Origin of the sequence: Shewanella sp. SR44-3 (genome assembly GCF_014163735.1) — a bacterium.
Taxonomy (GTDB): Bacteria; Pseudomonadota; Gammaproteobacteria; order Enterobacterales; family Shewanellaceae; genus Shewanella.
Window position 1 is genome coordinate 1 of sequence record NZ_JACJDV010000022.1, and the last position, 52,870, is coordinate 52,870.

Annotated in this window: 59 protein-coding genes and 2 tRNA genes; 52 read left to right on the forward strand and 9 right to left on the reverse strand. The window is 44.3% G+C overall.

Annotated elements, in window-relative coordinates; genetic code table 11:
- Positions 1-299 precede the first annotated feature (299 nt).
- The 5 genes from H5073_RS18615 (at position 300) to rimI (ending at position 2,348) form a co-directional block, all read left to right on the forward strand.
- Positions 300-533 (forward strand): transposase, encoded by a 234-nt coding sequence (locus H5073_RS18615; RefSeq protein ID WP_404948394.1) that lies wholly within the window; start codon positions 300-302, stop codon positions 531-533.
- Positions 534-553: 20 nt separating this feature from the next.
- Entirely contained in the window at positions 554-775 is a 222-nt protein-coding gene (locus tag H5073_RS18620) for a winged helix-turn-helix domain-containing protein (RefSeq protein WP_404948395.1), read from the forward strand.
- Between the two features lie 64 nt (positions 776-839).
- Complete coding sequence (locus tag H5073_RS18625) at positions 840-1,001, forward strand: transposase (protein WP_404948396.1); 162 nt, start codon at positions 840-842, stop codon at positions 999-1,001.
- A gap of 518 nt (positions 1,002-1,519) precedes the next feature.
- A complete protein-coding gene (locus tag H5073_RS11790) occupies positions 1,520-1,870 on the forward strand; it encodes a DNA polymerase III subunit psi (protein WP_182679775.1) in 351 nt (116 codons plus the stop codon).
- A 7-nt stretch (positions 1,871-1,877) separates the two neighbouring features.
- Positions 1,878-2,348, forward strand: coding sequence for a ribosomal protein S18-alanine N-acetyltransferase (gene rimI / locus H5073_RS11795; RefSeq protein WP_182679776.1), 471 nt, complete (start codon positions 1,878-1,880; stop codon positions 2,346-2,348).
- A gap of 36 nt (positions 2,349-2,384) precedes the next feature.
- On the opposite strand, the gene H5073_RS11800 is transcribed toward rimI, so the two are convergent.
- Positions 2,385-2,927: an isochorismatase family protein gene (locus tag H5073_RS11800; protein WP_182679777.1), complete on the reverse strand. Its 543-nt coding sequence runs from the start codon at positions 2,925-2,927 to the stop codon at positions 2,385-2,387.
- 183 nt (positions 2,928-3,110) lie between these two features.
- On the opposite strand from H5073_RS11800, the gene H5073_RS11805 reads away from it, so the two are divergent.
- From H5073_RS11805 to H5073_RS11855, 11 genes are all read left to right on the forward strand, one after another.
- Positions 3,111-3,986, forward strand: a complete 876-nt coding sequence (locus tag H5073_RS11805) for a cobalamin-binding protein (RefSeq protein WP_182679778.1) — start codon at positions 3,111-3,113, stop codon at positions 3,984-3,986.
- 277 nt (positions 3,987-4,263) lie between these two features.
- Positions 4,264-5,523, forward strand: coding sequence for an efflux RND transporter periplasmic adaptor subunit (locus tag H5073_RS11810; protein ID WP_182679779.1), 1,260 nt, complete (start codon positions 4,264-4,266; stop codon positions 5,521-5,523).
- Between the two features lie 21 nt (positions 5,524-5,544).
- Positions 5,545-5,778, forward strand: coding sequence for a hypothetical protein (locus H5073_RS11815; protein ID WP_182679780.1), 234 nt, complete (start codon positions 5,545-5,547; stop codon positions 5,776-5,778).
- A 10-nt stretch (positions 5,779-5,788) separates the two neighbouring features.
- A complete protein-coding gene (locus H5073_RS11820) occupies positions 5,789-6,511 on the forward strand; it encodes an ABC transporter ATP-binding protein (protein WP_182679781.1) in 723 nt (240 codons plus the stop codon).
- Positions 6,512-6,521: 10 nt separating this feature from the next.
- A complete protein-coding gene (locus H5073_RS11825) occupies positions 6,522-7,832 on the forward strand; it encodes an ABC transporter permease (RefSeq protein ID WP_182679782.1) in 1,311 nt (436 codons plus the stop codon).
- Between the two features lie 10 nt (positions 7,833-7,842).
- Positions 7,843-9,051 (forward strand): ABC transporter permease, encoded by a 1,209-nt coding sequence (locus tag H5073_RS11830; protein WP_182679783.1) that lies wholly within the window; start codon positions 7,843-7,845, stop codon positions 9,049-9,051.
- Positions 9,052-9,201: 150 nt separating this feature from the next.
- Positions 9,202-10,710: a sigma-54 dependent transcriptional regulator gene (locus H5073_RS11835; RefSeq protein WP_182679784.1), complete on the forward strand. Its 1,509-nt coding sequence runs from the start codon at positions 9,202-9,204 to the stop codon at positions 10,708-10,710.
- Complete coding sequence (locus tag H5073_RS11840) at positions 10,707-12,062, forward strand: PAS domain-containing sensor histidine kinase (RefSeq protein ID WP_259394885.1); 1,356 nt, start codon at positions 10,707-10,709, stop codon at positions 12,060-12,062. The genes H5073_RS11835 and H5073_RS11840 overlap by 4 nt, the downstream gene beginning before the upstream one ends.
- A gap of 55 nt (positions 12,063-12,117) precedes the next feature.
- Positions 12,118-12,831: an AraC family transcriptional regulator gene (locus H5073_RS11845; RefSeq protein WP_182679785.1), complete on the forward strand. Its 714-nt coding sequence runs from the start codon at positions 12,118-12,120 to the stop codon at positions 12,829-12,831.
- A 109-nt stretch (positions 12,832-12,940) separates the two neighbouring features.
- Entirely contained in the window at positions 12,941-13,852 is a 912-nt protein-coding gene (locus H5073_RS11850; protein WP_182679786.1) for a DMT family transporter, read from the forward strand.
- Between the two features lie 183 nt (positions 13,853-14,035).
- Complete coding sequence (locus H5073_RS11855; RefSeq protein ID WP_182679787.1) at positions 14,036-14,341, forward strand: hypothetical protein; 306 nt, start codon at positions 14,036-14,038, stop codon at positions 14,339-14,341.
- An 84-nt stretch (positions 14,342-14,425) separates the two neighbouring features.
- On the opposite strand, the gene H5073_RS11860 is transcribed toward H5073_RS11855, so the two are convergent.
- The 3 genes from H5073_RS11860 to H5073_RS11870 all read right to left on the reverse strand — a co-directional run bounded on the left by H5073_RS11860 (position 14,426) and on the right by H5073_RS11870 (position 16,693).
- On the reverse strand, positions 14,426-15,241 hold the full coding sequence (locus H5073_RS11860) for a DNA-binding domain-containing protein (protein WP_182679788.1): 816 nt from the start codon (positions 15,239-15,241) through the stop codon (positions 14,426-14,428).
- Positions 15,234-16,130 carry a DUF692 domain-containing protein gene (locus tag H5073_RS11865; RefSeq protein ID WP_182679789.1) on the reverse strand — a complete coding sequence of 299 codons (897 nt, stop codon included), beginning with the start codon at positions 16,128-16,130 and terminating at the stop codon, positions 15,234-15,236. The genes H5073_RS11860 and H5073_RS11865 overlap by 8 nt, the downstream gene beginning before the upstream one ends.
- 104 nt (positions 16,131-16,234) lie before the next feature.
- Positions 16,235-16,693 (reverse strand): hypothetical protein, encoded by a 459-nt coding sequence (locus H5073_RS11870; protein ID WP_182679790.1) that lies wholly within the window; start codon positions 16,691-16,693, stop codon positions 16,235-16,237.
- 423 nt (positions 16,694-17,116) lie between these two features.
- On the opposite strand from H5073_RS11870, the gene H5073_RS11875 reads away from it, so the two are divergent.
- From H5073_RS11875 to H5073_RS11885, 3 genes are read left to right on the forward strand one after another with little or no spacing between them, the layout of a single operon-like run.
- On the forward strand, positions 17,117-17,515 hold the full coding sequence (locus H5073_RS11875) for a curli production assembly/transport protein CsgE (protein ID WP_259394886.1): 399 nt from the start codon (positions 17,117-17,119) through the stop codon (positions 17,513-17,515).
- Positions 17,516-17,525: 10 nt separating this feature from the next.
- Positions 17,526-17,912 (forward strand): curli assembly protein CsgF, encoded by a 387-nt coding sequence (locus H5073_RS11880; protein ID WP_182679792.1) that lies wholly within the window; start codon positions 17,526-17,528, stop codon positions 17,910-17,912.
- Positions 17,913-17,915: 3 nt separating this feature from the next.
- Positions 17,916-18,713, forward strand: a complete 798-nt coding sequence (locus H5073_RS11885; RefSeq protein ID WP_182679793.1) for a CsgG/HfaB family protein — start codon at positions 17,916-17,918, stop codon at positions 18,711-18,713.
- 32 nt (positions 18,714-18,745) lie between these two features.
- Here the strand turns inward: H5073_RS11885 and H5073_RS11890 are convergent, their stop codons facing one another.
- Positions 18,746-19,570: a GGDEF domain-containing protein gene (locus H5073_RS11890; RefSeq protein ID WP_182679794.1), complete on the reverse strand. Its 825-nt coding sequence runs from the start codon at positions 19,568-19,570 to the stop codon at positions 18,746-18,748.
- Positions 19,571-19,733: 163 nt separating this feature from the next.
- Here H5073_RS11890 and H5073_RS11895 point away from each other — a divergent pair, with 163 nt between their 5' ends.
- Complete coding sequence (locus H5073_RS11895; protein ID WP_259394887.1) at positions 19,734-20,756, forward strand: alpha/beta hydrolase; 1,023 nt, start codon at positions 19,734-19,736, stop codon at positions 20,754-20,756.
- Between the two features lie 87 nt (positions 20,757-20,843).
- Here the strand turns inward: H5073_RS11895 and H5073_RS11900 are convergent, their stop codons facing one another.
- Complete coding sequence (locus tag H5073_RS11900; RefSeq protein ID WP_259394888.1) at positions 20,844-21,479, reverse strand: TetR/AcrR family transcriptional regulator; 636 nt, start codon at positions 21,477-21,479, stop codon at positions 20,844-20,846.
- 96 nt (positions 21,480-21,575) lie between these two features.
- Positions 21,576-22,994: a coniferyl aldehyde dehydrogenase gene (locus tag H5073_RS11905; RefSeq protein WP_182679795.1), complete on the reverse strand. Its 1,419-nt coding sequence runs from the start codon at positions 22,992-22,994 to the stop codon at positions 21,576-21,578.
- A gap of 262 nt (positions 22,995-23,256) precedes the next feature.
- Between H5073_RS11905 and H5073_RS11910 the strand changes: the two genes are divergently transcribed.
- A complete protein-coding gene (locus tag H5073_RS11910) occupies positions 23,257-23,688 on the forward strand; it encodes a universal stress protein (protein WP_182679796.1) in 432 nt (143 codons plus the stop codon).
- Positions 23,689-23,785: 97 nt separating this feature from the next.
- Here the strand turns inward: H5073_RS11910 and H5073_RS11915 are convergent, their stop codons facing one another.
- The gene (locus tag H5073_RS11915) at positions 23,786-24,355 is read right to left on the reverse strand and encodes a DUF924 family protein (protein WP_182679797.1); all 570 of its coding nucleotides are present in this window, start codon (positions 24,353-24,355) and stop codon (positions 23,786-23,788) included.
- A gap of 106 nt (positions 24,356-24,461) precedes the next feature.
- Between H5073_RS11915 and H5073_RS11920 the strand changes: the two genes are divergently transcribed.
- From H5073_RS11920 to greA, 20 genes are all read left to right on the forward strand, one after another.
- Entirely contained in the window at positions 24,462-24,770 is a 309-nt protein-coding gene (locus tag H5073_RS11920) for a winged helix-turn-helix domain-containing protein (protein ID WP_310734250.1), read from the forward strand.
- Positions 24,763-25,485, forward strand: coding sequence for an alpha-ketoglutarate-dependent dioxygenase AlkB (locus H5073_RS11925; RefSeq protein WP_182679798.1), 723 nt, complete (start codon positions 24,763-24,765; stop codon positions 25,483-25,485). The genes H5073_RS11920 and H5073_RS11925 overlap by 8 nt, the downstream gene beginning before the upstream one ends.
- Positions 25,486-25,615: 130 nt before the next feature.
- Positions 25,616-25,915: a BolA family transcriptional regulator gene (locus H5073_RS11930; RefSeq protein ID WP_182679799.1), complete on the forward strand. Its 300-nt coding sequence runs from the start codon at positions 25,616-25,618 to the stop codon at positions 25,913-25,915.
- A gap of 176 nt (positions 25,916-26,091) precedes the next feature.
- On the forward strand, positions 26,092-26,607 hold the full coding sequence (gene luxS, locus H5073_RS11935) for an S-ribosylhomocysteine lyase (protein WP_182679824.1): 516 nt from the start codon (positions 26,092-26,094) through the stop codon (positions 26,605-26,607).
- A gap of 220 nt (positions 26,608-26,827) precedes the next feature.
- Complete coding sequence (locus H5073_RS11940) at positions 26,828-28,162, forward strand: Na(+)-translocating NADH-quinone reductase subunit A (protein WP_182679825.1); 1,335 nt, start codon at positions 26,828-26,830, stop codon at positions 28,160-28,162.
- Complete coding sequence (locus H5073_RS11945; RefSeq protein WP_182679800.1) at positions 28,162-29,361, forward strand: NADH:ubiquinone reductase (Na(+)-transporting) subunit B; 1,200 nt, start codon at positions 28,162-28,164, stop codon at positions 29,359-29,361. Before H5073_RS11940 ends, H5073_RS11945 begins: the two co-directional genes overlap by 1 nt.
- Entirely contained in the window at positions 29,354-30,151 is a 798-nt protein-coding gene (locus H5073_RS11950; RefSeq protein ID WP_182679801.1) for a Na(+)-translocating NADH-quinone reductase subunit C, read from the forward strand. Before H5073_RS11945 ends, H5073_RS11950 begins: the two co-directional genes overlap by 8 nt.
- Entirely contained in the window at positions 30,151-30,783 is a 633-nt protein-coding gene (locus H5073_RS11955; protein WP_182679802.1) for an NADH:ubiquinone reductase (Na(+)-transporting) subunit D, read from the forward strand. The genes H5073_RS11950 and H5073_RS11955 overlap by 1 nt, the downstream gene beginning before the upstream one ends.
- Before the next feature lie 5 nt (positions 30,784-30,788).
- Complete coding sequence (gene nqrE / locus H5073_RS11960; RefSeq protein WP_011495438.1) at positions 30,789-31,397, forward strand: NADH:ubiquinone reductase (Na(+)-transporting) subunit E; 609 nt, start codon at positions 30,789-30,791, stop codon at positions 31,395-31,397.
- A 46-nt stretch (positions 31,398-31,443) separates the two neighbouring features.
- Positions 31,444-32,670, forward strand: a complete 1,227-nt coding sequence (gene nqrF, locus H5073_RS11965; RefSeq protein WP_182679803.1) for an NADH:ubiquinone reductase (Na(+)-transporting) subunit F — start codon at positions 31,444-31,446, stop codon at positions 32,668-32,670.
- A 106-nt stretch (positions 32,671-32,776) separates the two neighbouring features.
- Positions 32,777-33,802, forward strand: coding sequence for an FAD:protein FMN transferase (locus H5073_RS11970; protein ID WP_182679804.1), 1,026 nt, complete (start codon positions 32,777-32,779; stop codon positions 33,800-33,802).
- A 13-nt stretch (positions 33,803-33,815) separates the two neighbouring features.
- Positions 33,816-34,040, forward strand: coding sequence for a (Na+)-NQR maturation NqrM (gene nqrM, locus H5073_RS11975; protein ID WP_182679805.1), 225 nt, complete (start codon positions 33,816-33,818; stop codon positions 34,038-34,040).
- A 217-nt stretch (positions 34,041-34,257) separates the two neighbouring features.
- Positions 34,258-34,728 carry a bacterioferritin gene (gene bfr, locus H5073_RS11980; protein ID WP_182679806.1) on the forward strand — a complete coding sequence of 157 codons (471 nt, stop codon included), beginning with the start codon at positions 34,258-34,260 and terminating at the stop codon, positions 34,726-34,728.
- A 53-nt stretch (positions 34,729-34,781) separates the two neighbouring features.
- Entirely contained in the window at positions 34,782-35,249 is a 468-nt protein-coding gene (bfr, locus tag H5073_RS11985) for a bacterioferritin (RefSeq protein WP_182679807.1), read from the forward strand.
- Positions 35,250-35,421: 172 nt separating this feature from the next.
- Positions 35,422-36,240: a M48 family metallopeptidase gene (locus H5073_RS11990; RefSeq protein ID WP_220488050.1), complete on the forward strand. Its 819-nt coding sequence runs from the start codon at positions 35,422-35,424 to the stop codon at positions 36,238-36,240.
- A 98-nt stretch (positions 36,241-36,338) separates the two neighbouring features.
- Positions 36,339-36,956, forward strand: coding sequence for an FKBP-type peptidyl-prolyl cis-trans isomerase (locus H5073_RS11995; RefSeq protein ID WP_182679808.1), 618 nt, complete (start codon positions 36,339-36,341; stop codon positions 36,954-36,956).
- 88 nt (positions 36,957-37,044) lie between these two features.
- A complete protein-coding gene (gene dapB, locus H5073_RS12000) occupies positions 37,045-37,857 on the forward strand; it encodes a 4-hydroxy-tetrahydrodipicolinate reductase (protein ID WP_182679809.1) in 813 nt (270 codons plus the stop codon).
- 163 nt (positions 37,858-38,020) lie between these two features.
- The gene (gene carA, locus H5073_RS12005) at positions 38,021-39,178 is read left to right on the forward strand and encodes a glutamine-hydrolyzing carbamoyl-phosphate synthase small subunit (RefSeq protein ID WP_182679810.1); all 1,158 of its coding nucleotides are present in this window, start codon (positions 38,021-38,023) and stop codon (positions 39,176-39,178) included.
- Positions 39,179-39,205: 27 nt separating this feature from the next.
- Entirely contained in the window at positions 39,206-42,433 is a 3,228-nt protein-coding gene (gene carB, locus H5073_RS12010; RefSeq protein WP_182679811.1) for a carbamoyl-phosphate synthase large subunit, read from the forward strand.
- A gap of 268 nt (positions 42,434-42,701) precedes the next feature.
- Positions 42,702-43,178, forward strand: coding sequence for a transcription elongation factor GreA (greA, locus tag H5073_RS12015; protein ID WP_182679812.1), 477 nt, complete (start codon positions 42,702-42,704; stop codon positions 43,176-43,178).
- A 153-nt stretch (positions 43,179-43,331) separates the two neighbouring features.
- Here greA and yhbY read toward each other — a convergent pair whose 3' ends face one another.
- Positions 43,332-43,631 (reverse strand): ribosome assembly RNA-binding protein YhbY, encoded by a 300-nt coding sequence (gene yhbY / locus H5073_RS12020; protein ID WP_182679813.1) that lies wholly within the window; start codon positions 43,629-43,631, stop codon positions 43,332-43,334.
- Positions 43,632-43,721: 90 nt separating this feature from the next.
- Here yhbY and rlmE point away from each other — a divergent pair, with 90 nt between their 5' ends.
- From rlmE to H5073_RS12075, 11 genes are all read left to right on the forward strand, one after another.
- Positions 43,722-44,351: a 23S rRNA (uridine(2552)-2'-O)-methyltransferase RlmE gene (gene rlmE / locus H5073_RS12025; protein ID WP_182679814.1), complete on the forward strand. Its 630-nt coding sequence runs from the start codon at positions 43,722-43,724 to the stop codon at positions 44,349-44,351.
- Positions 44,352-44,396: 45 nt separating this feature from the next.
- On the forward strand, positions 44,397-46,370 hold the full coding sequence (ftsH, locus tag H5073_RS12030; protein ID WP_182679815.1) for an ATP-dependent zinc metalloprotease FtsH: 1,974 nt from the start codon (positions 44,397-44,399) through the stop codon (positions 46,368-46,370).
- Between the two features lie 91 nt (positions 46,371-46,461).
- Entirely contained in the window at positions 46,462-47,310 is an 849-nt protein-coding gene (gene folP / locus H5073_RS12035; protein ID WP_182679816.1) for a dihydropteroate synthase, read from the forward strand.
- 76 nt (positions 47,311-47,386) lie between these two features.
- Positions 47,387-48,724: a phosphoglucosamine mutase gene (gene glmM, locus H5073_RS12040; protein ID WP_182679817.1), complete on the forward strand. Its 1,338-nt coding sequence runs from the start codon at positions 47,387-47,389 to the stop codon at positions 48,722-48,724.
- Positions 48,725-48,895: 171 nt separating this feature from the next.
- Positions 48,896-49,678: a triose-phosphate isomerase gene (gene tpiA, locus H5073_RS12045; RefSeq protein WP_182679818.1), complete on the forward strand. Its 783-nt coding sequence runs from the start codon at positions 48,896-48,898 to the stop codon at positions 49,676-49,678.
- Positions 49,679-49,681: 3 nt separating this feature from the next.
- A complete protein-coding gene (gene secG, locus H5073_RS12050; protein WP_182679819.1) occupies positions 49,682-50,014 on the forward strand; it encodes a preprotein translocase subunit SecG in 333 nt (110 codons plus the stop codon).
- A gap of 9 nt (positions 50,015-50,023) precedes the next feature.
- Positions 50,024-50,110, forward strand: a tRNA-Leu gene (locus H5073_RS12055).
- A gap of 81 nt (positions 50,111-50,191) precedes the next feature.
- A tRNA-Met gene (locus tag H5073_RS12060) sits at positions 50,192-50,268 on the forward strand.
- A 173-nt stretch (positions 50,269-50,441) separates the two neighbouring features.
- A complete protein-coding gene (gene rimP, locus H5073_RS12065; protein ID WP_011495457.1) occupies positions 50,442-50,897 on the forward strand; it encodes a ribosome maturation factor RimP in 456 nt (151 codons plus the stop codon).
- A gap of 29 nt (positions 50,898-50,926) precedes the next feature.
- A complete protein-coding gene (nusA, locus tag H5073_RS12070; protein ID WP_011495458.1) occupies positions 50,927-52,426 on the forward strand; it encodes a transcription termination factor NusA in 1,500 nt (499 codons plus the stop codon).
- Positions 52,427-52,451: 25 nt separating this feature from the next.
- A partial coding sequence (locus H5073_RS12075) for a translation initiation factor IF-2 associated domain-containing protein (protein ID WP_182679820.1) occupies positions 52,452-52,870 on the forward strand: 419 nt, incomplete at its 3' end.

The following is a 52,870-nucleotide window of genomic DNA, read 5'->3' on the forward strand; positions in this document are numbered from 1 at the left end:
CCGAACTCAGAAGTGAAACACAGTATCGCCGATGGTAGTGTGGGGTCTCCCCATGCGAGAGTAGGTCATTTCCAGGCGCCAAACACGTAAAAAAGCCCATAGCTAACGCTATGGGCTTTTTTCGTATATCTGCTTTGGAAATGACCACTCGAGCATGGTGAAAGTAAACGGTGCGAACGCAGTGAGGTTCAATACCCATGTGGAGGCCAAAATTGTTCCTAACCATTTAAGGCACTTCTCACACCAATTCGCATTGAAGTGTGATCTAATTGAGCTACGACATTTAATACTCTCTAAGCATGACAACTTTATCCTACAAAGAAATACTTGCTCTCTCTAAACAAGAGAAAAATGCTAATAAAAAGATCCGTCTATTAGCCGTCGCTACCTTCTTGCAAATTAATAATCGCTCAGAAGTCGCCAGACGCTTAAACGTCAGCCGTCGTAGTGTCAACGATTGGGTGTCGAGCTTCTTGAACCAAGGCTTGGCAGGCTTAGAGGACAAGCCTCGTATTGGTAAAAAAGTCGATTAACCGCGAAGCAGAAAGAGCAAGTGTGCCAATTTGTTACAGATGCGACCCATTCTACAAAAGATGGCCGTCTAATCGCTGACGACATTCAGCATTTCATCGCCTTACAATGCGGCGTTTCGTATAGCCATTCACATGTTTATTGGTTATTGCATAAGCTGGGTTTTAGTTGGATAACCAGCCGCTCTATGCATCCCCAACAATCTGCTGAGGCACAAGAAACCTTTAAAAAAACTGCAAAATAAGACGATCGACATACTCCCCCGTCTATATCTTTTTGATCGCGTTGATATTTGGTTTCAAGATGCGATGAGGCAGCATTTGAAGCAAATATCAGAAGCCAAGGCCAATGATCGTTATGCGCTAGTGATCCTTGATGGTGCGGGTTGGCATACACAAGTCGTTGCAACTGAGTTTGATCATCTCTGGATACTGAAATTGCCTCCCTATTCTCCTGATTTGACCCCATAGAGCAGGTGTGTCAATGGCTACGCCAGCATTGTCTAGCTAACTGCTGCTTTAAAGACTTTAACGATATGGTTGAGCAATGTTGTCGAGCATGGAATACATTCATTGAGTGTCAACATAGGATAAAACATTGTGCCATAGGGATTGGGCCAAGTTGGGAAGTCTTTAATCGTAATTGGTATAATAAAACAATGAGGCCACGCTAATCGGGTGCCCTTTTTTTGCTCTGAAAATGATTCTTTGAACATGGGATATAAAGAGTAAATGCGCCACATGCAGAGGCCAAAATTTTTCCAATAGTTTAGGCTTCTTTCCATTATTTTTGGGGACAATACGGAGGACTTGTCCGCAGCTGGCCATGCCGGAGTGTACTCAGGTTTAGCTTTAGTATTTACTGGCGTTTAACTCTAGTGACTATTGCGTTATCCTTGGCTGATATTAATTCTTGTTCGATATTAAAATACTAAAACTAAACACTCATTTAATGTGATGAATCGTAGTAACAGGACTGTGAGAGCGATATGGATAAGAAGGTATTTTTAGATGCGATGGGCATTAGCCGTTGGCACTTTGGCGCAGAAGAGGTTAAGCCTTTTATGGTGTTATGTGATGGTGAATTTGAATCATATCCAGAAAAGCAGCCGCTTATTGCTGAAGTATTATGCTTATTAGGATTAAAGCTGTCTCAGTGCCAATTTGGCGCTATGCCGATTAAAGGTGTGCAAGTGGTGTGGGATCTGCGCCATACTAAAACTCGGCCTCGAACTGCTTGGATTAACAGCGAGCCACTGTTAGCTTTACTGTCGAGCGATGGCAGCCTGAAGCGTGTCTTGTGGCAACAAATCTGCCAACATTTAAATCAATCCTCCTGAGCCCTTTATGCACTCTACTCAATATGTCGTTCGCCCTCTAGTTGAGGCTCACCTTGATGCTATGCTGTTGATCGAACACGCCGCTCATAGCCACCCTTGGAGTCTTGCTAATCTAGCCGATTGCTTTGGCCGACTTCACTATGGTGCTGGTTTATTCTTACAGCAAGCGGGGGGGCCGGATGCGTTAGTGGGATTTTTTCTCATGCAGCAAGTGATTGATGAGGCAAGCTTACTGGATATTTGTGTTGATCCTAAGTTTCAGGGGCAAGGCTTGGGTCGTCTGTTAATGAAGCAGTTAATTGACGAAGCTGTTAACCGAGATGCAGCTGTCATTATGCTCGAAGTAAGGGCTTCAAATGTTGGCGCTATTCACCTCTACCAAAGCTTGGGCTTTATAGAAGTGAGTCGCCGCAAAAATTATTACCAGAGTCAAACTGGCTATGAAGACGCCATCTTGATGGATCTGACGTTTAATTAATTTTGATGTTTTAAAGTTAAAGTTTAACTATCTGATTTATTTTATTAATTTAAGCAAAGCTTTGAATGTCTCTCCACTGGCTTGGTGCTGTATTTCGAATAGGGTTGACTCAACATTAGTGAGTTTGGCACCCAAATTCATCATCATTTGAATGCCCAATATCTTATGGTCGTTACTGCGAGACGAGGTAGCATCTGCCACTAAATGCACCTTAAAATCATGTTCAAGTAAGTCTTGGCAGGTTTGATAGACACAGACATGGGCCTCTATTCCTGCAAGTAACACATTAGGGCGATTAAGTTGCTTAAGCTGAGTTTGAATGTCTTGGCATTGCCAAGCGCTGAAATGAGATTTTGCTATTGGCTGGGTTGATTTTTCAAGTAACCTAACCAACTCTGGGCTGGTCTGCCCCAGTTTGTTGGGGAGTTGTTCGATCCAAATAATCGGAATATCCAGTAGCTGCGCACCTGAAATTAAAATACTCAAATTATGGTGCAACTGGGCAGTTTGATTCATGATTTGCGCCAATTGACCTTGTACATCGACAATAAGTAATATGCTATCTTTTGCTGTTAACATGCCAACCTCTCGATGAGTTTTGGTTTGTCATCATGCCCGATACAGCAAAGGACTGATGTCGGTTGATCGAATTACTGCTTATTTAATGAACGCTTGGTTGTCACTTTATAACCTGATTTTTATATAATAGAAAGCATTAAGCTGTTACTGAGTTAATTTGCTTAAGCGCTTAATAAGGAAAATATGCCTATTTTTATAATGGCTTTAGTTAATCGTATGGTGGCTTGTCTGCTAGTTTGTCTTTCTTTGGCAGCAACGTCCTGCTGGGCTCAGTCTGTCCCCATGGCTGTAAAAGCGCCTGCTAAACGCATTATTGCGTTGTCACCTCAAGCCGTTGAGATGCTCTATGCCATAGGTGCTGGTGATTTGATCATTGCGACCACAGATCATGCAGATTTTCCTGAGCAAGCGAAATCCATCCCCAGCATAGGTGGTTTCTATGGTTTATCCATTGAGCGTATCGTTGAGCTTAATCCAGATCTTATTGTTTCTTGGGCGAGTGGCAATAAGTTAGATGATTTACAGCGATTGACTCAACTGGGCTTTACTCTATTAGATAGCGATCCTAAGACTTTAGATGATGTCGCTGTGGATCTAGAGCGTTTAGGTGCCGCTACAGGGTATGGCGCTCAAGCTAATGCATTAGCCAATGACTTTCGTCAACAATTAGCTAAAGTTCGCCTCGAAGCGCTGAATAAACCTAAGGTGAAGTTATTTTATCAGCTCTGGTCAGAGCCATTAATGACGGTTGCAAAGCACAGCTGGATACAGCAAAGTATTTCAGCCTGTCATGGTGATAATGTGTTTTTTGCAGCAAGCAGTGATTATCCTCAAGTGAGCGTAGAGAATGTGTTACTTACGGGGGCTCAAGTGATCATTCAGAGTAAAGATAAAGGCAATGTGCTGGGGATTGACTGGTCAAAGTGGCCTGAGCTTCCTGCTGTTAGCCTGCAGCATATCTACCAGCTTGATGCGGATTTACTCCATAGAGCCTCGCCACGTTCAATTATGGGGGTTAAGGCTCTATGTGATGTGCTTGATAAGGTCCGCTCTAATTAGTCCAGCTGTTTAAGCCCAGGCTCTTCCTGTGTGTCCGATCGGACACTTTTCATGGTTCCGGACACTTTTATTTAATGTCCGCGGACACATTAGTCATACCCACCCAAAAATACATTCACAATATATCATATTGTTTAATAATGATTTATTCCTTTCCTGCTGACGTTGGCACGGCTTGTGCTTTGTCTATGTTATAGATTAATTAAAAGTGTCCGTTTGAGAAGGTATGGCGTGATGGTACTACCGGTGGCTCGAACGGTAAGGACAAGGATGCAAGATGATTAAAGATACTAGCGCTCAAGATAAGCAAGTCTTACCCAGTCGAGTGAAAACTTTAAAGGCACCGATATTATTGGGTGTGTCTACGGTGTTGATGAGTGCCTTAGTGTGGGCAAGTTTTTCTGGCGAGCAAGCCAGGGTGTCAGTGGATGCAAGCGAGCTTAGATTTGCGACCTTGAGTCGCGGCACGCTAGTACGAGACATTGCAACTACAGGAAAAATTGTAGCGGCCAATGCGCCCATCCTTTACAGCACAGAGGAAGGGGTGGTGACCTTATTAAGCCAGCCTGGGGACGATGTTGCTTTAGGGCAAGTGGTTGCCCAGATTGAAAGCCCCAGTTTATTGAGCAATCACAAGCAGCAGCAAGCGTTACTTGAAGGCATGGCTAGTTCATTAGCGCGGGCTAAGTTAGATGCTAGGCGTCAGCAATTACTGGTCAGCCAAGCTTTAGATATGGCTAAAGTCGATTTAGATGCCGCTGAGCGTGAGAGCCGCCGCGGTGATCAATTGATTAAAAGTAAGTTGATTAGCAAGATAGATTTTGAGAAGAGTAAAGATGATCTGCACAAGGCTAAGCTAGTCCACAAGCATGCCTTGGAAGAAGTGGCACTATTAAAAGACACCTTAAGTTTTGAGCTGCAAAACAGCGCGCTTGAAGTGGATAGGCAGGCCTTAGTGGTACTTGAATATGAGCGTCAAATCGAAGCGTTAAAGATAAAAGCGCCAGTGGCTGGGATTATAGGTAACTGGTTAGTCGAGCAAAAAGCGCGCATTGCTCCCAGTCAACCGATCCTAACGGTTGTTGATTTAAGCGCTTTTGAAGCCGAGCTTGCTGTGCCAGAGGCTTACGCCGATGAACTAGGTTTAGGCATGGACGTTGAGCTTAATTTTGGCAATGTCAATCTAGTGGGCAAGCTTTCATCTATCTCGCCAGAAGTGCGTGAGCGTGAGGTATCTGCTCGAGTGCGATTTGAAGGCAGCGACAAGCTTATGCTACGCCAGAACCAACGCCTGTCGGCGCGAGTATTACTGGAACACCGACCTAATGTGTTGATGGTTAAGCGCGGAGACTTTTTGGCCCAAGGTGGCAGCCACGTATATAAAGTGGATGGTGAATTGGCGCACCTTACGAGTATTGAATTGGGTGCCCGCAGCATGAGTCAAGTTGAAGTGCTTGCTGGTGGTGAAGAGGGCGATGTTTGGGTGATATCTGGCAGCGAGTTATTTAAACAAGCGGCAAAGGTGCAAATTAACTAACGTAAATTGAAGGAGGATCCCGTGATGAATCACTCAACACCCAGCTATCTCGGCATTTTAGCCCTAGGTCTTCTGATGGTTGCCTTAAGCATAAGTATTGATACTGCCACGAATTGGCTCAGTTTAAGCCTGGAGATTGTCGAGATGACGTCCCAGAGCAGCAAAGATGGTTTTGAAAAGGTCGGCGAGGTTGATGGATTGATAGCACTCATGCTGTGGCTCATCGAGCAAACCGCACAAATATTACAAAAATAAGGACATCACTATGTTAACCATGAAAAACATCAGCAAGGTATTTAAGACTGATTTAGTGGAAACCCATGCCTTGCGGGATTTCAATCTAACAGTTAATGAAGGTGAGTTTGTCGCTGTGACAGGGCCATCGGGCTCAGGCAAGACCACTTTTTTAAACATCGCCGGCATGCTAGAGGGCTTTACTCATGGCGAGTACTTTCTCGATGGCGAAAACGTTTCCAACTTAAGCGACAACAAGAGTGCCTCGGTAAGAAATGAAAAGATTGGTTTTATATTTCAAGGCTTTAATCTTATCTCGGATCTTAACTTGGCAGAAAACGTCGAAGTGCCACTGCGCTATCGAGGCTTTAGTGCCAAAGAACGTCAGCGCCGAGTAAAGCAAGCCTTAGAACAAGTCGGCCTCGGCGCCAGAATGGAGCACATGCCAAGCCAGCTTTCTGGTGGTCAGCAGCAAAGGGTTGCCATAGCAAGGGCGCTAGCAGGCGAACCTAGATTCTTACTCGCTGATGAACCCACAGGTAACCTAGACAGTTTAATGGCGCGCCAAGTGATGGAGCTACTTGAGAACATTAATAAAGCGGGCACCACTATTATTATGGTGACCCATGACGCTGAACTTGCCCGCCGCGCTCAGCGCAATATCCAAATTGTCGATGGCCAAGTGTGTGACTTTAATAGCTATCAGCAGCCCTCAGCCGTAATGGCTGAGCGTGTTGCTAACGCTGGTCGCTAAGGAGAAGTGTATGTTTTTTTATTATTGCGACTTAGCCTGGCGAAGCATTAAAAAAACGCCAGCGCTATCGGTACTTATGGTACTGGCTATTTCAGTGGGCATTGGCATCACAATCACCACGTTAAATGTGTATCAGATGATGGCGAATAACCCTGCTGGGGAGCGCTCTGTTCAATTAAATGCAGTCATGCTTTGGAGTCAAGGGCCAGACACTTGGACTAAATTTAATCAAAGCATGACCTATCAAGATGCGATGGGGTTAAGGAACAGCAATATTCCTCGCCGTCAGGTGGCTTCATTTAGAACGGGTATGGCGGTTCAGTCAGATAATAAAGCTGTTGAGCCTGAGTTACAGGGCATTCGAGTGACCGATAGTGACTTTTTTAGTATGTTTTCAGTACCGTTTCTCTTTGGTGACACATGGGATAAAGGCATTGATACACGGGCTAGTTATCAAGTGGTTATCAGCGAAGCTCTAAACTTGAAGCACTTTAATGGCGCCAATAGTGTCGGTAAGAATTTGTATCTCAATGGCAAGCCGTATCAAATCGCTGGGGTAATTAAAGACTGGAATCCCCAGCCCAAATATTACGACCCAACCAATGGCGCTTTTAATGATGCAGAAGAGATTTATTTACCATTCTCGCTCACGCCCATTGAAGAGTTTGAAGTTTGGGGTAATACCAATGGTTGGCAATTCGAACCTATGGACAACTATCAAGATAGGCTTAATTCTGAAAAAGCTTGGGTGCAATTTTGGGTTGAGCTGAATAGCTCTGAGCAAAAGGCAAGTTACCAAGAGTGGCTAACTCAATATGTAGAGAAGCAAAAATCATTTGGCCGCTTCAAAGCAGATAAAAGCCCCAAAGATTCAAATAGCCTGAAGGACGTTCAGCAATGGCTTGAGTACAACAAAGCGGTGAGTAAAGACAATAAAATCCTCGTTGGACTGAGCTTTTTGTTTTTAGCCGTGTGTTTAGTGAATATTTTAGGGCTTATGCTAACTAAGTTCTTAAAAAGGGCGCCAGAAGTGGGAGTACGCCGAGCTATAGGGGCAAGCCGTGGGCAGATCTTTAGCCAGTATATGGTCGAGGTTGGGGTCATTGGGTTGTTGGGCGGCGTGATAGGGCTAATATGGGCATGGGTTGCGCTGAGTGTCTTAGCGGCTCACTTTGATATGGCTAAAAGCCTAACCCAGCTTGATCTCAGTATGTGGTTTATCACTCCAGCTATTGCCATCAGTACCGCAGTGCTCGCGGGGCTTTATCCCGCTTGGGTAGTGTGCCGCACTAATCCTAGTGTTTATCTTAAAAGCCAATAAGGGGGCGAGTATGCTACATATTAAACCCATCATTTCGAGTTTACTGCGCAGTAAAAGTGGCCCGGTATTATTGCTAGTTCAGATAATTTTATCTGTCGCTATTGTGGCTAATGCAAGCTTCATTATTCATGAGCGCATCGCCTTAATGCAGCGTGATTCAGGTATCGCCGAGGAAGAAGTACTGACCTTCAGCCTGTATAACTTCGATGAGCGCATCGACAACGCGCTGCAAAATAAGCAAGATCAGCGCATTCTTGCCGCACTGCCCCATGTACAGGCCGTGACATCCACCAATATGATCCCCTTAAGCGGTGGTGGTTGGTCTGATGTTTATGTTGATAGCCCAGATAAAGACACAGGTAAGAGTACGCCAAACTTTGCTTTTTACTTAGGTAATGAGCAGATGCTAGACACCTTAGGGCTCAAGCTGATTGAAGGGCGCAACTTTGCTACTGAAGAAGTGCTGTATAACTTAACGGATGTGGGCGCACAGGCGATTGTCTCACAGCCTTTGGCAAAAGCCTTTTGGGGGGATGAATCTCCCGTTGGTAAGATCATGTATCAAGGGACTAACAGCATAAAAATTGTTGGCGTAGTTGATAAATTACAGGGCGCTTGGGTTGATCACGATAATTTTGAATACAGCGTGATCCAAAACGTTGATTTTGGCGGTGACAGCAATAACAAGTCCTATATGCTTAGGGCTAAAAAGCAATATATTCCTGAGCTTAAAGAGGCCATCGTTAAGGCGCTGCATCAAGAAAATCCTAATCGAGTCATTAATCAGATCCAAACCGTTGCCGAATATAAGGCAAGCTCTTATCGTCACCATGAATTAATGGTGGCAGTGCTTACCTTGATGGTGGTGTTATTACTGCTGATCACCTCCCTAGGTTTAACCGGTATGGTGATGTTCAACATCCAGCGCCGTACTAAACAGATTGGCACCCGCCGTGCTTTGGGGGCAAAAAAACGCGATATTATCAGTTATTTTATGCTGGAGAATTACCTGATTTGCCTCGTTGGTGGTGTGCTTGGGGGGTTACTCGCCATACAGCTTGGACAGCAATTAATGGCAATCTACAGCTTGCCTATGCTGGAGTGGCAGTATCCTGCGCTAACCTTAGTGGGTTTATTAATTGTGACAAGCCTTGCGGTAATAGTGCCAGCAACAAAGGCGGCGAATATTTCTCCGGCCATTGCGACCCGCAGTGCTTAGCATTAGTTGCACAGGCCAATAGCAGAGCACCACTGTAAAAGCCTAATAAAATCTAGGTTTTATTAGGCTTTTACTCTGTGTTAGGCTACGTTTAGCCGTTTTAATTTTCATAACTTAGATTCACTAATACAGATAAATCAATAGGATAAAATGGATAACATCCTCATCGTTGATGATAACCCATCGATATGCAGCGCCTTAGCCTTAATGCTAGATATTCATGGCTATCAATGCGTAACTTGCCATGGGCCAGAAGCGGCGTTAGAAATTATGGGGCAGCAAAACATCAGCCTGGTCATTCAAGACATGAACTTTAGCCGCGACACAACCTCTGGCGAAGAAGGTAGAGCGCTGTTTTATGCACTAAGGCAAGCCCAAGCGGATGTGCCGATTATTTTAATGACGGCCTGGACCCAATTAGAAACCGCAGTCGAGTTAGTTAAAGCCGGCGCCGCCGATTACATGGGCAAACCATGGGATGATGCCAAGTTGATTAATAGCGTCACTAATCTACTGGCAATTTATCATTTATCTAGAGCTAACCAGCAGCTTAGCCGCGCAGATGCGCAGCGGATGGCGTCTATCACTAAAGGGGAGTTGTGTGGGTTAATTTTTGCCAGTGGCGCAATGCAGCGCTGCGTTGATTTAGCGCTGCAAATCGCTCGCTCAGATGTCTCAGTGCTGATAACCGGCCCTAATGGTGCGGGTAAAGATAAAATTGCCGATATTCTCCACGCCAATTCCCCCTTAAAAGATAAACCCTTTATTAAAGTTAATATTGGCGCCTTGCCGATGGATTTATTAGAAGCTGAGCTTTTTGGCGCAGAAGCGGGGGCTTTTACTGGGGCAACCAAAGCCAGAATTGGCCGCTTTGAGGCTGCCGATGGCGGTACGTTATTCTTGGATGAAATCGGTAACTTACCTTTGTCTGGGCAAGTAAAATTATTACGGGTGCTGCAAACCGGTGAGTTTGAGCGCCTTGGCAGTCATCAAACCCGTAGGGTCAATGTGCGGGTACTCAGCGCCACCAATGCCAACTTAGCTGAAGATATTGCTAAGGGGCTATTTCGTGAAGATTTATTCTATCGCTTGAATGTTATTGAGCTTAAGTTGCCACCATTGCATGAGCGTATTGATGATGTCTTGCCCTTGGTGCAACACTTTGTCGGTCAAGAGGTGAGCTTGAGTAAGCCCGCCCAGCTTGCACTGCTTAATTACACTTGGCCGGGGAATGTGCGCGAATTAGAAAATGCCTGTAAAAGAGCCGTATTGCTAGCGCCTTCAAGCTTATTGACGGCGGCTGACTTTGGGTTTTCAGGGGCTGAGTTACCTAATCATTTGCAAAGTACAGCTGTTGAGGGCTCTGTTTTTCAGGGGATGGGTCTTCAATCATCAAACCTTCAAGCTCCAGTTCCTATTCTTACTCCAGCGTTGCAAGATGTCGAAGCCCAGCATAACGAAGCGCTGGATAATGAAGCGCACTATAACGAGCTACAGCCCCAAATAGCATCAAACCCACAAATAAGCCAAGTGGATATTGAACTGGCGCTGGTGGAGCATAAAGGCGTGATAGCGAGAGTGGCGAAATCATTGGGTCTCAGCCGTCAGGCGCTGTATCGGCGCATGGAGAAATTTGGCATTCAGGTGACTAAATCATGACGCGCGGTTCAGGTTCTTCGCCAATGCGTAAACAGCCGCTGTTTAGACTATCCATAGTGCAAAAGATGATGTTGATAAGCCTGCTTGCCAGTGTGTTTGGTTTTTTGCTGGCCGCCATAGTATGGCTTTACGCTCAAGGTGATTTTTTGGTCGTCGGCGTGGTGGCCGCAATGCTTGCCAGTAGCTTAATGGCGTGGTACCTCAGTCGCTCGTTTTCTCAAAGTTTAGCCGCACTGGAAGTGGGCCTGCTTAACTTTAAAGATAATGATTTTAGTGTTTCTTTGAGCGCCCAAGGGGAGGGCGATTTTGATAATTTAGCTCAGCTTTATAATCAGGCGGCCGCGCAATTACGCAGTGAGCGGCAATTTATTTATCAGCGTGAGTTGCTACTTGATAAAGTGATTCAAAATTCACCCAACGTGATGCTGCTCCTCGATACAGAGCTACGAATTGTCTATGCCAACACAGCTGCAAGGCAGTTATTGCACCAAGGCCAGCTTGTAGAAGGCTTGAGTCTAAAACAGCTGTGCGCCAGTTTAGCCCCAAATTTTGCTGAGTTTTTACTCGGGGATAAAGAAGGCTTGTTTTCATTAGGAGAGGCAGAACCCGAAACTTGGCATATAAGTCGAGGAAGATTTAGCCTTAATAATCAAGAGCATAATCTTATTTTGCTTAAACAGCTAACCCGTGAGCTTAACCGCCAAGAAGTGGCGGTATGGAAGAAGGTTATTCGCATTATCAGCCATGAGCTGAATAACTCAGTGGCCCCCATTGCCTCCATGGTAAACTCTGGGCGATTACTGACCCAAGGTATTGATAAACCACAACTTAAACTTATTTTTGATACCATAGAAAACCGCACTTCGCATTTGAGTGAATTTATCTGCCATTATGCCCATTTTGCTAAATTGCCTTTGCCGCAACGCAGGCTGGTGGATTGGCACAGTTTAACCGCACAATTGGGCCAGCATTATGGCTTTAGCCTCAAGGGTGACTTACCACAAACCCCAAGTTATCTGGATACCATGCAGTTAGAGCAGGTACTGATTAATCTGCTTAAAAATGCCCATGAATCAGGCTCAGCCTTTGATGCGGTAACGCTTTCTATTACTGATATGGCACTTCCGCAATCGGGGGTCACGGTATGCGTTGAAGATGCTGGCAGTGGCATGTCGAGTGAAGTGCTAGAGCAGGCCTTATTGCCTTTTTATTCCACTAAGCAGTCGGGCACAGGCTTAGGTTTGCCCCTGTGCCGAGAAATTGTTGAAGCTCATGGCGGGCGCATAAGTTTGCAAAACCGCCAGCCTCAAGGATTAAAGGTCAGCCTGTGGCTGCCTAATGAAGATGCATAGCCGGAGTCACAAAGTGGGTTATAATTACATTTTTCTACGCTAACTTGTTGTTTCTATGAAAACTAGCTTAAGTATCCGTGCTTATACCAAGCAGCTAAATTGCCATATTCATGATAGCTATCATCAACTGGTATTACCGTTGCAAGGGAATATTCATATTGATATGCACGGTTTCATTGGTAAGGTAACAGTTGGTGAGTGTGTTGTTATCCCTAAAGGAGTCGCTCATGGATTTAATGCCGATGAAGTGGCACGTTTTATCGTCGCTGATTTGGAGATGTTGCCCGCTCATTTGATCAATAACAGCTTAGCTGTTTTTTCAATCACCCCGCCTTTACTTAGCTTCATTAATTTTGTCCAGAGGCAACTTGAGTATCAAGTAGATCAAGCTATTGAAGACTCAATGATGAATACCTTCAACCTACTGTTAGAGCAACAAGAATTAGTTCAATCTGTTGACCCACGTATTCGAGTCGTACTCGCGACGATCGCCGAAAAACTCGAAACACCCCTCACGATTATTAATTTAGCTGAAGCTGCTTACTTGAGTCCTACACAGTTCAAAAAACTGTTTAAAGATAACGTAGGGACAAGTGTTCATAAATACATCACTTTGCAACGAATGGAAAAAGCTAAAGCATTACTCTCTCACACGGATCTCCCCGTACAGTTAGTTGCTGACCGCGTTGGGTATACTGATCTTTCAGCCTTCAGCCGCAGGTTCTCAATGCACTTTGGTGCATCACCAAGGGAATTTTCTCGAACTTGACTAAGATAGTCTGATTAAGCCACTATTCCGTCCTTTTAGCAAAAAAATCTGCGTTAATTTTTATTATGCTTGCATCCAACTAAAGGCCATTATCTAGGGTAAAGCCAACATGTGGAAAAATAGCTTCAGCACTCATTCATTTGGCATTTTGTCTATATTGTTTGCCGCAGCCCTATGGGGAACCACTGGCGCGATAGCAAGCTTAGCACCCGATATTAGCTCACTCGCAATTGGTGCATTTTCGATAGGAGTGGGTGGCATATTACAGGCATGTTTATCACTTAAACAGCTCCGAAGTGACTTTGGGAAGATCTTATTGCATAAAAAGAAGTTATTTATTGGTGTGATAGCATTAACTATCTACCCATTAGCTTTTTATTCGTCAATGAAATTTGCTGGTGTGGCAATCGGCACTGTTATCTCTATCTCTACAGCGCCATTCTTTTGTGTCTTATTAGAGCGTCTATTCGGCAAAGAGCAAAAAATCACCAAGCAGTGGTTAAGTCGTTTTTTCATTGGAGTCGCAGGTATTATTTTATTGGTGACGTCAGAATCTGCCACTGTGGATCATGCAGTTCAAGATATGAAGTCGTTTGGTGTCTTATTGGGTATAGCCGCAGGTTTGACTTATGCAACTTATTCATGGGTTGCTAAAGCTATGATTGATAGTGGCATTCAGTCGCAAGCCGCGATGGGGAGTCTCTTTGGTTTTGGTGCCATGTTGTTGCTACCAACGCTTTTTATTAATGGAGATAACCTGTTTTCTTCATCGACTAATGTAATAGTTATTGTCTATATGGCATTGATCCCAATGGGGTTAGGTTATATCGCTTATGGCTTTGGCTTGAGATTTGTGACTGCAAGCAGTGCTAATGTACTTACGTTATTTGAGCCGGTTGTTGCTACTGTTCTGGCTATTGTTATTGTGGGTGAGCACATTGCTTTAATTGGCTGGGGTGGAATTGTGTTAATTCTTACCTGCTTGTTGCTTCAATCATGTAACAGCTCAACTTCATATTAAAATGAAGAGCCTCGTTTTCACTTTACATAAGCCTTAAAAATGAAGCACTATTCATTTTTGTTTCTTTTTATTGGTATTAATTCGTCAGAATTTGTTGTGCAGATTTTATGCTAACTGCGTAGTACTAGTACACAATCTCTATACCAAGGTTAGTTTAAAAAAATTTTCAAAGGGAGTTTGATTATGCGAAAAGAGTTTAAGTTTACGGTTAAAGAGCATGAAATTAAGGTCACCAATTCATGGTTCCACGGGATGAAGCTTTATGTCGGTGGAGAGCTGCGAGATTTTGATAAAAGCCTTACCGCAAATGGAAAAATTGCACTTCTATCTGCAAAGCTTGGTGAGTTTGGTGTTTTAGAAATTTATCCTTCATCGTTATTCACTATTGAAGTAGATGCTTATTTAATAAAAGGTAGCGAAAATATGCATGTATTTAGTTCAAATAAACGTCTTAGCTTAAAAGAGCAAAGGCTAGCAAAAGACATCTGATATTACAGACTCGAATTCAGATAATCCGCGCAATTGCGTCTTAATTGCAAATGCTAAATAATCCTGAGAACAGGTGTCTTTAGTCTAACTCACTTCCACACTGCGTATGATCCCCATGCTGAACCAAGCTTGCAGGGCTTGTAATACTTTCATGGGGGCGAGCTGTTCATCGTGAAATTCGAGCATGAGTTCGCATTGGCTGGCAAAGTTTTCCCCTCGAATAAAGCCTTGTAGTAACAGTAATTGCTCCTCAGTTAAGGAAATAAACTCGGTTAAACGGCCAGTTCCACGCCATAGCAGCCAGGCTCGTCTGGATTGATATTCCGGTGTGGGTGGCGTCTTGGCTTGTTTTAATGCCTGCCAAGATTCAACGGCATTACTGTTGCAGATAAAAATTTGCACACTGGGGTGAAACCGCAGGCGGCAACTTGGCCAGTGCTCTGGGGCTATGCCTTGCAGCTCAGCAAAGCTTGATCTTTGACTGTCTGCTGCATCGAAGGCATTCAGTAAACGGCGCTCGAAACGAGCGAGATCAGCCAAAATAGGATACTGGCCAAAAAATGCATCTTGCTGTAAAAAATCAGGCAAAGCATCACAAAATTCCCGCAAGGAGCGAAATCGAGATGGGTGAGCTTGAGTGTATTCGAGGGCGAGTTTATCGAAGAGTTCATCGCCAAGGTAAAGCCCAAGCATTTGATGATCGGTTTCCATGGTTTCTTTTAAGCGCATTCGATACGCATTCGCATAAATCTGCATTCGCACGTCGGCGCTAATGCCGTGTTGATTGACTATGCGAGCCTGAAAAGCCGTTACTGCGGGCTCTGAGGCGGTAGGACTGTTGGGATCTGCGCTTAGCAGGTAGTCCATAAATTGCTGTTGCAGTTTGGCAAGTTCACTCATGACATCTGACTCGCTGATGGCTAGCTAAGCGTGAGCGCTGTAATTGAGGATTATTTGGCAACGTCAGGTTCGCCATCTCTTGTGCTTGACGTAACTCTTGATAGAGAGCTGGAAAATCAGGAATATTAGCATCTCTTTCTATCATAGTGCTCACCGGACCAAAGCGTTTTAAGGCTGCTTGATATAAGGCCCAAACACTGGTGGGAATATCATGATCGTGAGTGTCTATCACATAATCACCATAATCACTGTGGCCGGCTAAATGAAACTGTTGTACTCGCCGTGGATTGATGCTTTCAAGGTAGACTAATGGATCAAAGTGATGATTACGGGCGCTAACATAAATGTTATTGATATCTAACAAGATTAAGCTGTCTGCCTCGTCACAAACGCGGCTTAAAAACTCCCATTCATTCATGGTGGAGTCCTTGTAGGATAAATAACTCGAGACGTTTTCCAGCAAGATCCGCTGGCCTAAAAAATCTTGTACTTGGGCGACGCGCTCTGCCACGTGTTTAACGGTTTCTTCGGTGTAAGGCAGTGGCAATAAGTCATGGCTATTAATGCCGTGAATTGACGTCCAGCAAATATGATCTGAGATCCATTTAGGCTGAATATCATTGCTGAGTTTTTTAAGGGCTTTTAAGTAATCCATATCTAAAGGATCGGTACTGCCGATGGACATAGACACGCCATGCATCACAACGGGATACTGTTCGCTAATAGCTTCAAGGTAATACCTAGGTTTACCCCCTGCTACCATATAGTTTTCACTGAGCACTTCAAACCAGTCAACATCAGGTTGCTGTTGCAGAATATGCTCAAAATGATCGGTTCTTAGGCCTAATCCAAATCCGAGAAAGGGGGCTGTAATGGCATTGTCAGCCATGAATACTCCTTTATAAATATTAGCACCAGTTCTAATGAAAATGGCCTAACTAGCTGAAAGACCTTGCCTGCGCAGGGCATGTTGCGCAGTCAAGGACAAGTGGCTTATGCGCCGACTTTACCGCCAATGTCACCACAAGCTTTTGCTGGTGCAGCGACAAAACCTGTGCCTTTACAGCTTGCTTGCCCACCACAGGCATTGTCTGCGGTTTTGCAATCATTGTGACCTTTACAGACGTTAACGCCATAGCAATGAACTAAATCTGCTTGCGCTATGCTGCCAACCCAATCGTCTTTCGTTTCGCCGCCCACATCAGCACAACTTTTTGATGGCATAGCAACAAAACCTGTGCCTTTACAGCTCGCTTGCCCACCACAGGCATTGTCTGCAGTTTTACAATCATTGTGGCCTTTACAGACATTAACCCCATAACAATGCACTAAATCAGCATTACCTGCAGCGGGGGCAGTGCCAGTTTCACCGGCAGTGGCGTAACCGGACATACTTGCCATTGCCATCGCTAATGCTGCGCCAGTTAGGGTACCTTGTGCTTTCTTATTCATGGTGACTTCCTTAACGTTTAGTTTATGAGAATACAACTGGGTTAAGCCTAGCTGGCTATTGAGCAATAAGAGCATTATTTCTAATTGATACTACCCAGCTTGCTTTTAGCGTGTTGTTAGTTTCATTTTATTGCACTAAGCAACTAAGCAACTAAGCAACTAAGCAACTATGTGACCTGAGAGCTGAGGGAAATATTTCAAAACTAATTGTTAAGATTACTCATTTATAGGGTAGACGAAAGGACTAGTCTGCGACTTTTGTCTTAGCCAAAGGGGCTAATTTTGCCGTTAAATGCCTTTCTTGAGTAACGCTACAAGTAAGATGCTGTTACCCTGATGTTGCATTTTTTTGATGGGTAATATTAATCGATTATCGTGTCAGTACTATTAATCAGTGGGCGGGTTAATCCAATGAAAACACAGATGATAATCAGTGTTCTTCTTGCTGTGTTGTGTTTTACGCCTAGTACTTTGGCTGGGCAAGCCGCAGAAGATGAAATTGAGATCAGTGGTTTAGTGATAGACAGAACCTTAACTCGTTTTGGTAAGGATTTTAGTTTCTATTATTCAAGCTATTGGCGAGATTTGCCTTTTACTCAAGGCTTTAATGTCACCCTTAATGAAACGGTATTTCCCCAAGCGGGGACCTTACTGACCTTGGAGATCAATGGCACCAAAATTTATTCTACCCACTTTGGCAGGCGAGCTTCGCCGGTAAAAGAAAAAGCCGAGCAGGCGGTATTGATAAGTATTGACTATATCGCCCAAGTGAAAGCTCAGGCTTTAACCGGCGAGTTTTCGAGTGATTACGACGGATTTTAGGATAATAATAATGAATTACAGGACGTTATTAACTGGCGCAATATTTCTGTGTGCCTGCTCTACTCAGGCTACTGAGCTAATTTACACCCCAGTGAACCCAAGTTTTGGCGGCTCGCCCTTAAATGGTTCTTTTTTGCTCAATAAAGCTCAGGCTCAAAACGATAATAGCAGAAGTAATGACAAAGACTTTGTCACTCGTTTTAAAGAGTCATTGGAGCGTAACATTATTGGTACTATTACTCGTGGCGTTGCAGACGGGGAAATTACCGATGGCACCTATGATACTGGTGATTTTAGGGTTGTGGTTTCACCGACGAGTAATGGAGTCATGCTGACCATTACTAACATATTAACGGGTGAAGTGACTGTCATCGAAATGCCGACTTATGGAGGATAAACGATGAAATTATTAATCACAGTATTAGCCTTAAGCTTGAGTTTATCTGCTTGCAGTTTGATCCCTAAACCTGATCTGAATTTGAGTGACGCTGAGGTTAATCCCCTGAGTGAAACCATGCGCGCCTTACAAGCAAAGCCTGGACCTAAATATGCTATTCCTGTGGCCGTTTACTCGTTTCGTGACCAAACAGGACAGTATAAACCACAAGCTAACGTGAGTTCATTCTCCACCGCGGTGACTCAAGGCGCCACCTCAATGCTAGTGCAGACCTTACTTGACTCAAAATGGTTTACTCCCGTTGAACGTGAAGGCTTGCAAAACTTACTTACAGAGCGAAAAATTAGTGCTAAGCAAGGCAGTAAAGATGATATGCCAGGGCTTTCTGATGCCAGATTACTGTTAGAAGGTGGCATTATTAGCTATGAAACTAATACCAGCACAGGCGGTGCAGGCGTTGAGTATTACGGCATTGGTGCGTCTGAAATGTACCGTGAAGACCAAATTACCATTTACCTGCGCGCCGTTGATGTACATACGGGCAAGGTGATGATGTCAGTGTCTACCACTAAGCGGGTATTATCTCAGGAAATGCGCGCGGGTTTATTTAGGTATACCAGTCTGAATCGTCTCGCTGAAGCTGAAGTCGGTTTTACCACTAATGAGCCTGTGCAGTTTTGTGTGCTACAAGCCATTGAACTTGCGGTATCTGAAATGGTAGATAAAGGCATAACGCAAGGCTTTTGGAGGCCCGCTAATTCAAGTAGTGCTAATGATGGCGAATCACTGAGTGACAGCTAACTTAATATGATTGTTATCGCAATAAAAACGCCTCAATTTGAGGTGTTTTTATTTGCCGTTGAAAAATTCGCCTCATATAGGCAGTAGGGTTTTTTATTACGTTTGGCCTGATACATAGCAATGTCAGCATGGTTGAGTAATTGTTTCCTATGGCTGCCATGGTGTGGATATTCAGCAATGCCTATGCTCACACCAATATGAATGATGTGCTGTTGATAATTTATTGGTTGACTAATGAGTCCATGCAGCTGTTCCACAAATACTTGCCCATGACTGGCAAAGCTACCGAATAATAATATCCCCAGTTCATCACCCCCAAGTCGTGCGGCGACAGCGTGTTCGGGTAAGCAGCTGCGAATGCGTTCAGCGACAGATTTTAATACTTTGTCACCACAGTTATGGCCATGGGTATCGTTAATTTTTTTAAAATCATTTAAGTCGAGTATTAAGCAGCAAAATATCTGATTGTCTTGGCTTATTTGTGACAGTTTTTTATAAAATACGATCCGATTGGGCAAGCGAGTCAAGGGATCGTGATGTGCCTGATGTAAATGTCGATTAGCTTGACTGACCAGCACGTGAATGGTTTTTTCGCTCATGCGAGTAATAATATAAACAAAACCGCCTCCGCCACAAAAGACTAATGCCACCACCATCTCTAATTGGGTCACTGGATGGTCGCTTAACATATAGAGGTAACCGAAATAACCTGTGATAAAAGCGAAAATTAGCCCAAGTAAAATACGCCAGCCTTGCTGTTGTTCTGTGGGAAGCTGGCTAATTGAAAATGCGGGTTTAAGAGATAGCAGTAAAAGTATAAGACCTGTAATAATAAGAGCTTGAGCTAGGCTATTCATTTATTCTCCCTAGCTGAGGTTGATTAACCTTCGCAAGTCACTGAAGCGTCCAAAAACTATAGAAGACACATCGAAAGACAGCAAGTGAAGACGGTGAACTCAAGTTGATTGGATAGCGACGCTTTGAAAGACATTGAAACGATAAAAGGAGTTGATTTTAAATATGATGTTGTTAATTACGGCTAAGTTATCTAACTATTTTAAGGTATTTACATCACCTAGAAACCGCAGGGTTCATTTAAGTATTGCAGTAGCGTTTGCTTGCTCATTTGAGCTTGTTGCGGCGCAGACGGTCGCTCCTCTTGAGGCAGAAACGACAACAAGACCCAAAACTGAAGTGAATACCGAACTGAAAATGTCAGATCAAGTCCATAGCGCGTTCGAGATCCCAAGAAGCACTGTGATTGATGTAAAAGATCCCATTAGCGGCAGAACTTACCCGCTATTTATCAAGTTACCAAAATCTTATCGCAGCCAGCCTAATAAGCGCTACCCAGTGATTTATTTAACTGACTCTTGGTACAGCTTTCAAATTGTCTCAGGGGCAACGCGCTTTCCGATGAATTTTAACCAAATGGATGAAGCTATTATTGTTGCCATTTCTTATTCCAAAGAAAGTCGAGGTAGCTCGAGCCGCAATCGTGATTACACCCCAACGGTCAATCCTGCATGGAAAGATATAACCGGAGGCGCTGCAGCCCACAGGGACTTTATTGAAACGACAGTGTTTGCTTATGTTGAAGGTCATTATCGCGCAGAGGCTGACAGTCGTATTTTTATTGGCAACTCTTTCGGCGGCCTTTTTGGTAGTTACATCCTGATGACCAAACCAGAGATGTTTGACAGCTATATACTTGGCAGCCCTTCTTACTGGTGGGATGGGGGTTATATTTTTGAATTAGAAAAACAGTTCAAACAAAGCATAAAGCCTGTCTCAGCTAAGGTCTTTATCGGTATTGGCGAATTAGAAAAGAAAGTCAACGGGGCAGGGGAAGACATGGTTAAGGAGGCACAAGCTTTTTACGATTTGATGCAACAATGGCCTTTAAGTCCTCAAACTAAATTATTGATTATCCCAGAGGCGGATCATCAAATGGCGTTTCCTACCACGGCAATCCATGGATTACAGTGGATATTGGGTAAGTGTCCACCAAAGGGAAATTGCCTGCAGGGAAATCATAAGTAACCTCAACTCTTAAGTGACTTAATTCTTGGGGCGGGGTAAGGGCTTATCGCTTAATTGAACTGTAATCGAAGTATGCCTTAATTGAACTTATGCCTTAATCGAGCGCCAAAACAACTCAAAGCTTGCTGCTCTGTAGTCTGAGTCTTGGCCAAGTTGTGGGTGGTCGGTAAAGAAGCTAATGCTGGCTAAGTATTGTCCATTGCAATTTTCCAGCATCAGTGCGATTGGAAATGGCGCTATTTCACCATTGTGCTGTCCTTGGGTCAGTAAATTTGAAATAAAGCCCAGTATTGAGTGCATGGCGTGTTCGCGCACTGCGAGAGAAAGTTCTGGAGACATAGAATAGATCAAGAAAAAGCGCTGCTTGATGGGATTTGCAATGGCCCAATCTATGGCCCGGCTCCACAATGTATGGGCCGCGGCTTTAAGGCTTTGTGGCTGCTTATTGCCAGCGCCTTGTTCAATTTGTTGTAGTGCTAATAAAATGTCCTCTGCAAACTCTTGTTTAATAGATAAAAAAAGCTCATTCATTAATACTTCTTTGGAAGCGAAATGATGAAACAAGGTGCCCGTTGCTACCCCTGCTTGGCGAGCTATCTGCGCGGTTGAGCTGCCATGAAAACCTTGGCTTACAAACAACTCCAAAGCGGTCGCTAAAATCGCTTGGCGTTTACTGGGATGGCGTTGGGGAGCGCTGTTATTATCCAAAGTGCTGCTGCTCAAGTTGGCGTCCTTTTCATATTGAATGCCGCATTTTATCAACAAGATGAGCCGCAAGGCTCATCTATTGGCAAGTCATGCTTATTTAACGCAGCTAGCTTATCTAAGGAAAAACTTCAGCAGTAAGGCTTGGAGTTTGTTGCCATAGGGAGGGTGTACTAACCTACTGGTGCTAAAACGGCCACTTTTCAGCACAGTTTTAGCGTGACTGAAGGTTAAAAAGCCTTCTTTGCCATGGTAGTGACCCATGCCTGAGGGGCCAATACCACCAAAAGGGGCATCGTCGGCTGCTACGTGCAATACGGTTTCATTGATAGATACGCCGCCAGAATGAGTTTGCGCCAGAATATGCTGCTGCACTTTGCTGTCTAGGCTCATGATGTACAGCGCAAGCGGTCTATCGTGGGCTTTGATGTAATTGATGGCTTCATCAAGAGTGCCGTAGGGAATAATTGGTAATAAAGGACCAAAGATTTCTGTTTGCATTACCGCCATGTCAGGGGTGACATTTGTTATCAACTGAGTGGCTAATTTACTGATAGAGCTAGACGGCGCAGCTGGGGTTATTGTTGCACCTTTGGCTTTGGCATCTTCAAGCACTGCTTGCAGGCGTTGTTGCTGCCTTGCATTAATGATGTTGCCATAGTCTTGATTATGTTCAAAATCTGGGTACATTTTTTGAAAATGATTGCTGTAGGCCTGAATAAAAGACTCAAGCTTAGCTTTTGGGCAGAGTACATAATCGGGCGCGACGCAGATCTGTCCAGCGTTAAGGCACTTACCGTAGATCATTCGCTCAACCGCAAGTTCAATGGGCATATCATCGGCAATAATGGTCGGGGATTTTCCGCCTAGCTCTAGGGTCACTGGAGTCAAGTTTTCGGCAGCCGCTCGCATCACATGGCGGCCGACTTGGGTTGAGCCGGTAAAGAGTAAATGATTAAAAGGTAGCGATGAGAATGCCGCTGCAACGTCTGCTTCTCCTTCAACGATAGCCACTTCAGTTGTGGCAAAAATCTCTGCTAATAATTGGCGAATTACCTGATTGGTCTCAGGAGTGAATTCAGACATTTTCAACATGGCATTATTGCCCGCTGCCAGCGCAGTAACTAACGGCCCCATGGAAAGCATAATGGGGAAGTTCCACGGCACTATAATGCCAATAACCCCAAGTGGCTGATATTGCACTGAGACACTGGCTGGGGATAACAATAATCCCGCATGACGGCGGCTGGGACGCATCCAAGACTTAAGTTGTTTAAGGCTGTAATTTATGTGGTTAATACAAGGTAATATGTCTGAAATTAAGCTGTCATGGTGAGATCTATGGCCGTAATCGCGCTTTAATGCTTCGATAAGCTGAGTTTGATGTTTGACGATTTGTTGTTTTAGTTTAGTGAGCTTAGCCACTCTTAATTCATAGTTGGGAGAGGGCGCAGCATTGAACTGGGTTAACTGCTCGTTAAAGGTAGCTTGCATGGTATTTATGCTCGCTGCTGAGTCTATGGCCACATTCATCTGCGATTCCTTTTGATTAATTATCAATATAACCCAAACCGACTAATCAGTCGGTTTGGGTTATATTTGTACAAATAATGGTTTAAAGCAAGCTAAATTGTAGCGGGGTCACGTTTTCGGTAGCTACAGCCTTCTACACTTAATCAATAGGAAAGAATGTAAACACACTGAGTCTGAACTCTAAATGTAAAGCACAGCATTTTGAATGCTGAACTTATAACATAGGGTTTGGATAACGATTTGCAATCAAATGGAGGTGAGTATGCGTAAAGGTATGATTTTATGGCCAACAGATTTCTCTGAAACGGCGTCCCATGCCCTGAGCTATGCCATTGAAATGGCTAATTTGTATCAAGTAGGGGTCAAAATTTTGCATGTTGTACCACAGCCTGTGGGGGATGAGAACTACATGATTTTGTCTATCACCCCTGAGGATTTAGCAAAAAATATGGAGCTTGCAGCAGCAAACAGAATGCAGCAATTACTTAAGGAGTTAAATACAGAGTTAAAGGTCGAAACTCAAATTCGCCGTGGTGATGCTGCCACGGAGATTATTGCCGAAGCTAATGCCGGTGAAGTGGGCATGGTGGTGATTGCTAGTCACGGTAGAACTGGTTTTAGTCATTTTCTTCATGAGAATGTTGCTGAGGCGGTGGCGAACTTGGCCACATGTCCAGTGTTGGTGGTCAAGTAGGGCTGATGGGCAAATAAGACTGGGTGAAAACAGAGCTGGTTTCAAACCGCTGTTGGCAAGTGCGGCTTTAATCCAGAGTAAGTGCCTGCTAACAAGTTTAAAAGCTTGAGCCCGGTTGCTGTAAAAACGCAGTTTCAGCAGCACTTGATGGGCGATTAAGAATGGCATTCCTATGGGGGTAGCGGCCAAACTGCTGGATAATGGCTTGATGCCTAAGCTCAAAGTCATAATTATTGCTGGCATATTGTTTGAATAACGGCACTGCTTGCTGGTGGATAACAACTGACTCACTGTGCATATAAGGCATCAGCAAAAATGGTGTTTGCACAGCCGTTAAGCGTGTTAAACAACCGGATAAAACCGCTTCTTGGGCCAAGATTAAGGCTTGGCCATCTGCAGAGAAAGCCATAGGGGTATCGCGATAAATATTACGGGTAAATTGATCTAATACAATAATTTCCGCTAAGCGACCTGTATCTGTGGTGCGCCATTGCCACAATTCTCCAGCCATAGCCTGATGCACTACCCCTTGATAGCGCTGACGCAGCATGGCATCAAACTGTAAATCTTTTTGCCACCATTGTTTGGGGCTTATTTCTTCAAACCAAAATTGCAGTATATCTTCAGGCCGTGGCAAGGATTGGGCTTGAGCACTTGAGTTTTGCATGTTTGGCTCCGTTTGATAATGGGGTTCATTGTTGCTCTGGATTGGTATAGATTAACCTTAATTTAGCTTAAGACTACCCCAGTTTGGCAATAATAGGATGAATTGAGTGATCACTAAATCTCAGAGAGCATTTTACCGAAAATTGTATTTGGCCCATTTGATCAGTGAGGATAAACACAACCTGCTGAGTTTGCAGGCACTAACTCAGATGCCAAGACGCACTCTGCAAGACACCATGGCGGCGATGGCCGATATAGGTATCGAGGTTGAATTTGTGCAGACTAAAGAGCGGCATAATGCCGGCTATTATCATTTATCTGATTGGGGGCCTATATGCAAAACGTGGCTGGCGATGCATTGGCTTGAAATTCAGCAGTCCCTCACCACTGAAGTGCCTTCAAGCGACAATGAATAAGCTTAAATTACCCCAATTGAACTCAAGCAAGGTGATGCACCATGCGTCATCACAGCAGACAAGCTTCAGCTTTGTCGATGAAGGTATGGATACGCCTAGATCTGGCAATAGTAAAGGTGCTGAAAATCCCACCCAGAAGTCCCCGCCAGTGACTTGGCTTACGGGATTTTTAAGCTTTGAAGAGCAGCAGGCATTGATGGCTGATGCCAAGGGCTATCCTTTTGAACGTCCTGAAATCGAAGTTTATGGCAAGTTGCATCGCATTCCACGTCAGCAAGTGTGGTTTGCCGATGAAGATTGCAGTTATCGCTATGCCTCACTATTTGTCAGTCCCAATCCTTGGCCTAGATTATTAGCCAATTTAAGGCAAAGATTACAAGTCGAGTTAGGGCTTTGGTTCAATGGTGTATTAGTGAATTTGTATGCTAATGGCCAAGAGACTGTGGGTTGGCACAGTGATGATGAAGCTGAAATTCGCAAGCCTTCAAGCATAGCTTCTATTAGTATCGGTGCGACGCGGGATTTTCAAATTCGCCATAAACGCAGCCAAGAGACTTTTACCTTGCCTTTGGCTTCGGGGGACTTACTCATTATGCAGCCAGGCATGCAGCAAACTTGGCAACATGCAGTGCCTAGGCGAGCTAATGTTATGCAGCCAAGAATTAATCTGACATTTAGAGAGCTTATTCCCCAAGCGAGCAAAGCAAGTAAATAAAACAGTGCTTTTAACTTTGGTTGATATTAATGATTTGCGCACAAGGTAGCATTCAAAGTGACAAGGTTTGATTTTTTAGCTCTTAATAAGTACTCTTCGTGGTTCATATGCCCTTTCAAACGAGTTTGCCATGAGCACTGAGCAAGTTATAACTGAGAAGTTGAGTCAGTTTTTTAATCCTGAGCACTTAGATGTACTCAATGAGAGTCATCGCCATCATGTGCCACCTAACTCAGAAACCCATTTTAAAGTCGTTATTGTCAGCGACACATTTGCTGATAAACGGCCATTGACTCGCCATAGGGAAGTTAATCAAGTGTTAGCCTTTGAGCTTGAAAATGGCGTGCATGCCTTATCCATTAATACTTATACCCAAGCTGAGTGGCAAGCGCTCGATGCCGTGCCGCGCACCCCAAATTGCAAAGGCTAGCGCCTTAAGTATCAACCCATTAAGCCCACATTTATGTGGGCTTTTTTGTCGCTATAAGTTTTATTTTCAATACCTTGTTGAAATCTATTCATCTACTAAGCTTTATGATGATTTCCAGTCGCTTGATGGTTAATCTACTGCTTATGTTGTTTCTTAAATGCTTACTGGAGTACATGATGCCACTATTGGACAGTTTTACCGTTGACCACACTCGAATGCAGGCTCCGGCCGTGCGCGTTGCAAAACAGATGAAAACACCTAGTGGCGATGCGATTACCGTGTTTGATTTACGTTTTTGCGTGCCCAATAAAGCCATATTGTCAGAAAGGGGAATTCACACTTTAGAGCATTTATTTGCCGGTTTTATGCGTAATCATTTAAATGGAGAGACGGTTGAAATCATTGATATCTCACCTATGGGGTGCCGCACAGGTTTTTACATGAGTTTAATTGGCACGCCAAAAGAGCAAGAAGTCGCTAATGCCTGGCAGCTGGCGATGGAGGATGTACTGCAAGTGACTAAGCAAGAAGACATTCCTGAACTTAATGAATTCCAGTGCGGTACTTTTGAAATGCATTCGTTAGCCCAGGCTCAGGCCATAGCTCAAGATATCATTGCAGCGGGAATCGGGGTAAATCAGAATAATGAGCTCACTCTGGATGAAGCATTATTATCCAAAGGCCAAAACTGACTTCATTGTTAAAAAACAATTACCTTTGCGATTTAAACGCCTATAATTTTCATGGCGATAGCAAGGCAATTGGGGTAAAATGCGCGCGACCAGCGTGATTGCGATCGCAAATGAGTAAATAAATCTGCGCTAGCTCAATACCGAAGTGTTTGTAAACATTTTGTTTTTTTGGGTAGGAACGCGGCGCATTGTCTTTCCTTCAAACGTAGTGCTTGTGGATATGATTACAATTAAGAAAGGATTGGAACTGCCTATAACAGGCGGACCAGAGCAAGTTATCCATAATGGCCCAGCCATTAACCATGTAGCTACATTGGGTGAAGAGTATATTGGCTTACGTCCAACGATGAAAATCAAAGTGGGCGATAAAGTACAAAAGGGCCAGGTTCTTTTTGAAGATAAAAAGAATTTAGGCGTTAAATATACGGCTTTAGCCAGTGGTACTATTTTAGAAATTAATCGAGGCGCAAAACGCGTACTTCAGTCAGTTGTAATTGCCGTTGAAGGTGACGATAGTGTCGCGTTTTCTAAGCATGATGCTGGCTCGTTGGCCACGTTAGATGCACAGTTAATCCGTAATAATCTGATAGATTCAGGTTTGTGGACTGCTTTGCGTACCCGCCCATTCAGTAGAGTCCCTGCTGTCGATGCGACAGCAGCCGGTATTTTCGTTACTGCAATCGACACTCAACCATTGGCGGCTGATCCTGCAGTGGTAATTGCCGAGCATAAAGACGATTTTGCCAATGGCCTAACCTTACTCGCTAGACTCACAGAGGGTAAAGTTTTCCTCTGTAAAGCACCGGGTGCAGATATTCCTGCAGCTAATGCACAAGTCGAAGAGTTCGCGGGTATCCACCCAGCAGGTTTAGTGGGCACGCACATCCATAACCTTTTTCCTGCTTCTGCTAAACGCAGTGTTTGGCATATCGGTTATCAAGATGTGATCGCCTTTGGTCAGCTATTCACTCAAGGTGTGTTAAATACTGAGCGTGTATTTGCTATCGGTGGACCGAAAGCTAAACAGCCACGTCTTATACGTAGTCGTTTAGGTGCAAGCCTTGTTGAGCTGATGAGTGATGAAACAGAAGCTGGCGACGTGCGTGTTATTTCAGGTTCAGTGCTAAATGGTCGTACTGCAACAGGCGTTCATGCCTATATGGGACGCTACCATCAGCAGATCACTGTGCTAGAAGAAGGGCGTGAGCAAGAGTTCTTCGGCTGGGCTATGCCTGGAGCTGAAAAATTCTCTATTACTCGTTCATTCCTAAGCCATTTAAGTCCTTCTCGTTTATTTAATATGACGACAAGCACGGGTGGTTCAGAACGTGCCATGGTACCTATTGGCAACTATGAACGTGTGATGCCATTAGACGTGCTACCGACATTATTATTGAGAGATTTACTTTCAGGTGATTTTGACAGCGCAGTAACACTTGGCGCATTAGAACTCGATGAAGAAGATTTGGCGTTATGTACTTTCGTGTGTCCTGGTAAGTATGACTACGGTTCATATTTACGCGACTGTCTAGATACGATCGTGAGGGAAGGCTAATGGGCTTGAAAGATTTTTTCAAACGTATTGAACCCCAATTTGAAAAGGGTGGGAAATACGAGAAGTGGTATGCGCTTTTTGAAGCCGTTTACACGGGTTTTTATACCCCAGGTAAGGTGAATAAAGGCACTACCCATGTACGTGATAATTTAGACTTAAAACGTATGATGATTACCGTTTGGGCTTGCGCCTTACCTGCCATGTTTTTTGGTATGTATAACGTAGGTTTTCAAGCACAAGAAGCATTAGCCGCAGGCTTTGCTGTGCCAGATGTGTGGCAAACTAGCCTATTTGGCATGTTTGGTACTGAACTGACTGCAACCTCAGGTATTCCAGCCTTACTTTGGTACGGCATGTGTTTCTTTCTGCCTATTTATGCCGTGACATTTGCTGTCGGTGGTATTTGGGAAGTGCTATTTGCGGCTGTTCGAGGCCATGAAGTTAACGAAGGTTTCTTCGTGACTTCAATCCTGTTTGCATTAACCTTACCTGCAACTATCCCATTGTGGATGGTGGCATTAGGTATCACCTTTGGTGTGGTTATCGCGAAGGAAGTCTTCGGTGGTACAGGGCGTAACTTCTTAAACCCAGCATTAGCAGGCCGTGCTTTCTTGTTCTTCGCTTACCCGCTAAACATGTCTGGCGACACCTCTTGGGTGGTTGCAGACGGTTTCTCTGGTGCGACGCACTTAAGCCAAGCAGCCCAAGGCACCTTAGATTATTCGCTTAATCAAGACTGGTGGAATGCTTTCCTAGGTTTCATTCCTGGTTCTGTGGGTGAAGTATCGACCTTAGCGATTTTGCTCGGTGGCTTAGTGATTATCTACACCCGTATCGCGTCATGGCGCATCGTGGGTGGGGTATTACTGGGTATGATGGCGGTTGCTTTCCTATTGAATACGATTGGAAGTGATACTAACCCTATGTTTGCTATGCCGTGGTACTGGCACTTAGTCTTAGGTGGTTTTGCTTTTGGTATGATGTTTATGGCGACAGACCCAGTGTCAGCGTCATTCACTAATAAAGCAAAATGGGGCTATGGTTTCCTAATTGGTGCAATGGCGGTGTTTATCCGTGTGATTAACCCTGCATTCCCAGAAGGCATGATGCTGGCAATTTTGTTTGCTAACTTATTTGCGCCACTGTTCGACCATTTTGTGGTCCAGGCAAATATCAAGCGGAGGATCGCTCGTGGCTAGTAATAAAGATTCGTTCGGAAGAACGCTATTTATCGTTGTTGGCTTATGCTTAATCTGCTCTATTTTTGTATCGACAGCAGCGGTAGTGCTAAAGCCAACCCAACAAGAAAACAAATTGCTTGATAAGCAAAAATACATTCTTGAAGCAGCAGGTTTAATCAACACTAAGCAAGAAAAAGTGTCTAAGGCTCAAATTCAAGAGACTTATACGCGTCTAGTGACGGCAAAAGTGGTTGAACTTGCTAGTGGTGACTATGTGGAAGGTATTGATGGTAATACCTTTGATATGGAAAAAGCCACTCGCGACCCAAGCCGTTCATTCAAACCTGAGAACGACATTGCCTCGGTTAAACGTGTTGCTAACCGTGCGGTTATCTACTTAGTTAATGATGACGCTGGCAACCTTAAAACAGTCATTATGCCTGTTAAAGGTTATGGTCTTTGGTCAACTATGTTTGCTTTCTTGGCGGTATCACCTGATATGAACACAGTGCAAAGCTTAGTTTACTATGACTTTACTGGTTCTGGTGAAACACCTGGCCTTGGCGGCGAAGTGCAAAATCCTAAGTGGATTGCTAAGTGGACTGATAAGAAACTTTATGATGAGCAAGGTAACTTGGCCATCAAGGTGACTAAGAATCCAGCTATCGCCAATTCGGTACACGGTGTAGATGCGCTATCAGGTGCGACATTAACCAGTAATGGTGTTCAGCACTCGTTGGATTTCTGGTTAGGCAAAGAAGGCTTTGCACGCTTTATTGAGAAGGCACGTAACGGAGGGCTAAGTTAATGGCCGATGTTAAAGAACTGAAACAGGTTCTCACTGGACCTATCATCAATAACAACCCCATTGCTTTGCAAATTTTGGGTGTGTGTAGTGCGCTTGCTGTTACCAGTAAAATGGAAACAGCCTTGGTAATGACACTGGCGTTAACAGTAGTAACAGCGTTTTCAAACCTGTTTATTTCGTTAATCCGTAATCATATTCCAAGCAGCGTGCGTATTATCGTGCAAATGACGATTATTGCGTCTTTGGTTATCGTGGTTGATCAAGTCCTTCAAGCTTATGCCTATGAAATTGCTAAGCAATTATCGGTATTTGTCGGACTTATCATTACTAACTGTATCGTAATGGGTCGTGCTGAAGCGTATGCGATGAAAACACCGCCTATGATGAGCTTTATGGATGGTATCGGTAATGGTTTAGGCTATGGCGCAATTTTGCTAGGCGTTGGCTTCTTCCGTGAACTATTCGGTAACGGTTCATTATTCGGTATCGAAATCCTCAGCAAAATCTCTGATGGTGGTTGGTATCAGCCAAACGGTCTGTTGCTACTTCCTCCAAGTGCGTTCTTCTTGATCGGTGGTTTGATCTGGGTGATCCGTACCTATAAACCAGAGCAAGTAGAAGCAAAAGGGTAAGCGAAATGGAACATTATATTAGTTTATTAATTCGCTCTGTCTTCATTGAAAACATGGCGTTATCCTTCTTCTTAGGTATGTGTACTTTTTTAGCTGTGTCTAAGAAAGTCACCACTGCGATGGGATTGGGTGTGGCTGTAATCGTAGTACTTGCGATTTCAGTGCCTGCAAACCAAATCATCTACCAAGGTATTTTAGCGCCAGGCGCGTTAGCTTGGGCTGGCGTACCGGATGCAGATTTGAGCTTCTTGAAGTTCATTACCTTCATCGGTGTTATTGCGGCATTAGTGCAAATTTTGGAAATGACCTTAGATAAGTACTTTCCGCCTTTGTACAACGCTTTAGGTATCTTCTTACCTCTTATCACAGTGAACTGTGCCATTTTCGGCGCGGTGGCTTTCATGGTTGAGCGTGATTACAACCTGACTGAAAGTTTAGTGTTTGGTGTAGGTTCCGGTATCGGCTGGGCATTAGCTATTGTGCTACTGGCTGCTGTTCGCGAAAAGATGAAGTATTCTGATGTGCCAAATGGGCTACGTGGTTTAGGTATTACCTTTATCTCAGCAGGTCTTATGGCATTAGGTTTCATGTCGTTCTCAGGTGTGTCTCTTTAAGAGGCGCGCTTACGGCATATTAAATTGAACCTTTAAGGATAAGTTAATGTTAGAAGTCTATCTAGGCGTAGGTATGTTCACCGCCATTGTCTTAGTCTTAGTCTTAGTGATTTTATTCGCTAAATCTAAGCTAGTAGCAAGCGGTGATATTACCATTGGCATCAATGGTGATGCAGACAAAGCGATTAAAACCGGTGCGGGCGGCAAGTTACTTGGCGCATTGGCCAATAACGGTATTTTCGTTTCGAGTGCATGTGGTGGCGGTGGTTCATGTGGCCAATGTCGTGTGCACATTAAGTCAGGTGGTGGTGATATTCTGCCAACTGAACTTGATCACATCAGCAAAGGTGAAGCACGTGCCGGCTGTCGTCTTTCATGTCAGGTTAATGTTAAATCTGATATGGAAATCGAACTTGATGAAGAAATTTTCGGCATCAAAAAGTGGGAATGTGAAGTTATCTCTAATGATAACAAAGCGACCTTCATTAAAGAGCTTAAGTTACAGATCCCCGATGGCGAATCTGTACCGTTCCGTGCCGGTGGCTATATTCAAATTGAAGCCCCAGCTCACCATGTGAAATATGCTGATTTCGACGTACCAGCAAAATACCGTGGCGATTGGGAACACTTTGGTTTCTTCAAACTTGAATCAAAAGTTGATGAAGAAACCATTCGTGCATACTCTATGGCTAATTACCCTGAAGAGTTTGGCATCATAATGCTGAACGTGCGTATTGCTACGCCACCACCACGTAACTTAACCCTGCCTTGTGGCAAGATGTCTTCGTACATCTGGAGCTTAAAAGCGGGTGATAAAGTGACAATTTCAGGTCCATTTGGTGAGTTCTTTGCTAAAGATACCGATGCTGAAATGGTATTTGTCGGTGGTGGTGCCGGTATGGCGCCAATGCGTTCACACATTTTCGATCAGCTAAAGCGTCTTAAGTCTAAGCGTAAGATGAGTTTCTGGTACGGTGCACGTTCTAAGCGTGAAATGTTCTACGTTGAAGATTTTGATGGCCTAGCGGCAGAAAATGAAAACTTCAACTGGCATGTTGCTCTGTCAGATCCACAAGCTGAAGATGAGTGGACGGGTTACACAGGTTTTATTCATAACGTATTGTATGAAAACTACTTACGTGACCATGATGCACCAGAAGATTGTGAATTCTATATGTGTGGTCCACCAATGATGAACGCCGCTGTGATCAGCATGCTGAAAGACCTTGGTGTTGAAGATGAAAACATCTTATTGGATGACTTCGGCGGTTAATCTTTAGCCCTAGTTATCTATGAAAACAAAATTGCAGTCTTGTTGAGGTTCTGGTGACAGAATATTCACAAGCTGCAATTTTTTTATCAGAGAGATCCTCCCTATTATGATTACTTCTCACTTAAAAAGCCTTGGTCTACTTGCCATGATTTGGCTTGTCAGTGCCTGTAGCCAACCCAATGAAGTGATTGCCTTATCTGGTAACACTATGGGAACGACTTACAATATTAAGCTTAATGCCCATGATGGTTTGCTGGAGGCTAAAGCCTTACAAGCTGAAATTGATTTGGCGTTAGAGCAAGTAAACGACCAGATGTCTACCTATAGAAAGACCTCTGAATTGTCACAGTTCAATCAGTTAGCCAATGGTGAAGCCGTTCAAGTATCAAGTGATACGATTAAAGTCATCACAGAAGGCAAGCGTTTGCACGAGCTTACTTCAGGTGCGCTGGATATCACTTTAGGGCCTTTAGTAAATATCTGGGGATTTGGTCCTGATAAAAAACCACTCACACTCCCCACAGATGATGCTATTGCAGCTGTCAGAGTAAAGACGGGGATGGATGGTTTTTCCATTCAAGTGTCAGAGGGGCAAGCTTCACTACTTAAGAAAAAAGACGGTTTATATATTGATTTATCAGCAATAGCTAAAGGCTTTGGAGTCGACAAAATAGCAAGCCTATTAGATCAACATAAGGTCAGCGGTTATTTGGTTGAGATAGGCGGCGAGCTTAGAATTAAAGGCACTAAAACAGATAAAAGCCCTTGGCGAATCGCCATCGAGCAGCCAACAACTGATGGCCGTGAGATCCAGCAAGTGATAACCCCCGGCACTATGGGCTTAGCAACTTCTGGTGATTATCGTAATTACTTTGAAGATGAAGGCCAGCGTTTCTCGCACCTTATTGATCCTCGTAGCGGCAAACCTATTAAGCATACATTAGCCTCAGTAACAGTGCTGCATCCTGAATGCATGACCGCCGATGGTTTAGCAACGGCTATGATGGTGTTAGGTACACAAGCATCATTGGCACTTGCCAAAGAGCAAAATTTAGCAATAATGCTGATTGAGAAGCAGCAACAAGGTTTTCAGGTCTTCTACAGTGAAGCCTTTAAAGCGTATGTAAACTAGCTGGAGCAGAGTAATGAGCACATTTATCGCGACATTCGTAGTATTAATGGTGTTTTTTTTATTGATGTCGGTTGGCTATCTGGTCAAAAAGAAAGCTGTTGAGGGAAGTTGTGGTGGTCTGGGTGTCTTGGGCATTGAAAAAGCCTGCGATTGCGACGATCCCTGTGATAAGCGCAAGCGCCGTCTCGCCAAGGAAGAAGAGCGCAACGAAAAGCTCGCCAAGAATCGCATTATTTAACGACGTGTTAACGACTTAACCATTTCTAGTCAATAAAAAGCCTGCTTGCAGGCTTTTTTTATTAGTAGTGAATAAGAACCATCTAAAAAGCTGAGTGTTAATGATAATGGTTATCACTATTTAAGCTTATGAAAATAAACGATATTTGCTTATTTCTCTAACCTGTATTATCCTATTCGATATTGATTTTGATCACAATTCTCCCTAAGGACAGCAAATGAAAGGCCATCCTAAAGTTATTAGCCAGTTAAACCGCATACTTACCTGTGAATTAACTGCGATTAATCAGTATTTTCTTCACGCCCGTATGTTCAAACATTGGGGGCTTGAAAAGCTCAATGAGAAAGAATACAAAAAATCTATTCAAGATATGAAGCACGCAGACAAGTTGATTGAGCGAGTGCTATTCCTTGAAGGTTTGCCAAATCTGCAGCAGCTAGACAAGTTGAGAATAGGTGAACACTGTCAAGAAATGCTCGATTGCGATCTAACTATGGTGGCTGAACAACTTGTGGCACTCAGAGAAGCAATTAAATTATGCGAAGCTGAGCGCGATTACGTTAGCCGTGATTTGCTTGAAGATGTATTAGAAGATGAAGAAGAACATTTGGATTGGATTGAATCTCAAAATGAGCTTATCAAACAAACAGGTATTCAAAATTATCTACAGTCACAGATAACCGATTAAACAATCGACTACATTCTTGACTAAACCCTTGAATACTTAATAAGGAGTCAGCCATGAAAGGCAACCCAGAAGTTATAGCAGCCTTAAATAGTCTGTTAACCGGCGAATTATCGGCAATGGATCAGTATTTTGTTCATGCTCACATGTATGATGACTGGGGGCTTGATTCCCTTTATGAGCGTATTGCCCATGAGTCAGATGATGAGAAAGTCCATGCCGCTAAATTAGTTCAACGTATTTTGTTTCTTGAAGGCACTCCTGATGTGGCTAGCCGTGAAGCGTTGAACATAGGTAAAGACGTCAAGGAAATGATGCAGAATGACCTTGATTACGAGTATAAGGTTGCTGAACATTTACGTGAAGTTATCGCACTTTGTGAACAAAAAGGTGATTATCAGACCCGTGAAATTCTAGAAGTGTTATTAGATGATACCGAGTCAGATCACATGTACTGGCTTGAAAAGCAATTAGGCTTAATCGAACGTATCGGTATTCAGAACTATCTGCAGACCAAGATGTAAGTTTGAGCGATTAAAGCTAGTCTTATCTAAAGGCCCAAGTTTAGCTTGGGCTTTTTTGTGACTGTTATATAAAAATTTATTAGCTGGGCACTAAACACTACACGCACTTTCTACAAAGCCTTAGCTTGTGTAATATTAATTAATTTCCCGCCGTCTTTCTTTAAGGTGAACCATGAAACCCATTATTGCCAATTCTATGTTAAGCCTATTCGTTGCAACCGTCCTTAGCGGCTGTATCAGCACTCAATCGCCCACTGGTCGCAGTCAAACGTTACTGTTTTCTGAAACTCAAATGCAAAAAATGGGTGCAGAATCCTTTGCCTCTATGAAGCAAGAGCAGAAAGTCAGTAAAGATAAAGCCTTAACAACCTATGTTAATTGCGTTGCTAAGCGGATAACGGATGTGTTGCCTGGGGAGGCTATGCAGTGGGAGCTAGTGCTGTTTGAATCTGAACAGGTCAATGCGTTTGCGGTGCCAGGCGGCTTTATTGGGGTTTACACTGGCTTATTAAATGTTGCTAACACTCCAGATCAGTTAGCAACAGTGTTAGGTCACGAAGTGGCCCACGTATTAGCACATCACGGTAACGAGCAAGTGTCGCGGGCGCAGATGACTGGGATTGGCATTCAACTCGCGGACGCTGCACTTGGCGCTGGCGGCGTATCTAATAAAGACTTATATATGCAAGCCTTAGGATTAGGTGCCAAAGTGGGGTACATCTTACCCTTTGGCCGTGCTCAGGAAAGTGAAGCGGATGTCATGGGGCTTGAGTTAATGGCTAAGGCTGGCTTTGACCCTAGCCAGAGCATCGCTCTTTGGCAAAATATGGCTAAAGCTGGCGGTGCCCAAGGCCCTGAATTACTTTCGACCCATCCCTCAAATGATCGCCGCATTCAAGATTTGCAAGCGCTGCAAGGGAGCGTGACTCCTTTGTATCAAGCTGCTCGCGAAACGAATTTGGCTAAATGTATTCAGCCAAGCAAGAAATAGCCAAATAGCAAAAAATAGCGATTTTTTTGCCAACATTGGTGATAAATCTGTGATAAACTCCCGTGAAATTTTTAACGTGAATTGAGAGTAAACTATTTATGTCTGATATATTCAGCACTTTAGAGCAGCAAGCCAGTTACGGTGTAGGTCGTCAAATGGGCGAGCAATTAGCCGCCAATCCATTTGAAGGTATTGATATTTCTGCTGTACAAGCAGGCCTAGCCGATGCATTCGAAGGCAAAGAAAGTGCTGTGTCTATGGAAGACCTTCAAGTTGCCTTCACTGAAATCAGCCGTCGTCTGCAAGAAGCGCAAGAAGCTGCTGCTGATGCTGCTAGTGCAGAAGGCGAAGCCTTCCTTGCTGAAAATGCTAAGCGTGATGGCGTAGTAGTGACGGATTCAGGTCTTCAATATGAAGTATTAGTACAAGGTGAAGGCGAGAAGCCAACGCACGAGTCTACAGTACGTACTCATTACCACGGTACCTTCATTAACGGTGATGTGTTCGATTCATCTGTGACACGTGGTCAGCCTGCCGAGTTCCCAGTATCGGGTGTTATCGCTGGTTGGACTGAAGCGCTACAGTTAATGCCTGTTGGCACTAAACTTAAATTATGTGTGCCTCACCACTTAGCTTACGGTGAGCGCGGCGCGGGAGCTTCCATTCCGCCATTCTCGACTTTAGTATTTGAAGTCGAGTTATTAGATATTATCTAAGTTCATTAAAACGCCTAAGTTTACTTAGGCGTTTTTGTATCTAGCGAATAAATTTAGACGTTGATGTAAGTATTGCTCTGGAGAGTCTATGACAACTAAAGTAAGAGTTGCGGTTGTGGGTGCTAGCGGTCGTATGGGCCGAGTACTAATCGAAGCTGCCAAACATCAGGAAGTGATCACTTTGGGCGCAGCAATTGAGCGTCAAGGCTCAACCTTGATTGGCGCTGATGCGGGCGAACTTGCCGGTGTGGGTTCTGTGAATGTTGCCATTCGTGATTCGTTAGATAATGCTAAAGATGACTTCGATGTCTTAATTGATTTTACTTCACCTGAAGCCACCATGGTTCATTTAGAATGGTGCTTGCAGCACAATAAGCCGATGGTTATTGGTACCACAGGTTTTAATCATGCCCAAAAAGAGCAGATAAGTGCTTGCGCCGAACAGATCCCCCTAGTGTTCTCGCCTAACATGTCTGTTGGGGTTAACTTAATGTGGAAGTTGCTCGAAGTGGCTACTGCCGTTATGGGGCAAGATACCGATATAGAAATTATTGAAGCACACCATAGACACAAGAAGGATGCGCCTTCTGGCACAGCGCTAAAAATGGGCGAAATCATCGCCAACACACTAGGGCGTGATTTAGAAGAATGCGCCGTCTATGGCCGTGAAGGCATAACCGGTGCCCGTGATAGAAACACCATTGGCTTTGCAACTGTTAGAGCTGGCGACATTGTGGGTGAACACACGGCGATGTTTGCTGATATTGGCGAAAGAATTGAAATTACCCATAAAGCATCGAGTCGGATGACTTATGCTAATGGGGCAATGAGAGCCGCATTTTGGTTATATGATCAAAACGCCGGACTCTACGATATGCAGCAGGTCCTAGGGCTTAGTTGATCGTTATAAACCACCAATTGGTGGTTTTTTTTTAAACAAAAACGCGCTAAAGGATTAGGCGTGCTAACTTAGGTGGCATAAATCAGCTTGAACTTGAGTTGATGACACATAAGTTGATAGGTTAATAACAAAATACATCATTTACTTTTAATGTTTTGGCTCTTTGGAGGTCGCGTTGACACAGTCTGCCTTACTCGTACTCGAAGATGGAAGCGTTTTTTCTGGCACTGCAATAGGTGCTAAAGGAATGTCTGTTGGTGAAGTGGTATTTAATACTTCAATGACAGGTTATCAAGAAATTTTAACGGATCCTTCCTATTCTCGACAAATCGTTACCTTAACTTACCCGCATATAGGTAATACAGGTACCAATGAAGAAGACACAGAATCTACAGGAGTTCACGCCTGTGGCCTGATTATTCGTGACTTACCACTACTCGCAAGTAATTTCCGTAACCAGCAGTCATTAAGTGATTACTTGGTTGCTAATAATGTTGTTGGCATCGCCGATATTGATACCCGCAAGTTGACCCGTATTTTGCGTGAAAAGGGTGCCTTAGCGGGCTGCATCATGGTTGGCGAGATTGATGAGGCTAGAGCGTTAGTTCATGCCAAAGCTTTCCCAGGTCTTAAGGGCATGGATTTAGCGAAAGAAGTGACCACAGATAAAGCCTATAACTGGCGTAATGGTAGTTGGCGTTTAGTGGGAGGCTTACCTCAAGATACCCCAAGTGATGAGCTGAAATACAAGGTCGTTGCCTATGACTATGGTGTAAAGCACAATATTTTACGCATGTTAGTGGACAGAGGTTGTGACGTGACTGTGGTTCCAGCACAAACGCCTGCAAGTGAAGTGTTAGCCATGAACCCTGATGGGGTGTTTTTATCCAATGGACCAGGTGATCCAGCACCTTGTACTTACGCTATTGAAGCCATTCAAGCTCTGTTAAAAACTGAGGTACCAATTTTTGGTATTTGTCTTGGTCATCAGTTGCTTGCGTTAGCCTCTGGTGCCAAAACCTTAAAAATGAAATTTGGTCACCACGGTGCTAACCACCCAGTCAGCAATCTGGAAAAAGGCACTGTGATGATCACCAGTCAAAACCATGGTTTTGCTGCCGATGAAGCCACTTTGCCAGCCAACATTAAAGTCACCCATAAGTCACTGTTTGATGGTTCACTCCAAGGTATTCACTTAACGGATAAGCCGGCGTTTAGTTTTCAGGGGCACCCTGAAGCCAGCCCTGGCCCAAATGATGCCGCGCCACTGTTCGATCACTTTATCGAGCTTATTGAACAATACCGTCAAAACGCTAAGTAATCCGTTATCTGGGAGAAGAGAAAAGCAATGCCAAAACGTACCGATATAAAAAGTATTCTTATCCTAGGGGCTGGTCCAATTGTGATTGGACAAGCATGTGAGTTTGATTACTCAGGTGCTCAAGCCTGTAAAGCGCTGCGTGAAGAGGGTTACCGCGTCATTCTGGTGAATTCAAATCCAGCGACCATAATGACAGATCCAGAAATGGCTGATGCAACCTACATCGAGCCTATTCACTGGGAAGTGGTGCGCAACATTATCGCCAAAGAACGTCCCGATGCGATATTACCTACTATGGGCGGACAAACCGCACTTAACTGCGCCTTGCAGCTTGAAGCCAAAGGGGTGTTAAAAGAGTTTAACGTCGAAATGATTGGCGCTACCGCCGATGCTATTGACAAGGCTGAAGATCGTAGCCGCTTCGACAAAGCCATGAAGGCCATTGGCCTTGATTGTCCTCGCGCAGGTATCGCCCATACTATGGATGAAGCTTATGGCGTATTGGACATGGTGGGCTTCCCTTGTATTATCCGCCCTTCATTTACCATGGGCGGCAGTGGCGGCGGTATCGCCTATAACAAGGAAGAGTTCGAAGAGATTTGTTCTCAAGGCTTAGACTTGTCACCGACCAATGAACTGCTTATTGATGAGTCGCTCATAGGTTGGAAAGAATATGAAATGGAAGTGGTGCGCGACAAAAATGATAACTGCATTATAGTCTGCGCCATTGAAAACTTCGACCCTATGGGCGTGCACACAGGTGATTCAATCACAGTGGCACCCGCGCAAACCTTAACCGACAAAGAATACCAGCTGATGCGTAATGCCTCACTTGCGGTATTGCGTGAGATTGGCGTGGAAACGGGTGGCTCGAACGTGCAGTTCGGTATTTGCCCTGAAACTGGCCGCATGGTCATTATCGAGATGAACCCTAGGGTGTCGCGCTCATCAGCGCTGGCGTCTAAAGCCACGGGTTTCCCTATCGCCAAAGTGGCTGCCAAATTGGCCGTGGGCTTTACCTTAGATGAATTGATGAATGACATCACAGGTGGTCGCACCCCAGCCTCATTTGAACCTGCGATTGATTATGTTGTTACTAAGATCCCTCGTTTTAACTTTGAAAAATTTGCCGGTGCTAACGACAGATTAACCACTCAGATGAAATCCGTGGGTGAAGTGATGGCCATTGGCCGTACTTTCCAAGAGTCACTGCAAAAAGCCCTTCGCGGCCTTGAAGTGTCTCGTAATGGTTTCGATCCTATCGTGGATTTAGCAACAACCGATGCCATGACCCGTATTCGTCATGAACTTAAAGAGCCTGGCGCTGATCGTATTTGGTACATAGCCGATGCTTTTAGAGCTGGCTTATCATGTGATGAAGTGTTTACGCTGACGAATATCGATCTTTGGTTTCTGGTGCAAATAGAAGAGCTTATCAAGCTTGAGTCCGAAGTTGCAGAAGCCGGTATGTCAGGTTTAAATGCGGACTTCTTGCGTAAATTGAAGCGTAAAGGCTTTGCCGATGCTCGCTTAGCTGCTGTGCTTGGGGTGAGTGAATCTGAAGTGCGTAAGCTGCGTCACAAGTACAGCCTTCACCCTGTATACAAACGTGTCGATACCTGTGCTGCTGAATTTGCAACCGATACCGCCTACATGTACTCAACCTATGAAGATGAGTGTGAGGCACTGCCTTCAAATCGTGACAAAATCATGATTTTAGGTGGCGGTCCAAACCGTATTGGTCAGGGTATCGAGTTTGATTATTGCTGCGTTCATGCCGCATTAGCGCTACGTGAAGACGGTTATGAAACCATTATGGTTAACTGTAACCCTGAAACCGTATCTACCGATTATGACACTTCGGACAGACTTTATTTTGAGCCAGTGACATTAGAAGATGTGCTTGAAATCGTCCGCATCGAGAAGCCAAATGGCGTTATCGTGCAGTACGGTGGTCAAACGCCACTTAAACTTGCTCGCGAGTTAGAAGCTGCAGGTGTGCCGATTATTGGTACTAGCCCAGATGCTATCGACAGAGCTGAGGACAGAGAGCGTTTCCAGCAAGCCATTCAACGTCTGAACATGAAGCAGCCAGAAAATGCGACTGTGACTACCGTTGAAAGTGCGGTAATTGAAGGCGAAAAGATTGGCTATCCATTAGTGGTGCGTCCCTCTTACGTTCTTGGCGGCCGCGCGATGGAAATCGTTTACGACAAGCAAGATTTACTGCGCTATTTCAACGAGGCTGTGAGCGTGTCTAACGCCTCACCGGTACTGTTGGATCACTTTTTAGATGATGCTATTGAAGTGGATATTGATGCGATTTGCGATGGCGAGACTGTAGTAGTTGGCGCCATCATGGAGCACATCGAGCAAGCGGGCGTTCATTCAGGTGACTCAGGTTGTTCATTGCCACCGTATACCTTGAGCCAAGCGATTCAAGATGAGATGCGAGTACAAGTGTCTAAATTGGCGTTTGAGCTTGGCGTTGTGGGCTTGATGAACGTGCAGTTCGCGGTTAAAGATAACCAAATCTACATGATTGAAGTTAATCCACGCGCTGCCCGTACTGTGCCTTTTGTTTCTAAAGCGACTGGCGTGCCACTGGCTAAGATTGCAGCCCGTGTCATGGCGGGACAAAGCCTTATTCAGCAAGGCTTTACCAAAGAAGTTATTCCACCTTTTTACTCGGTTAAAGAAGTGGTATTGCCGTTTAACAAGTTCCCAGGTGTTGATCCACTACTAGGGCCAGAAATGCGCTCAACGGGTGAAGTCATGGGGGTAGGTAATACCTTTGCCGAGGCTTATGCTAAGGCGCAGCTAGGGGCAACATCTGAAGTACCTAAATCAGGACGTGCGCTATTGTCTGTACGTAACAGCGATAAAAAGCGTGTTGCTGATTTAGCGGCTAAGTTAATTGAACTTGGCTATCAAATTGACGCCACCCACGGTACGGCAATTGTGCTAGGTGAGGCCGGGATTAACCCACGTTTAGTGAATAAGGTCCACGAAGGTCGTCCTCATATTCTTGACCGTATTAAGAATGGTGAATACACCTACATAGTGAACACTACTGAAGGGCGTCAAGCCATTGAAGACTCACGTCAAATTCGCCGCGGAGCCCTGCGCTACAAGGTGAATTATACCACCACGCTAAACGCGGCATTTGCAACTTGCATGGCGCACTCTGCTGATGACAGGAGCCAGGTGAGTTCCTTGCAAGAACTGCATCAAAGGGTATTGAATAAAGCATAAGCTTGATAAGTCGTTAAATAAAAGGTCGCCTCAGGGCGGCCTTTTTTTATGATCTATGACTAGCAAGTCGCTTAAAGCTTAGGTAAGCTGTCGGCAATTATTTGATCCATTACTAGTACGAATACCATTTTGAAAAAAATCGGCTTATCGAGCATCAAAGATAAGTCATGGTATCACTGCCATGGTGGCGTTTTGTGAACTAGTAAACTGTATTGCTCACTAGGGCGATAGAGTATGTTTTTGTTTCTAAAGGAGACTTAAGGCAATTATGAGTAAAGTTCCTATGACAGTAGTGGGCGCAGACCAACTACGTAAAGAATTAGAATTTTTAAAATTTGATCGTCGTCCTAAGATCACTGAAGCCATAGCTTCGGCCCGTGAGCTCGGGGATTTAAAAGAAAATGCCGAATATCACGCAGCCCGTGAAGATCAGGGGATTTGTGAAGCTCGTATTCGTGATATCGAAGGCAAGTTATCGAATGCACAGATCATTGATGTGACAAAAATTGAAAATGCTGGCCGAGTGATCTTTGGCACCACAGTGACAATTTTGAACCTTGAAACCGATGCTGAAGTAAAATACCGCATAGTGGGTGATGATGAAGCTGATATTAAGCAGAACCTGATCTCAGTGAATTCACCGATTGCCCGTGGCCTTATTGGCAAAAACGAAGGCGATGAAGTGTCTATTACTACACCAGGTGGCTTAACTGATTACGAAATTATTGCGGTTGAGTACATTTAGTTGCACTTTTCTGGAGCTGTTTAGCTCATAAGTACTTGGCTTTTATGCTGAGGAAGATAACAATAAGGCCACTGAATTCAGTGGCCTTATTTTTGCTTGCTGATAACTCAGGTGTTTAGGTGTGTGCCTAAAAGTATTCCCGAATAATCAATATTATTTGGTTTTTGGTAAGGCGATTTTCATTTCTTGAGAATGACGGAAAAGCACCAACACGTGACCAATAACTTGAACTTTAGCTGACTGAGTTTCACGCACGATAGCATCGACTATAGCGTTTTTAAGTTCTCTATCGGCGCCAGCGACTTTAACTTTGATAAGTTCATGGTGTGTTAACGCGCTGTCAATTTCAGCTAGAACACCTTCAGTCAAACCATTGGCACCCAGCATGACCACTGGCTTAAGATTATGCGCCAGGCCTTTTAAATGCTGTTTTTGTTTGGTTGTTAAGTTCATTTCTACCAACTTTTGCTGAGTTACTATTGAAAAGCCGCTATTCTACCCTTATATAAGCTCTGTGTAACTCTCAATTGTTATGGAATTTGAATGTCAGCTAAAAAACGAACCGCCAGCTCAGCCCGCTGGATGCAAGAACATTTTGATGATCACTATGTCAAACTCGCACAGAAAAGGGGGCTAAGGTCACGTGCTGCATTTAAGTTAGAAGAAATTCAGCTAAAAGATCAGCTTATTCGCCAAGGTATGACAGTGGTGGATTTAGGTGCAGCCCCTGGCGGCTGGTCACAAATAGCGGTTAAATTAGCTGGTGATAAAGGCAAGGTTATTGCCTGTGATATTTTACCTATGGATCCCATCGTTGGTGTCGACTTTTTACAAGGCGACTTCCGCGAAGAAAAGGTACTCAATGCGCTGCTTGACAGGGTAGGTGAGGACAAGGTTGATGTGGTACTATCGGACATGGCTCCCAATATGAGCGGTTCCGATGGTGTTGATCAGCCTAGAGCTATGTACTTGGTTGAATTAGCATTAGATATGTGTCATCAAGTATTGGCGCCAAATGGCTGTTTTGCCGTCAAAGTCTTTCAGGGGGAAGGCTTTGATGACTATATAAAATCAGTTAAAGAAGCATTTAAAACCGTAAAAACGCGCAAACCAGACTCCTCTCGCGCCCGTTCTCGGGAAGTCTATCTAGTAGCGACTGGATACAAGTTGTAGTAGTCTAATCTTAATCATCGCAAGACTTGAACGAGGTCTAGTAATTTGAGTGACATGGCAAAAAATTTAATTCTCTGGGTCGTCATCGCTGTAGTATTGATGTCGGTATTTCAGGGTTATTCCCCCTCTTCTTCGAATTCGCAGAAGATGGATTATTCCACCTTTTTAGACAGTGTTCGTGGTGGGCAAATAAATACGGTTGAAATTAAAAGTGATCAACGAACAATCGAAGGCACTAAGCGTACTGGTGAGAAGTTTGTCACCATCATGCCTATGTATGACCAAGATTTGATCAACGACCTTGACCGTAAAGGCATCACGATGAAAGGTCAAGAAGCTGAAGAATCAAGCTTTTTGACTCAAATCTTTATTTCTTGGTTCCCAATGTTACTGCTTATCGGTGTGTGGATATTCTTCATGCGTCAGATGCAAGGTGGTGGCGGTAAGGGCGCAATGTCATTTGGCAAGAGTAAAGCCAAATTGATGAGTGAAGATCAAATCAAAACCACCTTTGCTGATGTGGCGGGTTGTGATGAAGCCAAAGAAGAAGTAAAAGAATTAGTGGATTACTTACGTGACCCCACTAAATTCCAGAAATTAGGCGGCCGCATTCCAACAGGAGTCTTGATGGTGGGGCAACCTGGTACGGGTAAAACTTTACTCGCAAAAGCCATTGCTGGTGAATCCAAGGTACCATTCTTTACTATTTCAGGTTCTGATTTCGTGGAAATGTTTGTCGGTGTTGGTGCATCTCGCGTGCGTGACATGTTCGAACAAGCGAAAAAATCATCACCCTGTATCATCTTTATCGACGAAATCGATGCTGTAGGTCGCCAACGTGGTGCTGGTGTGGGTGGTGGTCATGATGAACGTGAGCAAACCTTAAACCAGATGCTGGTTGAGATGGATGGCTTTGAAGGTAACGAAGGCGTAATCGTTATCGCAGCCACTAACCGTCCTGATGTATTGGATTCGGCGTTATTGCGCCCAGGTCGATTCGATCGCCAAGTGGTTGTTGGCTTGCCTGATGTTCGCGGCCGTGAACAAATTTTGAAAGTGCACATGCGTAAAGTGCCATTATCAGATGATGTTAAAGCCAGCGTTATTGCTCGTGGTACCCCAGGGTTTTCAGGTGCAGACCTTGCTAACTTAGTAAACGAAGCGGCCTTGTTTGCTGCCCGTGGCAATCGCCGTGTAGTGGGAATGGAAGAGTTCGAACGTGCTAAAGATAAAATCATGATGGGTGCAGAGCGCCGCTCTATGGTGATGTCAGAAGCTGAAAAAGAAATGACTGCTTACCATGAAGCTGGGCATGCCATAGTAGGCTGTTTAGTGCCTGAGCACGATCCTGTGCACAAGGTCACTATTATTCCTCGTGGTCGAGCTTTGGGGGTGACGTTCTTCTTACCAGTGGCCGATGCCATTAGTCAGAGCCGCCTCAAGCTTGAATCGCAAATATCAGTAGCCTATGGCGGCCGTCTTGCAGAAGAACTGATTTATGGCAGTGATAAAGTGTCAACTGGCGCATCACAAGACATCAAATATGCAACGTCTATTGCGCGTAATATGGTGACTCAGTGGGGCTTCTCAGACAAACTAGGTCCATTGCTATACGCAGAGGAAGATAATGAAGTTTTCTTAGGTCGTAGCATGGGTAAATCTAAGGCTATGTCTGATGACACTGCGACTATCATCGATGCTGAAATCAAAGCCTTTATTGATAAAAATTACGCCAGAGCTCAACGGTTACTTAACGAAAACATGGATATCTTACACGCGATGAAAGATGCCTTGATGAAGTATGAAACCATTGACTCATTACAAATTGATGATTTGATGAATCGCCGTGAAGTTCGTCTTCCTGCTGAATGGCAAAAAGATGAAGCATCAGATGATGACAGTAATACGCCTAAGTCAAAAGCAGAGGCTGATGATGTTAAAAAGGCTGATGCTAGCGCGGACAGCGATGTTGATACTGAAACTAAAGTTGATGATGCCGATGGCACGCCCGCTAAGTAATCCTTGAGATTAATGAAGAAAACCCCGTTTAGGGGTTTTCTTGTTTCTATAAGGCTACAAACTAACGGTAAATCGGCGCAATGGATAAAAAATGTTTGAATTAAAGAGCAAAAATAAAAGCTTAGATTTAAGTGCTCCCCTAGTGATGGGGATAGTGAATGTGACTCCTGATTCCTTCTCCGACGGTGGACAATTTGCCAATTTTGATGCCGCTTGTGCTCATGTGGATAAATTAGTCGCACAGGGTGCAAAAATTTTAGATATTGGTGGTGAGTCAACCCGTCCAGGCGCCGCAGAAGTTAGCCTTGCTGATGAGCTTGCGCGGGTTATTCCTGTTATAGAATACGCGGCTCAAAAATACGCGGGCACAGGGGGAGGGATTTGGCTATCAATCGATACCAGCAAGCCCGAAGTTATGGCCGCAGCAGTTAATGCTGGCGCTGATATGATTAATGATGTCAGGGCGTTACAGCTGCCTGGTGCCTTGGAAATGGCTGCAAACCTTAACGTACCAGTGTGTTTAATGCACATGAAGGGGGAGCCTAAAGACATGCAGGAGGCGCCTGAGTATCAAGATATCATCCAAGAAGTCAGTGATTTTTTTGATGTTCGAGTCGATGCTTGCATGGCTGCAGGGATCGAGAGAGGCAATATCTTACTCGACCCAGGCTTTGGCTTTGGGAAAACCCTTGAACATAACTATCAGCTACTGGCACAATTGCCGGCATTACATGCTTTTCACCTGCCAATCTTGATTGGTTTGTCAAGAAAGCGCATGATTGGCGAGCTTTTACAACGTGATGTCACAGAACGCCTTGCCGGCAGCTTAGCGGGAGCTTTGATTGCGGCTCAGCAAGGTGCACGAATTTTACGGGTTCATGATGTGGCTGAGACTCGAGATGTGTTAAGCGTGATGTCAGCGACCATGGCCTGCAGTTAAGCAATATGATGAGCAGATGCTCAATGTTATTTTGAAGTAATTATCTTATTAAGTGGTAACACTTAAGCGAGGAAGCGTGAAACAAAGACAATTTTTTGGAACCGATGGTATTCGTGGAAAAGTAGGCGCGGGTAAGATGACCCCAGAATTAGCGCTAAAACTCGGTTGGGCAGCAGGACGAGTATTATCTCGAAATGGCACAAAAAAAGTCATTATAGGTAAAGATACTCGTATTTCTGGTTATTTATTCGAATCAGCCTTAGAAGCCGGACTTTCAGCTGCAGGTTTAAATGTGTTGTTATTAGGACCTATGCCTACGCCGGCAGTTGCCTATCTGACCCGTACCTTTAGAGCAGAAGCCGGAGTAGTGATCAGTGCTTCTCATAATCCATATTATGATAACGGCATCAAGTTTTTCTCAACCGATGGCAGTAAACTTGATGATGTTATCGAGCTTGAAATCGAAGCTGAACTTGAAAAACCGTTAATCTGTGTAGAGTCACATTTATTGGGTAAGGCCCGCAGGATTGAAGATGCTGCTGGGCGTTATATCGAATATTGCAAAGGAAATTTTCCAGCAGATCAAACCCTTGCAGGACTTAAAATCGTAGTAGATTGTGCCCATGGCGCTACCTATCATATAGCACCTAGCGTATTCAGTGAGCTGGGCGCCGAGGTTATTGCTATTGGTGATAAGCCAAATGGCATTAACATTAACCATGAAGTGGGTGCCACTTCTATGGGCAAAATTTGTGAAACTGTGATCGCAGAAGGCGCTGATTTAGGTATCGCGCTGGACGGTGATGGTGACCGTATCATGATGGTCAACCGCAAGGGTGAAGTGATTGATGGTGACCAAATTCTTTATATTCTTGCTGCTGACGCCCAAAAACGTGGTCAGCTTAAAGGTGGCGTTGTTGGTACTTTGATGTCAAATTTAGGGCTAGATCTTGCCTTGCAAGCATTAGATATTCCTTTTGCTCGCTCCAACGTAGGTGATAGATACGTAATGGAAATGCTCAAGAAAAATGATTGGCGCATTGGCGGTGAGAACTCGGGTCATATTCTTGATCTTGACCACGGCACCACAGGTGATGGCATTATTGCTGGGATCTTAGTGCTTGCTGCCATGCGTCGTCAAAATGCAACCTTAGAGCAGTTGGTTGAACCGATGAAAATGTTACCTCAAGTCTTAGTTAATGTGCGCTTTGAAGGTAATGACAATCCCCTTGAGTCTGAACTTGTTAAGACAGCACAGGTTAAAGTCGAGCAGGCATTAGGTGCCCGTGGACGGGTATTATTACGTAAATCTGGTACTGAACCATTAATTCGTGTCATGGTTGAAGGAGATGATCATGATTTAGTTTTGGCTCATGCCAATCGGATTGCCGATGCAGTTAAATTGGCTTGCTAGATCTCTAAATCCTGCTTAGGAAGTAAAATTCCTAGGCTAATTCATTGATAAGTCTCGTTGAAGTATAAAAAATATCCATATCGACGTGATAATTCAAATAATCCAACGTTAGCTATTGTAACTTGATAAGCGGTTCGCTATTATTCACGCCGCTTTCAGGAGGAGACAGTAATGGCACTCAGACGTCCTATGGTTGCAGGCAATTGGAAAATGAATGGTAATGCGGCATTAGCCCAAGAGCTGTTCAAGAAATTTGCTGCTAAGCTCCAAAATGATTCTGCTGAGGTGGTGTTATGCCCGCCTTCTATTTACCTAGAAAGTGTTAGGCAACTGCTTGAAGATAACAAACAAGCCCTAGATGGTGCGTTAGTTAGAATGGGTGCGCAAAATTTGAGTCAACATGACTTTGGCGCCTATACCGGAGAGATCTCCGGGCAGATGTTAAAAGATTCAGGATGTCGATATGTCATTATCGGCCACTCCGAGCGTCGCCGTATGTACGGAGAGACGAGTAATATCGTAGCGGAGAAGTTTGCTGCTGCACAAAAACATGGTTTGACCCCGATACTTTGTGTTGGTGAGTCAGGTCCAGCACGTGAAGCAAGACGTACCTTTGAGGTGATTGCTGAAGAGTTGGATATAGTCATAGAAAAGAACGGTACCATGGCTTTTGATAACGCCATTATCGCCTACGAACCTTTATGGGCCGTAGGGACAGGTAAGAGCGCTACTCCAGAGCAGGCGCAAGAAGTACATGCGTTTATACGCAAACGCCTCTCGGAAGTCTCTCCCTTTATTGGTGAGAATATCAGGATACTATACGGTGGTAGCGTTACGCCTAGCAATGCGGCAGATTTGTTTGCCCAGCCTGATGTTGATGGTGGACTGATAGGCGGAGCTAGTTTAAACTCCAGCGAGTTTTTAAGCTTATGTACCATAGCGATGAGTGCCTAGATTATGTATGAAGTATTAATGGTTGTATATCTGATGGTGTCGATTGGTCTAGTAGGACTTATCTTAATCCAACAGGGAAAAGGTGCCGATATGGGTGCATCTTTTGGAGCAGGTGCTTCTGGCACTTTGTTCGGTTCTAGCGGTTCAGGTAACTTCCTGACACGCAGTACAGCAGTGTTAGCGATTGGTTTTTTCGCCTTAAGCCTAATTATTGGCAACTTAAGCGCAAACCATGTACAGCAAGACGATGCGTGGAACGAAATTAATTCTGCTACTGAGCAAGTTGTTGAACAAGCGCCAGTAACAGAAGAAACAGGAACTGAAATTCCTGATTAAGCAAGATTAGCCGAGGTGGTGAAATTGGTATACGCGCAGCCTTGAGGTGGCTGTGTCCTAACGGACGTGCGGGTTCAAGTCCCGCTCTCGGCACCATTTAGACACTAGTCAAGTAAGGCGTTACATGATTAGTGATTGCAAGCATAGAGAGAAATCAATATACTTGCAGCCAGTTGACGCGGGGTGGAGCAGTTTGGTAGCTCGTCGGGCTCATAACCCGAAGGTCATCGGTTCAAATCCGGTCCCCGCAACCAACTTTTTGTAATATGAATTTCATCGAACTGATGCATATTACAATTTACAGGTTCTATAATAAGAAGACCTCGTGATTACGGGGTTTTTTGTTATATGGACTTTTAAAAACCGTGTTTTTTTGCGGTTAGTTCGGGGGCTATTAGCCCTTTTTTCGTTTTTCTGGGGGTCATTTTTGGCAACAATAGAATCTAGACTGGTCGAAATGCTCACTGTGCCAGTTGAAGCCTTGGGCTTCGAGCTTTGGGGCATAGAGTTCGTTCATGCTGGTCGTCACTCGATAGTGCGTGTTTTTATCGACAGTGAAAAAGGCATCTTTATTGAAGACTGTGCCGAAACCAGTCGTCAAGTCAGTGCGGTACTGGATGTTGAAGACCCCATTACGACCGAATACACATTAGAAGTGTCTTCGCCTGGTGTTGATAGGCCTTTATTTACTGCGGCGCAGTATCAGGCTTATATCGGTGAAGATGCGAAAGTTCAATTGACTATGCCTGTTGCGGGTAGTCGTAATTTAAAAGGCGTCATCAGTAAAGTTGAAGGTCAGATCTTGACACTTAACGTTGATGGTAAAGACTTGATTATTGCCTTGGATAATATCCGTAAAGGCAACATTATCGCTAAGTTTTGATGGTTTCAAGGTGAACGAGGCAAGACGATATGAATAAAGAAATCCTGCTAGTCGCAGAGGCAGTTTCTAATGAAAAAGCCGTACCCCGCGAAAAAATATTTGAAGCGCTAGAAATTGCACTAGCTACAGCAACCAAGAAAAAGTATGAAGGTGACATCGAGGTTCGTGTTGCTATCGATCGTAAAACGGGTCACTACGACACTTTCCGTCGTTGGATGGTGGTTGACGATCAAGGTGAAGCATTAGAAAACCCGTACAGTGAAATCACCTTAGAAGCGGCCCGTTACGAAGAGCCAGGTATTGAGCCTGGTCAATACATAGAAGATCAAATTGACTCTGTGGTATTTGACCGTATTACAACCCAAACAGCCAAGCAAGTCATAGTACAAAAAGTACGTGAAGCTGAGCGTGCCCAAGTTGTAGAACAATTCATCGAAAAAGAAGGTGAGATTGTTACAGGTATTGTTAAGAAAAGCAGCCGTGAAAACGTGGTTGTTGACTTAGGCAACAATGCTGACGGCGTACTGTTCAAAGAAGATTTGATCAGCCGTGAATCTTTCCGTCCAGGTGACCGCGTTCGCGCATTACTTTACTCAGTCCGTCCTGAAGCACGCGGCGCGCAGTTATTTTTAACTCGCTCTAAGCCTGAAATGCTGATTGAACTGTTCCGTGTAGAAGTGCCTGAAATTTACGACGAAATGATCGAAATCATGGGCGCAGCTCGCGACCCAGGCGCTCGCGCTAAGATTGCGGTCAAGTCAAACGACAGACGTATAGACCCTATCGGTGCTTGTGTTGGCATGCGTGGTGCACGCGTTCAAGCCGTTTCTAACGAGCTTGGTGGTGAGCGTGTTGATATCGTGCTTTGGGATGAAAATCCAGCACAATATGTGATCAATGCCATGGCACCAGCCGATGTGGCCTCTATCATAGTCGACGAAGATAATCATTCTATGGATATCGCCGTTGAAGCTGATAGCTTGGCACAAGCCATTGGTCGAAATGGACAAAACGTACGTTTAGCTACTCAGCTTACCGGCTGGGAACTGAACGTAATGACAGTGGAAGACATGAATAAGAAACACCAGGCAGAAAGTGCCAAGGTGATCGATTTATTCGTGAGCGCCCTAGAAGTGGATACTGATTTTGCAACTGTGCTTGCAGAGGAAGGCTTCACTTCACTAGAAGAAATCGCTTACGTACCAGAAGCGGAATTATTAGCTATCGATGGTTTTGATAGCGACATAGTTGAAACATTACGTGAACGCGCAAAAGCGGCTATTTCTACCCGTGCATTAGCAACGGAAGAAGCATTAGATGGCGCTGAGCCAAGTGAAGATTTATTAGCATTGGAAGGGTTGGAAAGGCACTTAGCTTACGTTCTAGCGAGCAAAGGCGTAGTGACTTTAGAAGACCTAGCCGAACAAGGCATAGACGATTTGATCGAAATTGAAGAATTAACAGAAGCAAAAGCTGGTGAGCTCATCATGGCGGCCCGCAATATCTGTTGGTTTGGCGAAGAAGCATAAGTCGATCAGCAGGGGGATTTAATTGATGGCAGATACAAGCGTACAAAAATTAGCCGCGGAAGTGGGTAAAAGTGTTGAGCGACTGATTGAGCAGTTTTCTGAAGCAGGCATTAACAAAGGCCAAGCTGATACAGTGTCAGAAACTGAGAAACAACAGCTACTTGATTACCTAAAGAAGCAACATGGTGCCGATAAAGAGCCCACTAAAATGACATTACAACGTAAAACTGTATCGACATTAAGTGTGCCAGCCGGCGGCGGTCAGTCAAAAGACGTGAAAGTTGAAGTGCGTAAAAAGCGTACTTTCGTTAAGCGTGATGACAGCGAATTAGCTGAGCAAGCTGAATTAGAAGCAAAAGCGAAAGCGGAAGCTCAAGCTGCTGCTGAAGCTAAGCAGAAAGCAGAAGCGCAAGCTAAAGCCGCAGCAGAAGCAAAAGCAAAAGC

Coding starts and splice junctions, on each gene's coding strand:
- nqrE (WP_011495438.1), top strand. CDS start 30,789: ATGGAACATTATATTAGTTTATTAATTCGCTCTGTCTTCATTGAAAAC.
- H5073_RS11880 (WP_182679792.1), top strand. CDS start 17,526: ATGAATTACAGGACGTTATTAACTGGCGCAATATTTCTGTGTGCCTGC.
- H5073_RS11865 (WP_182679789.1), bottom strand. CDS start 16,130: ATGGCTGACAATGCCATTACAGCCCCCTTTCTCGGATTTGGATTAGGC.
- H5073_RS11995 (WP_182679808.1), top strand. CDS start 36,339: ATGTCTGATATATTCAGCACTTTAGAGCAGCAAGCCAGTTACGGTGTA.
- H5073_RS18615 (WP_404948394.1), top strand. CDS start 300: ATGACAACTTTATCCTACAAAGAAATACTTGCTCTCTCTAAACAAGAG.
- H5073_RS11835 (WP_182679784.1), top strand. CDS start 9,202: ATGGATAACATCCTCATCGTTGATGATAACCCATCGATATGCAGCGCC.
- carB (WP_182679811.1), top strand. CDS start 39,206: ATGCCAAAACGTACCGATATAAAAAGTATTCTTATCCTAGGGGCTGGT.
- bfr (WP_182679806.1), top strand. CDS start 34,258: ATGAAAGGCCATCCTAAAGTTATTAGCCAGTTAAACCGCATACTTACC.
- greA (WP_182679812.1), top strand. CDS start 42,702: ATGAGTAAAGTTCCTATGACAGTAGTGGGCGCAGACCAACTACGTAAA.
- H5073_RS11830 (WP_182679783.1), top strand. CDS start 7,843: ATGCTACATATTAAACCCATCATTTCGAGTTTACTGCGCAGTAAAAGT.
- H5073_RS11820 (WP_182679781.1), top strand. CDS start 5,789: ATGTTAACCATGAAAAACATCAGCAAGGTATTTAAGACTGATTTAGTG.
- H5073_RS11845 (WP_182679785.1), top strand. CDS start 12,118: ATGAAAACTAGCTTAAGTATCCGTGCTTATACCAAGCAGCTAAATTGC.
- H5073_RS11805 (WP_182679778.1), top strand. CDS start 3,111: ATGCCTATTTTTATAATGGCTTTAGTTAATCGTATGGTGGCTTGTCTG.
- H5073_RS11810 (WP_182679779.1), top strand. CDS start 4,264: ATGATTAAAGATACTAGCGCTCAAGATAAGCAAGTCTTACCCAGTCGA.
- H5073_RS11870 (WP_182679790.1), bottom strand. CDS start 16,693: ATGAATAAGAAAGCACAAGGTACCCTAACTGGCGCAGCATTAGCGATG.
- H5073_RS11800 (WP_182679777.1), bottom strand. CDS start 2,927: ATGTTAACAGCAAAAGATAGCATATTACTTATTGTCGATGTACAAGGT.
- H5073_RS11940 (WP_182679825.1), top strand. CDS start 26,828: ATGATTACAATTAAGAAAGGATTGGAACTGCCTATAACAGGCGGACCA.
- yhbY (WP_182679813.1), bottom strand. CDS start 43,631: ATGAACTTAACAACCAAACAAAAACAGCATTTAAAAGGCCTGGCGCAT.
- H5073_RS11915 (WP_182679797.1), bottom strand. CDS start 24,355: ATGCAAAACTCAAGTGCTCAAGCCCAATCCTTGCCACGGCCTGAAGAT.
- H5073_RS18625 (WP_404948396.1), top strand. CDS start 840: ATGAGGCAGCATTTGAAGCAAATATCAGAAGCCAAGGCCAATGATCGT.
- H5073_RS11855 (WP_182679787.1), top strand. CDS start 14,036: ATGCGAAAAGAGTTTAAGTTTACGGTTAAAGAGCATGAAATTAAGGTC.
- H5073_RS11840 (WP_259394885.1), top strand. CDS start 10,707: ATGACGCGCGGTTCAGGTTCTTCGCCAATGCGTAAACAGCCGCTGTTT.
- nusA (WP_011495458.1), top strand. CDS start 50,927: ATGAATAAAGAAATCCTGCTAGTCGCAGAGGCAGTTTCTAATGAAAAA.
- H5073_RS11860 (WP_182679788.1), bottom strand. CDS start 15,241: ATGAGTGAACTTGCCAAACTGCAACAGCAATTTATGGACTACCTGCTA.
- nqrF (WP_182679803.1), top strand. CDS start 31,444: ATGTTAGAAGTCTATCTAGGCGTAGGTATGTTCACCGCCATTGTCTTA.
- H5073_RS11990 (WP_220488050.1), top strand. CDS start 35,422: ATGAAACCCATTATTGCCAATTCTATGTTAAGCCTATTCGTTGCAACC.
- H5073_RS11930 (WP_182679799.1), top strand. CDS start 25,616: ATGAGCACTGAGCAAGTTATAACTGAGAAGTTGAGTCAGTTTTTTAAT.
- H5073_RS11905 (WP_182679795.1), bottom strand. CDS start 22,994: ATGAATGTGGCCATAGACTCAGCAGCGAGCATAAATACCATGCAAGCT.
- H5073_RS11945 (WP_182679800.1), top strand. CDS start 28,162: ATGGGCTTGAAAGATTTTTTCAAACGTATTGAACCCCAATTTGAAAAG.
- luxS (WP_182679824.1), top strand. CDS start 26,092: ATGCCACTATTGGACAGTTTTACCGTTGACCACACTCGAATGCAGGCT.
- folP (WP_182679816.1), top strand. CDS start 46,462: ATGTTTGAATTAAAGAGCAAAAATAAAAGCTTAGATTTAAGTGCTCCC.
- H5073_RS11910 (WP_182679796.1), top strand. CDS start 23,257: ATGCGTAAAGGTATGATTTTATGGCCAACAGATTTCTCTGAAACGGCG.
- H5073_RS11850 (WP_182679786.1), top strand. CDS start 12,941: ATGTGGAAAAATAGCTTCAGCACTCATTCATTTGGCATTTTGTCTATA.
- H5073_RS11970 (WP_182679804.1), top strand. CDS start 32,777: ATGATTACTTCTCACTTAAAAAGCCTTGGTCTACTTGCCATGATTTGG.
- tpiA (WP_182679818.1), top strand. CDS start 48,896: ATGGCACTCAGACGTCCTATGGTTGCAGGCAATTGGAAAATGAATGGT.
- secG (WP_182679819.1), top strand. CDS start 49,682: ATGTATGAAGTATTAATGGTTGTATATCTGATGGTGTCGATTGGTCTA.
- H5073_RS11925 (WP_182679798.1), top strand. CDS start 24,763: ATGAATAAGCTTAAATTACCCCAATTGAACTCAAGCAAGGTGATGCAC.
- H5073_RS11790 (WP_182679775.1), top strand. CDS start 1,520: ATGGATAAGAAGGTATTTTTAGATGCGATGGGCATTAGCCGTTGGCAC.
- rimI (WP_182679776.1), top strand. CDS start 1,878: ATGCACTCTACTCAATATGTCGTTCGCCCTCTAGTTGAGGCTCACCTT.
- H5073_RS11955 (WP_182679802.1), top strand. CDS start 30,151: ATGGCCGATGTTAAAGAACTGAAACAGGTTCTCACTGGACCTATCATC.
- H5073_RS11895 (WP_259394887.1), top strand. CDS start 19,734: ATGATGTTGTTAATTACGGCTAAGTTATCTAACTATTTTAAGGTATTT.
- dapB (WP_182679809.1), top strand. CDS start 37,045: ATGACAACTAAAGTAAGAGTTGCGGTTGTGGGTGCTAGCGGTCGTATG.
- H5073_RS11825 (WP_182679782.1), top strand. CDS start 6,522: ATGTTTTTTTATTATTGCGACTTAGCCTGGCGAAGCATTAAAAAAACG.
- H5073_RS11890 (WP_182679794.1), bottom strand. CDS start 19,570: ATGAATAGCCTAGCTCAAGCTCTTATTATTACAGGTCTTATACTTTTA.
- nqrM (WP_182679805.1), top strand. CDS start 33,816: ATGAGCACATTTATCGCGACATTCGTAGTATTAATGGTGTTTTTTTTA.
- H5073_RS11875 (WP_259394886.1), top strand. CDS start 17,117: ATGATAATCAGTGTTCTTCTTGCTGTGTTGTGTTTTACGCCTAGTACT.
- H5073_RS11885 (WP_182679793.1), top strand. CDS start 17,916: ATGAAATTATTAATCACAGTATTAGCCTTAAGCTTGAGTTTATCTGCT.
- rlmE (WP_182679814.1), top strand. CDS start 43,722: ATGTCAGCTAAAAAACGAACCGCCAGCTCAGCCCGCTGGATGCAAGAA.
- bfr (WP_182679807.1), top strand. CDS start 34,782: ATGAAAGGCAACCCAGAAGTTATAGCAGCCTTAAATAGTCTGTTAACC.